The organism is Alteromonas sp. I10 (assembly GCF_003201515.1).
Taxonomy (GTDB): domain Bacteria; phylum Pseudomonadota; class Gammaproteobacteria; order Enterobacterales; family Alteromonadaceae; genus Alteromonas; species Alteromonas macleodii.
Map to the genome: position 1 here is coordinate 230,687 of NZ_QJJN01000002.1, position 57,671 is coordinate 288,357.

Genomic DNA, 57,671 nt, shown 5'->3' on the forward strand with positions numbered 1-57,671 from the left:
CGCCACCTTCCCCAGAGTTAGACTGACCGCCCAGGCGGTTCATGGCAATCGCTAGTGCTTCGTGCGCTTCAGGGCTTAGTGCACCAATTGACATTGCCGCAGTATCAAAGCGTGGGAATAAGTTTTCCGGTGCTTCTACTTCACTAATATCAATAGGGTCGCAATCAGGGTTTATAGCTAGCAAGTCGCGAATGTGCGCAGGCGCACGCTCGTTAACAAGCTTTGCATATTGCTGGTAGTCGTCGTAGTTACCAGACACCACAGCCTTTTGAAGCGTACTGACTACGTCTGGGTTATAGGCGTGATATTCGCCACCGTGCACGTATTTAAGCAAGCCGCCGTGATCGACAGATTTACGCTTAAGCCAAGCAATACGGTTTAGGTTGATAAGATCTTGCTGGAAATCATCGAAGCCCGCACCTTGAATGCGTGAAGTCACACCTTTAAAGCATAACTTCATCACTTCGTTGTTAATACCCACTGCTTCAAACAGTTTAGAGCTACGGTAGCTAGCAACAGTGCTAATACCCATTTTCGACATGATCTTGTACAAGCCTTTGTTGATACCCTTACGGTAGTTCAACGTGGCCTGCATAGGAGAAATATCTAGCTCACCTTTTTCACAAAGCTGCTCAATAGTTTCATATGCTAGGAATGGGTAAACCGCAGTGGCACCTAAGCCAATCAACACCGCGAAATGGTGTGGATCGCGGGCACTTGCTGTCTCAACAACAACGTTAGCATCGCAGCGTAATGACTTTTCAACTAAGCGACGTTGTACCGCACCAACTGCCATTGCTGCAGGGATAACCAAGCGATTTTGTTTAATGTTTCTGTCAGACAGAATAACGAACGCAGCACGCTTGTTTTTAACCAGCATCTCGACTTCGTTACACACGCGCTCGATGGCTTTCTTCAAACCTTCTTGCGGCGCATACTGAAGCTCCACGACTTCTGAGTAGTAGTTGTCTGGGTTAAATTCGCGCAGTTGCTTAAGGTCGGTATACATTAGCACTGGCGAGTCAAACAATACGCGGTCAGCGTAACCTGAGGTTTCGCTAAATACGTTTTGCTCGCGGCCAATACAGGTTGCCAACGACATAACGTGGTTTTCACGTAGCGGATCGATTGGCGGGTTAGTTACCTGTGCAAATTGCTGACGGAAATAGTCGTAAACCGTACGCTGACGAGATGACATAACCGCCATTGGCGTGTCATCACCCATTGAGCCAACGGCTTCTTGACCGTCTTTCGCAAGTACTTTTACAACTTGTTGAATTTCTTCATAGCTATAGGCGTGTAGCTTGTGGTACACCGCCATGGCATCGTCGTCAAACACACGTTTACCAATTAATGACGCGTCAAGCTTTTCAATTGGTGTAAGTCGACGAATATGCTTGTCTAGCCACTCTTTATAAGGATGGCGTGCTTTTAAGTCTTCATCAATTTCAGTAGAGCGCCAGATTTTGCCTGTGTAAGTGTCTACAGCAAGCATTTCACCTGGGCCTACACGGCCTTTTTCAATTACGTCAGCTTGCTCGTAATCCCAGATACCTACTTCTGAGGCTAGGGTAATGAAACCGTTCTTAGTAATAACGTAACGTGCAGGACGTAGACCATTTCTATCAAGGTTACAGGCAACGTGGCGACCGTTAGTTAAAACGATACCCGCTGGGCCATCCCATGGTTCCATGTGCATAGAGTTGAACTCGTAAAATGCACGAAGATCATCGTCCATGGTCTTGTTGTTTTGATAGGCGGGTGGAACAAGTAACCGCATAGCACGGAATAAATCCATACCGCCGGCTAAGAATAGCTCCAGCATGTTATCCAGCGATGATGAGTCTGAACCTTCAGTATTAACAAAAGGTGCTGCATCTTTAAGATCTGGAATAAGTGGCGTTGCGAATTTAGCAGCACGTGCCATGGCCCAGTCGCGGTTTCCTTTAATGGTGTTAATTTCACCGTTGTGCGCAAGGAAGCGGAAAGGCTGAGCAAGCGGCCAGCGTGGTAGTGTATTTGTTGAAAAGCGTTGGTGAAAAACGCAAATTGCGCTTTGCATACGCTCATCGGCAAGATCGTGATAAAAGGCGGGTAAATCTTTTGGCATTACCAAGCCTTTGTAGATCGTTACCAAGCCCGACAAACAAGCTACGTAAAAATCGGGATCTTTCTCAAGACGTTTTTCAGCGCGGCGGCGGATCATATACAAACGACGCTCAAGGTCGCGTTTTCTCCAACCTGCTGGCGCGTTCACAAATACCTGTTCAATTTGTGGAACACCCGTTAGCGCTAATTCACCCAGTACTGAGTGGTCGACAGGCACTTCGCGCCAACCCACTACTGAAAGTGTTTCTTTTTCTAGTTCTTCATTAAGTACTTCACGCGCGGCTTGCGCAAGTACCGGGTCCTGACTTAAGAAAATCATGCCCACGCCGTATTTTTTGCTGAGTTTCCAGCCATTTTCTTCGGCGATTGCATGGAAGAACGCATCCGGTTTCTGTAGTAATAAACCACAGCCGTCACCGGTTTTCCCGTCGGCGGCGATACCGCCACGATGCTGCATACGGTCAAGACCGTGTATTGCAGTAGTTACCAATTCATGACTGGCTTCCCCATGAGTGTGAGCGATTAAGCCAAACCCACAGTTGTCCCGGGAATCATTGGGATTATATAAACTCATCTCTTAACTCCTTCAACCTTTTGACTGGGCAAGGTATGCGTTGCGTGTAGATGCGCCTAGGTTTGCGTATCACAACATTATTAGACGTCTTGTATGCCTGCGAGCGGTATTGCTCGCGGCGTGCGCCTTTCTTGTCGTTATTTTATTATTAGAGGATTCCAGTCGTTTCCGCATTTTTATGCATTATTGCGATGCGGGCCGTACAAAATACCCACATTAAAAACTAAAATCAAACGCTAAAAGTATAAGCTTTATAGTGAATTAGTATAAATATAATTAAATATATATTAATCAGTCGTTTACGTGTCATCATTTATGTTTGTAACAAAAATGTTATCAGTATTGCAAAGTGAATAACTCACCCCTTATAAATGATATTACTTCTCATTTGCGTTTTATTAATGAATAAATATGCTTTGAAATTGATGTTTTATGTTGTCAATAGCGGTTTGCGGTGTATTTTTATTAATTTGTAAAGCTATGGTTCCACTAATATAAGTAGTTTGCTATATTGGTTGAAAATTAACCACAGGTAAGGCTCGTGGTGTGCTGAAGGATGTTGATAGAGAGCCCTGTGTGTGAATTGAGTATACGCTTATGTGGAAGGCGAAGAATAAAAATTCACTGTGGTGGCGTGCTGTTAAGACAATAAGGATTATTGTATGAATACACTACATGCTTCACCACTGCCTTTATTTAGTATAGATGATCATATTCTAACTGGCGACAATATCACCTTCAGGCTTTCTCCTAACACATCTGGGCGTTTTCAATCTGGATCTCCCGATACTATTGTTATTCATTTTACCGCCGGCAGTAGCCTTTCATCTTCGGTGAATGTCTTGACCAATGCCGATAGCGGTGTGTCAGCTCACTTTGCCGTTGGACGCAATGGTGACATTGTTCAAATGCTTCCGACTAATAAAATAGCGTGGCACGCAGGAGAAAGTTATTACGAGGGGCGTAGTGGCTTGAATCAGTACTCTATCGGCATTGAATTAGACAATGCCGGCCAGCTTAAGGCTAGAGGAGACGGCACCTTTGAAAGTTGGTTTGGCGAAATTTTTGGCGAGAATGAAGTATTAGCTGCCCAGCACATTAACCAACAGTCTATGGGCTATTGGCACAAGTACACCGACGTACAAATTGTTAGGACGCTATCGCTGTGTAAAGCGTTGTGTAGCCACTACAACATCTCTACTATCGTCGGGCACGAAGAAATAGCGCCGTCACGAAAGGTCGATCCTGGCCCCGCTTTTCCCCTTCAAAGACTCAAAGCCGCTGTTTTGCAAAGTGATAGTGAAACGTGGGCAACTGAGTCAAGTGATTCGAATTCACAGCGAGAGGCGCATGATCAAATTCAGCGGGATCTCGCTAGCCCTGTAAAGCGGGTGGCCAATGTAAGTGCCAATTCGCTGAATGTGAGAAAAGGGCCAGATGTTTCGTACCCAACTGTCGAGAACGGTTTGAATAAGGGCGAAGTGCTAAAAATACTGGAAAAGCGAGGGGAGTGGGCGAAAGTGTCTTACACGAAGGTGGGATGGGTGAATACCAAATACATTAATGAAATTACTGAAAAGTCGCCTTTCAAATCCTAATTCTGAGCAGGGCCACAGAGTTATGCTTTGACAAACCGCATTCCCGAAAAGAGGAAAGCCTGATAGGATAACCGCAAAATAAGCTTAAATTAGACGTACATGCATTCAGATTCACCAAACGATTCTTGGGCAATTCGCTTTGCCCAATTTGTTCAGCGTTTTGGCACTCTAAAGCTCAGCATATTGTTTGTTGTTCTTTCGCTTGTGTTTACGCTAGGGGGCTCATACGTAATTCGCGTGAGCATGGGAAGCCAGGTTCAGCCCGATGACTTCATCAGTGCTGTAGTACTGACCATGTTATCTGCGCCTTGGGTACTTTATTTCTTTAGTGAGTTAATCAAGCAATTAGAAAACTCACGTACCAACTTAAAGGAAGTGGTAAGCCAGTTGGAAAGTTTGCGTGAAGAAGATGTCTTTCTTAACCGCGAACTTCAAAGCAACATCAGACAGCTTAATCACGAGATAGAGCAGCGCAAGCAAGCACAAGAAGAGCGTGAGGCGCTGTTTAAAGACTTAGAAAAAGAGATTCAGGATAAATCTGAACAGGAAGCACAAGCACGCCGCTTATCAACTTTATTACGTTCAATCATCGATGCCTCGCCAGACTTAATATATTACCGAAATGAAGAAGGCAGGTTTGCTGGTTGTAACCGTATAGCGGAGCTTATGACGGGCAAAACCGAGCAAGAGCTGCTTGGCTTAACGCCAAAAGACGTATATGAGGAAGAGCTTGCCCGCCAAATTGTAGCGAGTGATCACGAAGTTCTAGAAACCAACGCCAGTATCACAGAAGAGCTGTGGCTTCGCTTTGCTGATGGACGTCGTCGTTACTTCGAAATGAAGCGTGTACCTTTCTTCGATAAAGACGGTAATCGCCTTGGCTTGTTGTCGTTCGGTCGAGATATGACTGAGCGTAAGCAGGCTGAAAATGCTGCTGCAAAAGCAAGTACCGACAAAACTCGCTTTATCGCAACCATAAGTCATGAGCTACGCACACCGCTAAACGGTATTGTGGGCTTAAGCCGTATGCTGCGTGATACCGAGTTGAGTGAAGAACAATTTAACTGGGTAAGTACGATATACGCCAGCGCTATAACATTAGGTAATATTTTTAACGATATTATCGACCTTGATAAGTTAGACAGAGATAAGCTTGAGCTGAGTCTAAAAACCATATCGTTGAAAGACTTTACCGAAGAACTTAGCAGCATTATTCGTCTACTTGCAGCCGACAAACAGCTAGAGCTTAAAACGACAATTAACGAGCCGCTTCCCCGTCTTGTTGAAATAGATGGTACGCGCCTTCGTCAGATATTATGGAACATCCTGTTTAACGCAGTGAAGTTCACACAAAAAGGTCACGTAAGTCTAACGGTTTCATCGACGAAACCTGATGGTGATAAGGCGTATGTAACATTTGTGATTGAAGACACGGGCGTAGGTATTCCTGAAAGCGAAATTGATAAGATTTTTGCCATGTACTATCAGGTTGATCACCCTGACCACCAATCGGCCACAGGTACCGGTATTGGATTGGCAATTTGTAAGCAAATGGTCGACTTGATGAAAGGTGAAATTCACGTTTCAAGTAAAGTGGGTAAAGGCACCCGTTTTGAAATTGTGTTGCCTGTTCAAATTTCTAATAGCCCGATGAAAGTCGCGCAGCTTCAAGTGACAGGGCTCAATATCTTGTTAGTAGAAGATATTGAATTGAACGTAATGGTCGCTAAAGCCTTGCTCGAGAAGCTTGGCCAGAAAGTCGATGTAGCAATGACCGGTCAAGAAGCCATAGACAAAGTCAGGGAAAACCAATACGACCTTATCTTGCTTGATATTCAATTGCCTGACATGACAGGATTCGATGTGGCAAGTACGATTATTGAAGAAGATCTGGTTATGCAAACGCCTATCGTGGCGCTAACGGCAAACGTCATTAAAAAGCGTGATGAATACTTAGAAAACGGTATGGATGACGTTATTGCGAAGCCGATTAAAAAATCTCGCGTTATCGAGGTGTTTAACGAGCTGTTCCATGCACCACCTGCACCGCTTGAAATTGATGGCGAAGTAGAGCGCCCCGAACCTAACAAAACATTAAGTAACATTTTAGATATGGACTTGTTACAGATGTTAGTTGATACCATAGGGGATGAAATGGTGCGCGCTAGCGTTAAAGTATTCCAAGAAAAAATGCCTGAATACATGGAAATACTGCAGCTAAGCTTAAGTGCGGACGAAAAGTCAGAAGTGTGCTCACAGGCTCACAAAATTAAAGGCGCCGCTGGCTCTGTTGGTTTGGCTCGTGTACAGCGTATTGCTAATCAAATTCAACAGGGCGACCACCCTACATGGTGGGAGAACGTGCATGATTGGGTGGAAGAGCTACAAATGGCCGTTCAGCACGACATGAAGGCACTACACGATTGGCTGAATGAACAGCAGGTTGATGACTAGTTAGCATAACGCGCTCTTTAATAGGAAACGTAAAAAAGAGGGCTTGCCCTCTTTTTTGTTATAAAAACTGCGCTAGAGAAAGCGTTCAGAGCAGCGTTGCTAAGTAGCTAAGCCTCTCCTTAAAAAAAGCGGCAGGCTGATCTTATTTATACAGTGGTAAAAGGAATTAATGCGATGACAATTAGCGCACAACAAGAAACCGTGTTTTCAAATAATCAGCTCAGTGTTGAGGAAATTCCCTCACTTCAAACGCTCGCATTACTTCCTATATCCAAAAAGTACCGGACACTAAATATCCTCTCCATTGGATTGATAGCCTTAGTGCTAATCGGTATTGCTTCTGCGTTACGATTCCAAAGCTTTTGGTCATTGCCAGAAGGACTGCTGCAAGCCTACCCGTATGTTGTTGCTGGTATCGTCGCTGTAGGCTCTCTATGGGCGCTGTACCACTTTTTTGCTGATGTACGCATATTTTATGCGATTCGAGAGCAAGACATCAGTAAGCAATCAGGGCTAATTTTTAGAAAACTTTCGTGCCAACCTATTTTGCGTGTTCAGCATGTAGAGGTTAATCGCGGTCCATTAGACAGGTGGGCGGGTCTTGCTTCACTTCAGGTGTTTTCGGCTGGTGGTGAAATGCACACGTTTGAAATACCTGGGTTAAGCATTGAAAGGGCAGAGCAGTTGCGTGAGTTCATTCTTGCTCATAAAGACATAGGTGCACGCTAATGACGGTATCAGAAACGCCCTCACACCAAGCGCCTACACTTAATCAGTCAAAAGAGCTGAAAGAAGATGCTGTGCTCAAATCCCATGGGCAAGATGCTAATATGGAAGAACCGAAACTTAAAGTAGAGACGGGTGATGAGTGGCAGCGCCTCTCTCTAATTTCTATTTTGTATTTTACTATTCGCAATTTTACCAACTCGGCTCAAGTGCTTATTTATACCATTCCCGCCTTAGCCATATCGTTCAATATTTGGGATAACCTGCTGTCGCCTGAAGTACTAATCGGTGCTGGAATCCTCTTTCTATCTACCAGTGTCAGCGGCGTAATAAGCTTTTTAATGTACAAGTTTCGCGTGCACAACCAGCACGTTGAGATTCATCATGGCGTGTTTCAACGCCGCTATACCAACTTGCCCTTGTGGCGTATTCAAAACGTTAAGATAGAACGCCCTTTTTATTACCGACCTTTTGGGTACGCGCTAGTGGTGCTTGATACAGCAGGAAGTGGGAAAGAAGAAGCTAAAATTGTAGCGGTTCCTGAAGGTTATGCTGAAGCGCTAAAAAAGCAGGTGTTGTATGAAAAAGCGCTGCACGATGAGGGTGACCTGGATTGTTTGCCAAATGAAGATTTATCCGACGAGCAGAGTTCGTCTTTTCCCTCGCCACGAACACGCGCTAAAGCGGTAGATTCTTCCCATTCAAATGAAGAAGTATTAAATCGACGGTCCGTGAAAGACATTATTATTCACGGTATCACCAACAATCGCGTGTGGATCATACTGGGTGCTGCGGCACCTTTCTATGACGATGTGTTCGGTCTGGTTTCAGAGTGGTTAGCCGATAAAGGCTTGCAGCTTAATCAGCTGGTTGGTGAACAAACGGTTGCGTGGTGGCAATTTGGATTGTATGCCTTTGTCATTCTCATGATGCTTATGGCGTTAGTGGCACTGCTGAGTGTTGGTGGCGCGCTTTTCACTTTTTACGGCTACACACTTTCACGAACAGGTGATCGCTATATCCGTCGCAGCGGCTTGCTTAATAAACTGGAAGTCAGCATGCGAGCTTCACGCATCCAAATGATTACGGCGAAGCAAGACTGGCTAGATAAAATACTAAAGCGGGTGAATTTGTATTTTGAGCAGAACTCAACGGCTGGGCAGCAAATGCAAGAACTGATGTCGCCAAATAAGCTTATTGTGCCATCGGTAACCGAAGATGAAGCCTTCGCGCTTAGTCAAGAAGTGATGCCTGGATGTGACCTGCGAGGTCAAGATTATCAAACCATTAGTAAGCGATTTATTACTTTTTGGTTGCTTGCGGGCTGGACGTTGCCTTTTATTACCTTTTTCACTATTGGCGCTGTGTCATCCCATCTAGATATTATGCTAGGTTCACTCGTTGTCTTTAGTGCGGTATCGCTGTTACTCACGCTTAGGTGGTGGCGATGGGGTATAGCCTATGACAGTAAGTACGTTTATATAAGGCGAGGTAGAATAGGCATCGACTATCAATGCTTTGAGCCCTATAAAGCGCAGCAAGTTATCGTTAAGCAAAGCGTGTTTATGAAGCGAAGAAAACAGGCCACCGTTAAGTTTGTACTGGCTTCGGGGGCGGTGACTGTGCCGTTTCTACCAGAAGACTACGTTAATAAACTAGCTGATAGTGTGCTATTCGAGGTGGAGTCAACCAGAAGGTCTTGGATGTAACGTACACTGTTTCTTTGAGCGCTGCTTTTTTATACGTTTTTTATGCAAATAGACCGAGTTTATGTAATGGTAGGTATTTAGTTGCTTAACCTTGCGTTTATATGGATATTCTTGATTACAGTGTCATCGCGATTTACCTCATCACTTTACTCGTCATCGGCTTTAGCTTGCGTGGACAGCAGTCAAAGAAAGATTATTTTCTCGCTGGAAGAAGCTTAAGTTGGAAACCGCTGTTACTTTCAGTGATGGCGACGCAACTCTCGGCGGTCAGTTTCATTTCCGCTCCTGCATTTGTCGGCTTCCGTGAGGGTGGAGGGCTGATTTGGCTCTCTTATGAACTGGCAGTTCCGTTAGCCATGCTTTTACTCATTACCACCGTGTTGCCTACATTATACCGAAGCGGTGTGGTGAGTATTTATGACTATCTTGAGCGACGTTTCTCTACCTCTACCCGTATTTGTATCAGTGTTGTATTTCAATTTAGCAGAGCCTTCGCTACCGGCATAATGGTTTACGCGCTATCCATTATATTGCAAGGAACCATGCAGGTTTCATCCACGCAGGCAATATTACTCATTGGTGTGATTACCGTTTTGTACTCCTTACAAGGAGGCATGAAAGCAGTTGTATATGGTGACGCGGTACAAATGGTTGTCATCGTTTTGGGCACAGCTATCTGCATTGCTTTTGGTCTTAACGCATTAGGCGGTTGGGAGCATTTTTTACAGTTACTTCCAAGCGAGCGGGTCTCTACCCTTAATTTTTCATCTCTGGGTGTTGATGGTGACGGCTTCGGCTTTTTTCCTATGGTGCTAGGTGGCGTGATCCTTTACGCCTCATACTACGGTTGTGATCAATCAGAAGCACAGAGGGCATTGTCAGCGAAATCGGAAAGCGATCTTAAAAAGATGATGTTAGCCAATGGCATTTTTAGGTTCCCTATAACACTTCTATATTGTTTAGCAGGCTTGGTGGTCGGCACACTAGCGTTTAACGACGCCAACTTGCTATCGCAAATTCCTAAAGATAATCCGGACTGGCTTATGCCGGTCTTTATTCTTAATTATTTACCTCATGGGCTTATCGGCTTGCTTGTGGTCGCTATTCTTGCTGCAGCCATGTCATCACTGAGCTCAGCAATAAACTCTCTTGCCGCTGTTTCGCTTGAAGATTATTTCAAACTCACTCGGAAACGCGCAAAACCTGAAGGCTACCTGAATCATGCTAAGTTTGCGGGCTTGCTTTGGGGAGGGATTATATTGCTGCTTTCGCTCAATGCTGGCGATATAGCGCCTACCGTAATAGAAGCGGTGAACAAAGTGGGCTCTGTTTTTTTTGGTCCTGTCTTGGCTGTGTTTCTACTTGGCATGCTAACGAAGAAGATAAATGCCACACAGGTCAATACCGGCCTGATGTGTGGCGTGCTGACTAATTTGTCGTTCGCATTTTTTGTCGAGGACGTGTTTTGGTTTTGGTGGAATGTAACGGGGTTCGCGAGCACAGTGATACCCGCTATTATCTTGTCTGTTTTGTCAGCTAATGATGAAAACGATACAGCGACGATCACCACCTCTGGTCAACGACGCTTACTGATTGATAAGCCGATTGCCACCCTATTGCTTGGCTATTTTTGCTTATTGGTCGTTGTTTGCTACTTAATGCCGCGTTGGCTGCAGTAGACTCAGTGATTTACGCTTCTACTGTTTTGGCGACTGAGTCTCTCAGAATGATCTGATCTTTGCCCGCGTGCTTAGCTTCGTATAAGCGCGCATCAGCCACTTCTAACTGCGACTCCAAGCACTTGTGTTCCTCGGTACATACGCCGATACTGCACGTGATATTGAACTTGTGATTGGTAAAAATAGTAGAGCGCACTGCATCCATAAACGCTGAAAGCGCAGATAGATACACTTTAGGTGGCCTTACCGATACCACTGTAAATTCTTCACCCCCATAGCGCACAATAAGATCGTCGGGGAAGTAATCTTTTAACAATGCTGCAAATTCCTGCAATAACATGTCACCCGTTTTATGGCCGTAGGTATCGTTTACACTTTTGAAGTTGTCAGCATCGATCATAGACACAATGACATCCTTTCTCGACGCTTTATTGGCAAATAACTCCTCTGCTTTTTCGTAGAGAAAACGGCGATTGTATACCTTGGTTAGCGGGTCTAAGTTTGCTGAATTTCTAATGGTTTGAATCATTTCTTGTGATTCAAGGTTTTGCATAATTCTGCAGTAGAATTCTTCGTGATAAAACGGTTTGGACAGGAAGTCATTGGCGCCGCTCTTAATGAATTTCGAGGTCAACACGCTGTCGCCGTTTGCCGATAAACCGATAAATACCAAGTCTTGCATGCGTTTTTCGTGGCGTATTGCTTTAACTAGTTCATAGCCGTCCATATTGGGCATACGGTGATCGGCAATAACCATTTTAATATCGCGGTGATTATCAAGCTCTTCTAACGCTTCTAAGCCATCGTTCGCTTCATGTACCTGAAATTGGAATTTGCGAAGTAATGAACAAATGTGATTTCGGCTCGTTCTAGAATCTTCCACCACCAACACTTTGGTAGTGAGATTCTTTCTTAAACGGTCTACAAGTTTAGACACTTGAAGGTATGAATAGCGAGACTCTTTTGTGATGTAATCCAGTACGCCCTGATCGAGTAACTGAGCACGGGTAAATTCGTCGAAATTTCCAGTAAGTACGATGGTTGGAACGTTGTAGGAAAGTGCAAGCTCAACGCTCTCGCCGTTGGGCGCGTCGGGAAGGTTTAAGTCGACGATGGCTGCCAAGTATTCGGTGTCACTCTCGAGAGCACTTTTCGCTTCCGCAAGATCTTCGCACAGATCACACGTAAAGTGAGGATTATCCTCAATAAGTTTGTTTACAATCTTTCGGACAGTGAGACTGTCTTCTACTACAAGAACTTTATACATGTGATCTACTCTCGGCACTTAGGCTTCGATAATAACCAATTATAGACAAAAAAGCCCTCAAAGAGAGGGCGTTTTATACTTATGTCTAAATAATTTTATTCTTATATAACATTGCGTTGTACTAACTTTGTTCAGCGGGAACACGCACGGAGCCTTCCATCAAAATACGTGCGCTTCTGCTCATTACAGCTTGCTTAATTTGCCATTTGTTATCTTCAAACGTAGCTTTTGCTCCTACTCTAAGCGTTCCAGATGGATGCCCAAAAGTAACCGAGTCTCTTTCGTCGCCGCCAGCTGCGATATTTACAAGAGTGCCGGGTATCGCCGCAGCCGCTGCGATCGCGACTGCTGCCGTGCCCATCATAGCATGATGAAGTTTCCCCATAGACAGTGCGCGAACCAATACATCAATGTCTGAACCCAAAATATCTTTGCCACTGGAAGCTTGGTAACCTCTTGGAGGTGCAACGAACGCGACTTTTGGTGTGTGCTGCCTGTTTGCAGCTTCACCCACATCATTGATGAGCCCCATCTGAACCGAGCCGTGTGCACGAATTGCTTCGAACTTGGACAGCGCCTCGGAGTCGCTGTTTATATCATCCTGCAGTTCAGTGCCTGTGTAGCCAATATCTTCTGCGTTGATGAAAATAGTAGGAATACCCGCGTTTATCATGGTCGCCTGAAGTGAGCCTACGCCTGGAACTTCAAGTGTGTCGACTAATCGTCCTGTCGGGAAGATTGCCCCTTCACCGTCAGCTGGGTCTACAAAGGCCACTTCTACTTCTGCGGCAGGGAAGGTGACACCGTCTAGTTCAAAGTCGCCGGTTTCCTGTACTTCCCCGTTAGTCATTGGCACCCTAGCGATAATGGCTTTGTTAATATTGGCTTGCCAAATATTGACGGTGGCGATGCCGTTTTCTGGTAATTTACTTCTATCCACTAGCCCATTGGTTATCGCAAATGCGCCTACGGCTGCCGTTAGGTTTCCGCAGTTTCCACTCCAGTCTACGAATGGCTTGTCTATGGCTACTTGACCAAATAGATAGTCGACATCGTAACCTTCACGTTCACTTTTGCTTAAGATAACGGTTTTGCTGGTACTTGATGTAGCACCGCCCATACCGTCGGTTTGTTTACCGTACGGATCGGGGCTGCCAATTACGCGCAGAAGCAGGGCATCGCGCGCCGGACCTGGCTTTTGCGCGGCTTCTGGCAAATCGGTTAAATTGAAAAACACACCCTTACTGGTACCGCCACGCATGTAGGTAGCCGGTACTCGAAGTTGTGGCGCATACTTTGTCATGTTTTTTCCCCTCAGCTAGCTTCAGCTTCTAAGAAGTCCTTGGCGAAGCGCTGTAATACACCGCCTGCGCTGTAAATAGAGACTTCTTCTGCGGTATCTAGGCGACAGGTTACTGGTACTTCTAGCTGCTCACCGTTTTGGCGGTTTACTACTAGCGTAAGCGTTGCACCTGGTGACGGTTCGCCGCTTACGTCGTACGTTTCTGTGCCATCTAGCTCAAGGGTTTTACGTGTAGTGCCTGGTTTAAACTCAAGGGGTAATACGCCCATACCAATTAGATTAGTGCGGTGAATACGTTCGAAACCTTCAGCTACAATCACTTCAACACCCGCAAGACGTACGCCTTTAGCTGCCCAGTCTCGTGACGAGCCCTGACCGTAGTCAGCGCCGGCTACAATAATCAGCGGCTGTCTGCGGTTCATGTAGGTTTCAATAGCTTCCCACATGCGCATAACTTGTCCTTCTGGCTCAACGCGCGCCAGTGAACCTTGCTTCACTTCACCGTTTTCAAGCACCATCTCGTTGAACACTTTCGGGTTCGCAAGGGTAGCGCGCTGTGCGGTTAAGTGGTCACCACGGTGTGTGGCATACGAGTTAAAGTCTTCTTCCGGTAAGCCCATTTTGTGGAGGTATTCACCTGCCGCGCTGCTGGCTAAAATAGCGTTTGAAGGCGACAAGTGATCGGTGGTGATGTTATCTCCCAAAATAGCCAGTGGACGCATACCTTTCATGGTGCGCTCAGCATCCATTGCGCCTTCCCAATAGGGCGGGCGACGAATGTAGGTGCTCATTTCACGCCAGTCATAAAGCGGGTTAATGTCTTTGCCGTAGTCCACGCTTAAATCGAACATTGGCTCGTACACTTTTCTGAAGTGCTCTGGTTTAACCGATTTCGCTACAATAGCGTCAATCTCTTCATCGCTTGGCCAAATATCTTTAAGCGTTACTGGGTTGCCTTCTTTGTCGGTGCCCAATATGTCTTTTTCAATATCAAAGCGCACGGTACCGGCGATGGCGTAAGCTACAACCAGTGGTGGCGATGCTAAGAATGCTTGCTTTGCGTAAGGGTGAATACGGCCGTCGAAGTTACGGTTACCCGACAATACTGCGGTTGAGTAAAGATCGCGGTCGATGATCTCTTGCTGAATTTTGGGGTCTAGCGCGCCGCTCATACCGTTACAGGTAGTACACGCAAAGGCAACCACGCCAAAGCCTAAATCTTCCAGCTCGCTCATCAGGTTAGCTTCTTCAAGATACAGCTTAACGGCCTTAGAGCCTGGTGCTAGTGAGCTCTTAACCCACGGCTTACGGGTTAAACCGCGCGCGTTGGCATTTCGAGCAAGTAAACCTGCAGCAATTACATTGCGTGGGTTAGATGTATTGGTACAACTTGTGATAGCCGCGATAATAACCGCGCCATCAGGCATTTTGCCTTCCTCCTCGGTCCACTTCGCTGCTATACCGCGACTTTCTAAATCGCTGGTAGGTAAACGTGCGTGTGGGTTAGAAGGGCCAGCCATGTTGCGGCCAACAGCAGAAAGGTCGAACGTAAGCACCCGCTCATACTCGGCAGTTTCTAAATCATCAGCCCATAAACCTGTGTGCTTGGCATATTGCTCAACTAGCGCAATTTGCTTTTCCTCACGTCCTGTTAGGCGTAAGTAATCAATAGTTTGCTGGTCAATGTAGAACATGGCTGCAGTGGCACCGTATTCCGGTGTCATGTTCGAAATGGTAGCGCGGTCGCCCAGCGTTAGGTGCGATGCACCTTCACCATAGAATTCAAGATATGCGGAGACTACGCGCTCTTTACGCAAAAATTCAGTTAACGCTAATACAATGTCGGTTGCGGTAATGCCTGGCTGTGGTTTGCCCGTTAGCTCAACACCTACAATATCAGGCAAGCGCATATATGACGCACGGCCCAGCATAACGCTTTCCGCTTCAAGACCACCCACACCCACAGCAATAACGCCAAGTGCATCAACATGCGGCGTATGGCTGTCTGTACCTACTAGCGTGTCAGGGAAGGCTACGCCATCGCGAGCTTGAATAACCGGCGACATACGCTCCAAGTTGATTTGGTGCATAATGCCGTTACCCGGGGGGATAACATCCACGTTCTTAAATGCCGTTTTTGTCCAGTTGATAAAGTGGAAACGGTCGTCGTTACGTCTGTCTTCAATTGCACGGTTTTTTTCAAACGCGTCTTTCTCAAAACCAGCATGCTCTACAGCTAATGAGTGATCCACAATCAACTGTGTTGGAACTACTGGGTTAACCTTCGCCGGATCGCCGCCTTTTGCGGCAATAGCATCGCGAAGCCCGGCTAAGTCTACCAGTGCCGTTTGACCCAAGATATCGTGACACACTACGCGAGCAGGAAACCACGGAAAGTCCAAGTCGCGCTTGCGATAAATCAGCTGTTTAAGTGAGTCGGTAAGCATTTCAGGGGCGCATTTACGCACCAAGTTCTCAGCCAGTACACGTGAGGTGTAAGGCAGCTTGGCGTAGGCGCCAGGCTCAATAGCATCTACCGCTTCACGGGTATCGAAAAAATCGATACCCGCGTTAGGAAGCGGTTTACGGTAATCAATATTCATAAAACCCCAACCTTAATCTTAAGCGCGTTCGCTAATAGCTGGCACTGGGCGTAGTTCTTCGCCTGTATATTCTGCCGACGGGCGAATAATACGGTTGTCAGCGCGCTGTTCCATAACGTGTGCCGCCCAACCGGTTAGGCGTGACATTACGAAGATTGGCGTAAATAGCGGTGTAGGAATACCCATGAAGTTATACGCAGAGGCGTGGAAGAAATCGGCGTTACAGAAAAGCTTCTTCTCGCGCCACATCACTTCTTCACAGCGAACAGACACAGGGTAAAGTACTTCGTCACCCACATCATCAGCCAGTTTTTCAGACCATTGCTTGATAATTTCATTACGCGGATCAGAGTCTGAGTAAATAGCGTGGCCAAAGCCCATGATCTTCTCTTTGCGCTCAAGCATGCCCATCATCTTCTCTTCAGCGTCATCAGCAGAGGTAAAGCCTTCAATCATTTCCATCGCTGCTTCGTTAGCACCTCCGTGAAGTGGACCACGCAGTGAGCCGATAGCACCCGTTACACAAGAATGCATATCAGATAAGGTTGAAGCGCAAACACGTGCAGTGAAGGTAGACGCGTTAAATTCATGCTCTGCATAAAGAATTAACGATACATGCATGACCTGTTCATGAAGTTCACGTGGCTTTTCGCCATGAAGCATATGAAGGAAGTGACCTCCAATTGAGTCGTCATCGGTTTCAACGTCTACGCGCACGCCGTCGTGCGAGAAGCGGTACCAGTAACAAATAATGCTTGGGAAGCATGCTAACATACGATCCGTAACATCTTGTTGCTGGTCGAAGCTGGTTTCCATTTCAAGATTACCTAGCATTGAACAGCCCGTGCGAAGTACGTCCATTGGGTGGGCATTTTTTGGAATGCGCTCTAGCACTTCTTTAAGCGCGGTAGGAAGGCCGCGCATGCTGCGAAGTTTTGTTTTATAAGCGTCTAGCTCAGACTGGTTAGGTAGCTTGCCCTTTAGAATAAGGTACGCTACTTCTTCAAATTGACAGTTTTGCGCTAAGTCTTTTACGTCGTAGCCACGATACGTTAAACCAGAACCTGATTTACCTACGGTTGATAATGCTGTTTTGCCTGCAACTTGGCCGCGTAAACCCGCGCCACTTAACTGTTTAGCCATCTTGTTGTCTCCGGTCTTGTAAAATTTGTAAGGTACTTTTTTTAAAATTTAGAAATAAAAACTATATTGAACTCATCAGGCGAGTGGGGTGCGAGGCACCGAGAGAGTGGGGGCGGTGCACGGGGCGTTACCCCTTTGAGGCATGGATGCCGAAACGGAGCCCCCATGGATGGGTTCACGGCGTGGTAACGCCCTGTGTACCGTTTCAACTTCAATGGTGCCTCGCACCTCACTCGCTTCCTGCTGTTTCGTATTCGTGTTAGTTCTTACCTTCTGCGAATAGAGCATCTAGTTTTTGCTCGTACTCGTGGTAGCCAAGATAATCGTACAGTTCCATGCGTGTCTGCATGCTGTCGACAACGGCTTTTTGGTCGCCGTTTTCAAGTATAGATTTGTAAACCATTTCTGCTGCTTTATTCATCGCACGGAATGCACTTAGTGGGTAAAGCACCATGTCGGCACCCCATTCACCAAGCTCTTCTTTATTCCATAGTTCGGTTTTGCCGAACTCAGTGATATTGGCAAGGATCGGAACGTCTAGCGCTTCAGCAAATGCACGGTAATGTTCTTCGGTTTGCACTGCTTCGGCAAATATGCCGTCAGCACCCGCTGCAACATAGGCCTTTGCACGTTCAATGGCTTTGTCTAAACCTTCTTGTGCGAACGCGTCGGTGCGCGCCATAATGAAAAAGTCTGGGTCAGTTCTGGCGTCAACTGCAGCTTTTATGCGGTCTACCATTTCTTCTGTGCTAACAATTTCTTTGTTAGGACGGTGACCACAGCGCTTTTGCGCAACCTGGTCTTCCATATGAACTGCCGCCGCGCCTGCTTTTTCCATGTCGCGAATAGTTTTGGCAATGTTAAATGCGCCGCCCCAACCGGTGTCGATGTCTACCATTAGCGGAAGATCGCACGCGCTGGTAATGCGCTGAACGTCTGCAATCACATCATTAAGTGACGTCATGCCTAAGTCCGGTAGGCCGTAAGACGCATTCGCTACGCCGCCACCTGAAAGATAAATTGCTTGGTGCCCAATAGCTTTTGCCATCATGGCAGTATAGGCGTTAATGGTGCCGACAATTTGTAGCGGTTTGTTGTTCTCTAATGCGGTTCTGAATTTCTTTCCTGCACTCATGATAATCACTCGCTTATTTGAAAGTAGGGTAGAGGTGAATTAGGTATGAAGAAGACTGAGTGGTGTTAACCATGATTAAGCTTCTTCTCAATATTATTTTTTGAATAAAGAATATGGCGACGCATTAGCATTTCAGCCAGTTCCTCGTCGCGATTGGCAATAGCGTTAACGATGTGTCTGTGTTCATCAAACGCGGTACTTACGCGAGGGCCAGCCATACCGAGCTGTACGCGATACATACGAACAAGATGGTAAAGCCCGTCTACAAGTACGCTGATGAGATGATCGTTTTTACTGCCGGTTACAATTCTGTAGTGAAAGTCTACATCGCCGGCTTCTTGATAATAGCTTTGACCGTCTTTTACTTTATCGAAGTGGCTATCAAGCAACGCCTGCATGTCGGCAATTTCTTCATCGCTCATGTAGCGTGCAGCCAAGCGGGCGGCCATACCCTCTAATGCTTCGCGCACTTGGTATAGCTGAATAAGGCCTTCGGGGGACAGTGCAACCACACGGGCACCCACGTTAGCTTTACGTTCCACCAAGTGACAGGTAGCGAGACGATTGATGGCTTCACGAATAACGGCGCGACTGACTTCATACTTTGTCGACAATTCCATTTCACTCAGCTTACTGCCTGCTGGAATGATGCCCTCAACAATATCCTTCCTTAATTGAAAGAAAGTGCGGTCGGCATTGGTGATGGCTTGTTCGCTTTTTACTAACACTTTATAGAATCTTAAAATGACTAATGTCGACAATATATGCCCGTTTTGGCGTTTTTTCAACCTTAAAAGGTGTGGATTGTCGACAACGAGAGTAAGATATTAGTCTGATAGTCATGTATAACGGCCTGTGTTGACAGCTGTGCAATGGTGTAACGCCATATGCAAACAGAGCCATGCGTCAATTTACGCTCATTAGGCGAACCTTGCGCAATCATATTGATAGCTACTGCCCAAACGGAGGAGGGAAATTGGTAACGATAGTTACATGCAGAGGTTCTGAGCTAAAGAATGATTCAAGTAAGTGATGGTTTGTTCAAAGTTTGTCCATTTGGTCTAGGTGTTCTTTACTTTATTAGCTTAGGTGCTGTGAAGAGATAGAGTAAATTATCTTTATTATATCTAATTGATTTTATGAAACTTATAAACACTTTTTGTTTGATGCTTAACCTAACCAATTAGTCTAATTTTGAAGTCTTATTTAAGTAAAAGTGTAATATTTTACTTTGCAAGATCGTAATCTAACGGTAACATATCGTTCCAGTCTTCAAGCCTAAATTCTTCTATTGAATTTTAGAGGGCTGGGAAAGTAAGTTCTACTTTTAAAGCAGAGTTTCATTGAAAGTAAGTTTGTAATGTTTTATTACGACTTACTTTTTTATTGCCTGTAATCCAGTATAAGCACAAGGTTATGTGCGCCTCTTAAATTAGTGAGTTTAGTCTTTCAAAGTTCCAAAGAAGAACTTGAAGCAGCCTAAAAATATTATTACACCTAACACTCACGCAAAGGGGTTATACCATGAAAACCAATACTGACGTGTCTAAGGCACTCGCCAGTAAGCTTTCACCTGTCGCACTAGCAGTAGCGATGACCGTCCCAGCAATTTCAAATATTGCCGTTGCCCAAGAAGCAGAAGCAATTGAAGAGCAACAATTTGAAGCTATTACCGTTACCGCAACAAAACGCCCTCAAGTTATCTATGAAGTTCCAATTGCTATTAGCGCCTTCGATGGCGACAAGTTAGCTGACCAAGGTATTACTGACCTGACTGACGTTGGTAAATTCGTTCCAAACCTAAATGTTACTGGTTTCTCTGCCGGCCACACATCGTCTGTAAACCCATTTATTCGTGGTATTGGTCTTCAAGATCACCTAATCACAACCGATCCGGGTGTGAGTGTTTATGTAGACGGTGTTTATCTGGGCCGTCAGGTTGGTCAAAACTGGAGCCTAAATAATATTGAGCGTATTGAGGTACTTCGTGGCCCTCAAGGTACGCTATATGGTCGTAACTCGATTGGTGGTGCAATTAACATCATCACAAAAGAGCCAGACCAAGGTGATGTAACCAAAATCAACACTGAATTTGGTACACGTGGTCGCGTTAAAGCTGATCTTTTTGTTAACCACGGTCTTTCAGAAACCGTAGCGTTTAACATGAACCTGTCATTTAACAAGCGCGATGGTCTTGGTGAGTTCATCAACGTGCCTAACGCCGAGTACGATGTTGGTGAGACTGAAGATGTTTCTGGCCGCGTTTCTCTTAAGTGGGAGCCATCTAATGACTTCCGCATGGTATTAACTGCAGATGCTAACAATGGTGACGGCGGTCTGCGCCCTTACACTGTGCTAATTGATGAAGTGGGTTCAGATCGCTACTTCGGTGGTCAGAATGGTGTTGGCGTACCGTTACGTAACACAGATGTGACACCTGAAGGCGCTGATATCTACGACAATGCAACAGGTACTGAAGCAGTAACTGGCGTGTCGAACGAAGCGCGTGGTCTTTCACTCACTACTGAGTGGGACATTAACGAAGACTACACTGCAAAGGTTGTTGCAAGCCAGCGTACATCTAAGTACAAAGCAGGTCTTGATGATGACGGTACAATTTACTCGTTAGATCAGTTCCCTGAGCGTGGTGAAGCCGATCAAACATCAATCGAACTTCAGCTTAACGGCTATATCAACGAATACACTGACTTTGTTGCTGGTGTTTACTACTTCAACGAAGAAGGTAGCAACCGTCAAGGTGACGACTCTAGTTTTGACGGTGGGGCTAACCTGCTAGAACTCGATCAAGAAACCACTTCAAAAGCGGTTTACGTTAACGTTCGCCGTGATTTAACTGATGAGCTTAGCCTTTCTGGTGGCCTTCGTTACACGAAAGATGAAAAAGAAGCATCAGCGAACGTATTTTCAGCACTTGGTACTATCTATGATTCAAATGATTGGGACGAAGTGACGTGGGAACTCGCCACTAACTACACATTTGAAAATGGCATGACAGGCTATGCGACAATTCAGTCTGGCTACCAGTCGGGTCAATTCCCAGCACGTCCTTACTGCCTAATTGGTGAGTTCTTCGGTGCAGGTGGCTTTGATGATATCGAAGGCGCTCAAGCGGCGGTTCGCGCAAATAACTGTTTTACGGCGTCTGACAATATTACTGCTACTAACTATGAAGTAGGTATTAAAGGTCGTGTGAATGATTACTTCGACATTAGCGTTGCAGTATTTAACACTGAGTTTGAAGATCTTCCTTACCAAGTAAGTCGCGTGAGCGAAGGTGGCTTCGACACCGCAAACCTTGTGGTAGAGCAAACATCTCGTGGTGTTGAAGCTGATGCTACGTTTACCTATGGCAACTTCAGCATGATGACCAGCGTTGGTTATATGGATGTTGATGTTGAAGAGCAAGATGGATTCAATCCTGTAGCGCCACTTACTCCAGACCTAACCCTTGCAATTGGTCCGCAGTATACCTTTGAACTTGATGGTGGTGATTCAATTCGCGTACGTGCAGATTACTCATATCGTGCAGAAATGTATGGTGAGCCTACTTCAGCACCTGAGCGTATGACTAAACTTGATAGCCGTGAGCTTGTTAACTTCGACATCGCTTATACGCCAGCGAATGATGCGTATACTGTTGCACTTTACGGTCGCAATATTTTTGATGAGCGTTACGACAATGCACGCTTGAATACAGGTGACTACATCCTGCAAATTCTAAGCAACGACGCAAGCGAGTTTGGTGTTAGATTCTCAACTGAATTCTAATAGCTACAACGAGTTACAATTAAAAAGCCAGTCTAAAGACTGGCTTTTTTTTGCTTATTTTTTCTTGTTTTATCTTCATTATTAGCATAGTTTTAAAACTGTTCTAAAAATGCCCAGCAACTATTTATGAAAGTGAAAGCACTTTACGGTATTGGTTTTCTTGTTGTTAATATGCTTTTGTCAGGGTGTACCTACACGGTGTATTTACCCGACGATGAAGATATAAACGCGAAGAAAAACGGCAAGGTTGCAGTTGCTAAACCTGAATTTGGTAACCAATGTCGTTATAGCGGAAACGGTGAGTATGGCGCGTGCCCAACGTCAAATAGTGAAATGGTTGGAACATCGTGTTCTTGTCCAACACCTTCAGGGCAGATTATGGGAACGGTGTCGAAATAGAAGACGTGCTTTTGTAGTAAGTAGGGCCTTTCAATCATACGGAGATGGAGCGTGGGATTGTTTACCAGTTTTAAAAAATCGCGGTTAGAAAAAAAGTTTAAGAAAAACGAATGGGTAATCATTCAACCTATTCCGTTCGCTCAATTTGAACAACTTATCGTAGACCATGTAGACGGAGGTTGGGAAATAGAAGATGACTATGAACGGCTCGCTGAAACGACCGCTAAGTGGCAGTGTGAATTACGCAAAGGTACGAGTATTTTAACCTGCGTATGGACCGCTAAACAGCAAGGTATCGTATACGGTCCCGAACGCGTGCTTACCGGTTTGTCTGAAAAGCTAAATATACCGACGTCTACAGCAATTGCTACGACGTGGTTTTAAGCCTTTATTAGAGCCAACCTTTTTGTTTAGCTATGCGAGCAGCATCTACGCGGTTGGTCGCATCGAGCTTTGAAATAGCCTCTGAGAGGTAGTTTCTTACCGTACCTTCAGATAAAAACAGCGATTGAGCAATGCCTTGGGTTTTAAGCCCTTCTGAAGCAAGTTTTAGTGCGGACATTTCTTTTTGCGACAGTGGATTGTTGTCGTCAAGAGCCATGATGGCGAGCTCAGTCGAAATTACCTTTTCTCCCGCAGAGACTTTGTGAATGGCATCTATCAGGTAGTCGCTGTCAGACTCTTTCAATATAAAACCCTTAACCCCTAAACTTAATGCACGCTTTATGTAGCCTGGTTTAGAAAAGGTAGTCATTAATACCACCTTGGTATTGAGATTTTGCTTTGCAATGTGGGCGGCTAGATCTAGCCCTGAAACCAGCGGCATTTCGATATCGCTCAAAATAATGTGTGGTGCAGGGTTATCATTTAAATAATCAATGGCTTCCTTTCCATTACTGCACTTTTCAACAATGGTTAAGTCGTCTTCTAATGACAGAAGCATGGCAATGGCATCGCGAACCAGCGACTGATCTTCAACAATCAAAATAGTAGTTGGCGCTTTTGAGTTCATAGGGAAGCCTTATGTGACAAAGCTTGCTCGGCAGTAAGCTGAACCCTGACAATAGGGTGGGGAAGGAAAGAAATGTCCACATCCGCATGAATAGACGCCGCGCGTTCTCTAATTCCCATTAATCCGTTTCCTTCTTTAATTGATGCGGTGTTCTCAACTACGCCATGATCTTTATAGGTCATTTTCACGGTTTGCTCATTAACTTCAAGACCAAGGGATACCGCGTTACCCTTTGAATAGCGTAAGGTATTGGTTGTCAGCTCTTTGATAATAAGCGCAAGCTGGCTTTCTTGTTTAGCGCTTAAATGTGCTTCAGCGCCGCCTTCAATATTGGTTGTAACATTAAAGCCGTTTTCTTCTAACAGTGATTTGTCTTTTGCTATTTCATCGCTAAGAGAAAGCTGCTTGATATCTGACACTGCTTGACGAATATCACTCAGTAGCGCCTGAGAAAGCTGTGCCAGCGCTTTTACCTCGCGATGCGCGTCTTCAATCTTATCTTTGCTTATAAGTTTATCGGCCAGTTGTGCCTTTAACGAAATAGAGCTGAGTGCGTGACCCGCAACATCATGTAAGTCTCTGCCTATTCGCTCACGTTCAGCGATCGCAGACAATACTCGTAGTGCTTCGGCCTGCTGGCTCTCTTTCAGACTATGGAGCGTTTCTTTGCGCTCCATAACACCAAACCCGAATAGCACTAAGCTGTTGAGCAACGAAGCACTCAAAAGAAAATGTGCGTTATTAAATACGGTAATGTGCAGTGACACGAGTACCAGCATCATCACGCCTATGCTCATTATGCCTGTCTTGAGCGAGTTGTAATAACCTACGATAAAAGCAATAAAGCCGATAATTGTGGCTCCACCTGGGTTTTGAAAGCTGCATGCTACCGAAAGTAGAAACATGAGTAGCATATAAGTGGGCAGTGTTTTAACAGGCTGATTTATGGCTTTAATGTAAAGAATGACAAAGCTAAGGTATCCCAGGGTTTGAAGCACCCATGTTTCGATGGGAAGAGGACGGGAAATAATAAGCGGAACAAAAAAGAACAGTGAAAAAAACAAGCTTCCGTGAGACCAGCGCTTTTTCCGTCCACTTGCCAAAAGGGGCATGTCAGGCGCGGCGCTCTCGTTTTTGACGGCAGGCACCGCGCTGTTACTATCTTGTATGCTTTTATTGCTGAGCATTGTGAGTACTTCGTCCCTACTGAAATACAACGGCAGACTTGCTAGTAATTAGCAGCGTACCAGAGATAATCAACATAATACCCAGCACGGCATAAATGTCGAAAGTTTGTTTCCAAAATATCACCGAAGCAGCAGTGATAAGTGCGATTCCCATACCCGACCAAATGGCGTAGGCGACCCCAATTCCCATATTCTTTAAGACCATGGCAAACAGCATTCCAGATATCGCGTAGAAAAAGATAGCGCCGTACCCAAAAGCCCATTTCTCCCATCCGTTCGACATTTTAAGCAGCATGGTAGCGGTAACTTCGGTGATAACTGCAACTGCTAAAAGTAAATAAGTCATAGTGCATTCCTTCTTAATTAAAGTGAAATTAGTTAGATTTGATTGATTGAAAACGACGTTCAAGGGTGATTAATGACACAATGTAGACAGCGACAATCACAGCCGATATTGCCTCTATCCTTGCATCGGGAAACAAGTACCAGGCGGCGACAATGCCGAAGGTTCTGGTTAGCGTGTGAAAGTAGCCTATCCAGTGTTCGATAGCCCATGATAAAGGCATCCACATCAGGCCTGCGAGAATGCCAATACTCAAAGGGACGGTGGTGTGGTCGATGGCTGCAACGGGAAGCGCAATGGCAAATACCATTAGGCTCATGATCATGCCAACGAAGAAAAGACGATCAAAACTGTTCTTTGCCGCCTTCTTGGCAAAAAATCGCTCGCCGGTGAGGTAGGAAAGACCTGCACCGAGGTAGAAGATGGCACCTGTGCCGATATACAGCAACCAGGTTATGGTTAATTCAGATACAAAAGGAGCGCTGATACCAAGCAGAGCCCAAACAACAGTGCCTGCCAGCGGCATGGCAATGAATCGGTTCTTTTTAAAATCTTCGCGCTGCTGTTCCAATGGGATGGAAGCATTCTGAACGGGAGTTATTGATGAAGCGTGAGATACTTGTTCCATGAGCTTTACCTGATGTTGTAATGTCTATAGGTAAAGTATGCCGAGGTACCTCAGATTGCGTTAGTCACAAACGTCACCAATCGCCTATGACAATTGTCATCAGTTCACTTAATGAAGCCTATGAACTAAGTCTGTCGTGCTTTTTTCGCTTTTCGTTTGTTTAACACTGAATCGCCATCTTCCTTAGACAGCATTAAGCTATCGTAAATGCTGACAAGTGCTACTGCGGCCATAAACATCATAGATAGCGTAAACGTTTGTAGGTTTGGCATATTGGCGCTTTGTCCAAGAATGAATGCTGCAGCAGCGATAGCAAGCGCAGAAAGGGTAATGCCAAGACCGCGGTTCATTTGCATTAAAATGGCGCCTAGCGTGTTTGCGTCTCGCATTTTATTGGTGGGGACGTCGGCAAAAGCAATGGTGTTTATTAACGTTAAGTGCATTGAGCGAGTAATGCCGTTAACAAATAAAATAGCGGCAATAGTAAATGACGATGTGGAGTGATTTATCATCGCCAGCGCCACAAAACCAAGGGCGATGAGCACGCCGTTTACTACAAGCACGCGTTTGAAGCCGAAGGTATTCATGATCCACGTTGTCGCTGGCTTTATCGCTAAGTTTCCAGCAAACAGCCACAGCAACAGTGAGCCGGCTTCTACAGGTGAGTAACCTAATCCAAGTTGGAGCATGAGTGGCACAAGAAACGGTGCACTGCCAAGTGCGACACGCATAACAGAGCCGCCAAACACAGTAAGCCGGAAGGTTTTGTGTTGCATCGCATCGAAAGAAAATAGTGGATTCTTGGCCGTTTTTACGTGTTTGACTGCCAATACCATGAGTACTAAGCCAATAGCGATGATGCCAAGTGGTCGAATAAGCTTGTCGCTGGTACTCGCTAAAAACTCGATCCCCGCCATAAACAGCGCAAAGCCGATACCGGTGAGCAAAAAGCCTTTAATATCGAATTTACCTACATTGCCTTTAATGTTTTTAAGGAGATACAGTGACGCGATGATAGCGATTATGCCCAGTGGAATATTCATATAAAAAATCCACTGCCAACTGAAATGAGTGGCGATGTAACCGCCTAGCACAGGGCCTAGTAGCGGTGCGCTTAACGCAGGCCAAGTTATAATGGCCACGGTTTTTACCAGCTTTTCCTTTGGCAAGTCCCGCAGAACCACTAATCTTCCCACGGGAACCATCATTGCCCCGCCTAAACCTTGAAGAATGCGAGACAAGGTAAATTCGAATAAGCTGGTACTCAGACCACAAAGCACCGAGGCAAAAGTGAATACGGCAATCGCTGCTACGAATATAGTGCGAGCGCCAAATTTATCGGCGGCGTAACCACTTAATGGAATAAAGAGTGTTACGGCTACCAAGTATGCCGATACACCAATAGATAGGTGGGCTGCCGGCACATTGAAGTCGGCAGCAATGACAGGTAACGCCGTGGTGATAACCGTGGCGTCTAAAATTTCCATAAAGAGTGCCCCTGCAACCAAAAGGGCAGTGGCGAACTCTCTATTGAACAATTTCAAAGGCTCTAACTACGCGCGCGACACCCGTAATATTGCGAGCAATATCTACAGCGGCTGTGGCTTCTAAATTGGTTAACCGACCCATCAGGAATACTTCTGAATCTTGAACCACTACCTTAACTTGTAGAGCAGGCACTCGTTCGTCTGCCACAATTTTAGTACGCACTTTTGACGCTAACCACAGGTCGTTGGCTTGTGTGCCTGCACCTATCGCCTCGCCAATTCTAATTTGGTTGTGAATTTTTTTGATATAGCTTACTTCTTGGGCGCGGCGCACAGCTTCGTCAACTAAGCCTTGGTTTGGCGCTTGCCCGGTTAGCAACGCTACACCGTTATAAACATCCACTTGAAGGTTAGCTTGCTCTTTAAGCGCATCGCTTTTCGACCATTGATACGACACCGCAGCATCGGCATTTTGGTCATCAAGCTGCGTGCCCACAGTACGTCTGTCATTAGCCACTTTCGCAGCCATAGCGCCTGCAGCTCCAACGGCCACTACACACCCTTGTAATGTAAGAATTAGGGCTAATAAAGAACCCAGTAGTCCCAAATTTTTCACTTGTGTCCTCGTTATCTACTACTCGTCGCCGTGATCGGCAGGGAATAAGCTGTCGTCAATGCATTCACATAAATTGTGAATTACCAGTAAATGAACTTCTTGAATACGCGAAGTGCGGTTTGACGGTACGCGAATTTCTACATCATGTTCACTTAAAAAGCCCGCCATTTCACCGCCGTCTTTGCCAGTAAGCGCGACAATGGTCATATCGCGAGATAATGCCGCTTCCATCGCTGCTATGACGTTACGAGAGTTACCGCTGGTTGAAATAGCCAACAGTATATCTCCGGGTTGGCCGAGCGCCCGTACTTGCTTCGCAAATATTTCTTCGAAGTTATAGTCATTCGCAATAGACGTCAGGGTTGAGGTGTCTGTGCTTAATGCGATTGCCGGTAAGCTGGGACGGTCGCGCTCGTAGCGATTGAGCATGTTGGAAGCAAAATGTTGCGCATCACCTGCAGACCCGCCATTACCACAGCTCAGTACTTTATTACCTCTAATTAAGGCTTCAACGATCATGTACGCCGCTTTCTCAATATGCTCTGGCAATATTTCCGATGCCGCTATTTTGGTTTGTATGCTCTCGGTAAAATTCGCTTTTATCTGTTCAATCATGTGTCATCTCTTTGTTTTCACCAAATGGCAGACCATTTAGTGAAATTTTTTGCGCTGCATTACAGCGCCTTGATTTTTGTAATGGCCAGTATCTGAAAGTCAGAGGTTTAAACTGTGGCCTCAGCGCGAGAGAAAAAGGCCTAACGTTTATCGCTCGCGATAATCAACCCGCATTTTCTATTGAAGCGTGCGAAAAAACTCAACCAAGTTTCTTGCTTCATCTTCAACTTTAAAATTTTTCACAACGTGTTCGCGCCCGGCTTTGCCCATTTCTGCAAGTTTGTCCATATCCGAAAGCAGCAAATCCATCTTTTCTGTGACAGCTTGCTGATCTTTGGTAGGTACAATATACCCATCAACGCCTGGCCTAATGATGTCTTCCCATGCGCCCGCCTGAGTAGCTAATACCGCAGCTCCCGCACTCATGGCTTCAGGTACAGTTAGTCCAAACCCTTCGTTATAGCTAAGTGCACTTACTAATGACAGTGCACTGAAGATTCTAGGAATTTGCTCAAACGGCAATTCACCGGTGAAAACAATTCGGTCAGTTAACCCGGCTTTAGAAATTTTTTCTTTAAGCTCGTTTACAAATTCTTGGTTACTCGAGGATATGGCACCTACAACTACTGCGTTCACGTCAGGGTATTTGGGCAATACTTTGATACACGCTTCAACAAATAGATGAACGCCTTTTTGCTCTCTAACTCTGCCCAGAATACCAATGCCGTACTTGCCGCCGTAGCCTAATGCTTGCCATGCTTCTTGCTTGTTTTCTGCTGGCGTGTAGTTGTCTATTTGCACACCGTGTAGATTTATCTTGGCGGGGGGCTTATTTAGATATTTTGCAGAGCGATTACTCATTGCAATAACCGCATCCATTTTATTGCTTAACCACACCGTAGAAGCCGAACGCTTTCGCTGAGCGGCAGAGCTAAATACAAGCTTTATCTTGGCGCGAAACACGTATTTGAGGATCACACCCTGAATCATCTCGTCAACGCGACGCGCATGAAAAATTCGCCACTTACCATTACTAAGCGGGCGTCGACACATTTTGGCGACCTCCCAAAAAGTAATAGTCATTGATGGGTCTGGAACAAAATGCTTGCCCATTATCCGCAAATTAATCATATGCTTCTGTAGCGATGTTACTTGCAGCATCGTAGACGTTACGCCAGAAAAATTAGAGCTGGAGTTGCCGACTATTAGCTCTATTTCTTGGTTATCAACGCTGCTGGACGAAACCTTGTTGTTGGGATGACTCATTATTTGTGGGAACCTAAGAAACTATCATCAAACCGATGAAGGGTTGCAAATCATAAGATAAAACAAACGGAATACTTCTGACATAAAGACATTTTTATCAATATCGGCCGCGCTCATCGTTGGCGTACGCTTCTAGTCCTCTTTAGGGAACATCAGTTTAAAAGCTGGATATTGTCAGTCTTTAGCCCACGTTCTTCAACCACTGAAGGTTGTCTCCGTCTATGGCAACAACGTCTATTCGCAGAGAAGTAGACGCTGGATTTAAGCCATTATCTAACAAATAGAAATCAAACGCAGCCTGAATTCGCTGGAGCTTTTTGGCAGTCACAAACTCTAGAGCACTGCCAAACTGATTTCGTCTTCGGTATTTAACTTCAACGCACACTATGGTGCTGCCGTCTTGCATTACAATGTCGAGCTCGCCACGCCGAGTGTGGTAATTTCGACATCGAAGAGTAAGGCCTTGTTCCATCAGATATTTACAGGCCTTGTCTTCTGCTGCACTCCCTTGCAGTGTTGACATAATTTTACTCCGAAAGCATTTGAACTTTTTCGTTACGAATAATTGCCTGAGGCTGTTTGCGTATTACTTCACCTTGTTGATTAAGGGAAAGTGTACCCGTTAACCCTTCGTGTGAAAGATATTTCAGCGTGTTAAGCATGCCTAGCTGAGGCAACAACTGATAGGCATCAAAACCGAACGCAAATAAACGTCTTTGCATAGTATTTTGATTTTGCCAAGCCTGTTCAACCTCCTGCTGAAGAGGTTGCCAACTATGTGAAGGCATTAACCAAGGCATGTCGATAAAGTGTACATTCTGCAGGTCACGCCATTGGTTTTTCCCGCTGTCGTAATCCATTGAACGAGAGGTGGCATACACGGGGACTTGTTTGCCATTGTATGGGTTTAAGCTCGCTTCGATAATGGGGTTAAGCAGTTCTGTGTCTTGAGGTGAGGCAAATGCAACAATGGCATCAATATCACGCCTACTGCGAGGCATGTTGTACACTTCATCATTTGTCATGTACTCAATTTGATTGATACGTTCGTTGCTTTGCGCCACATCTAGCGCCTGTGTAATTCCCTCTCGAAGTGAATTACTGTCGTTAAACGATACCGACGTTATGTTGGCGCGCTGCTTGTTTTCCTGATTGTTGAGTATTCGCCAGTGCTTTTTAAAGGTGTCGTCCATTCGCTGGTACAGACTGCTTTGTGCGGCAATAACGATAGGCGCACGATATCCTTTATTAAAGATAAATTCAGCAAGCTGCTTTGCTTCATCTTCTGGTGCTAGCCCGTAATAATTCAGCGAGGTAGGCAAGCCTAATGAGTGGAGTTCATTTTGTGTGTCATCACCTGCGAGACCTGTACCAGAGGCAAGAGCATCATCGGCTATCGCCGGATTAGATGATCCTGTTGCCAACCCTTTAGCAGACGCATTGTCTGGCAATTCGTCAGGCCTGTTTAATGCAAGTACGTTCACACCAAGCGGCAAACTGGGAATTAAACGCTCAACAGTGTCTTTTAAAAGAGGGCCAATGATGAACTTGGTATCGCCAATTTCGCTGAGTAAATGCTGTGTATCTACTTCGTTGGTGTCGATAAAACGAAGACGAGGTAGAAGGTGTTCATCTTGGCGCTTTTCAACATCGGTGTAATAAGCCGCCATGATGCCATTTTTAACGACTTGTCCTGTGCGAGCTAACCTGCCAGAAAGTGGTAGTAAAACCGCAATATCGTTGGCGCCAGCATCGGTAAGCTGGGTTGCTTCAATTACGTTTTCAGGCAAAGCGTTTTCTAATACATGACCGCGATAAACCTGCTTAAATTGCTGCAGGCTTTTGGCTAATTTTTCTGGTGACGACGCGTTTTCTTCGGTTAGTTCGCGAAGAGTAATGAAAGGAGACAGATCGGGATAAGCACTGCCCACTGAATCAAGTGAGGAAGTGGGTATGGAGGTAATCCACTCCCAAACCTGCTGAACTTTTTCATCGTCAGTTAAATTGGTTTTCAATACGCTATTTGCTGCGGCGGCAAAGTTGCCTTGTTGCGTGTATAACTGAGTTTGCAGTTCTGCTTTTTGAAATGCCGCTTCACCCGTTGCGTTCACACTATCTAACATTGCTAGCAGCTCTTCTGCCGGCGCATCAGGCATTCCCGCATAAGCTTTAGTAACTAAAAGGGAATAATAGGATTGATTTGCTCCCGTTACCCCATCTTCTTTTACTTCATACAGAACCTGCTGAGCTAATACAGGCTGGTTGTTTTGAAGGTAGAGACCAGCTGCTTGCAGTAATAGCTTGTCGCGCTGCTCTTTATTGCGGGTGCGCTCCCACACTTTTCTAGCTTCTACGAGTTTGTGCTCTGGAGTGACGTTCTCTTCAACCTGTGTGGTTTCAATTGGGTTCGGTTTCACTACCACAGGCTTTGACTGAGTTTTAGGGGTACTTCCACAACCCGATAACACCAATACCGAAGCAATGGCTGATAGCGTAAAGATTTTTCCAGCTTGTCCAATATGACGCACAGTTTCATTCCTTTTACATCGTTATAGGCCAAGTTTATCTTAACCAGTGTGAAAATCTACGCTTGCCAGCATAATCTGGACTAATGGCGTGATACACTTATCGCATATTCTTCAATATTAACGTAAGACTTAATCACTGTTATGACAGACACCGCCACCTTATATATTGTTCCCACACCTATTGGTAATTTAGACGACATAAGTGCCAGAGCAATACGCGTGTTAAGTGAAGTAAGCTGGATCGCTGCCGAGGACACCCGTCACAGCGCTCGACTCTTACAGCACTTTAGCATTGGAACGAAAACTCTTTCTCTGCACGAGCATAACGAAGATAAGCGCACAGCAATGCTTTGTGAGCGTTTAAAGGGCGGCGAGTCGGTAGCATTAATAAGTGATGCTGGAACGCCGTTAATCAGCGACCCGGGCTTTGTTTTGGTACGCAAGTGCCGTGAGCAAGGTATTCCGGTTAGCGCTCTGCCGGGCCCATGTGCTGCAATTACAGCATTAAGCGCGTCGGGACTGCCAACAGACAAGTTTATATTTGAAGGATTCTTACCGGTTAAAGTGCAGGCACGTGAAAGCGTGTTGTCAGCGCTAATAGATAGAACGTTCACCACAGTTTACTATGAAGCGCCACGTCGAATTTTAGACACCGTTACTGATATACAGCGCGTTCTAGGCGAACGTCAGATTGTGGTAGCAAAAGAGCTATCCAAAACCTTCGAAACCTACGTGAGTGGCAGTGCGCAAGATGTAATTGATTATCTCAATGCGGATGTTGCGCACCAGAAAGGCGAATTCGTCGTCATGATTGGCCCCGCGAAGGTAAGTGACCAGGCGATACCCAGTGAGGCAATGTCGTTGCTAAGTGTATTGTGTGAGCACATGCCGCTTAAAAAGGCCGCGGCGGTGGTCGCCACTCACTATGACTTGAAAAAGAATGCGCTTTATCAAGCTGGTCTAGACGCAAAAGCGTAAACACGTTGTTGATCTTAAGGGCCTTGGAATAAATACAAAGGAGTGTAATTCACGTCAACTGCCCAGTTCAAAAAGGACTGAGGTTTATGGAGGCTCATATGACAAAAACACTCAAAATCACCATGTCAGAAGGAAAATGGTTAGTTGATATATTTTCTCAAGCTAACGACTCAGGTGTTTACGACTTAATCCACCCTAATACCTTTGCGGAAGTTTCTCTTAATGAAGGCGAAATGTACGGCTTTCGTTATAGCCTGCATGGAAAAGCAGGAACGTCATTTAAAATTGAGTTAGATGACGAAGTGCTGGCTGAAGGTGAGATCGACAAATCTGAGGCGGCGTCGGGAAGTGGGGTTGTATAGTCTCTAGAACAGTGTTTAGCGATTATTCTGCACGCTTTTATTGTATACTCGCCTGTTTTAGAAGCTCTCTTTAGGATTGAAGTATGCGCCAAACCCTTTCTGTTATTGTTATTACCAAAAACGAAGAAGACCGCATAGCCCGTTGTTTGAAGTCTATCGAAAAAATAGCAGATGAGATTGTTGTTCTTGATAGTGGTAGCACAGATAAAACGGTAGAAATTGTTCACCAATTTACAGACAAAGTGTTTGTTACTGATTGGCAGGGTTTCGGTGTTCAAAAGCAACGTGCTCTGGATAAAGCAACGTGCGATTGGGTGTTATCTCTCGACGCAGATGAAGAAGTGGACGAGCAGCTAACGTCCACTATCTCAAAACTACTCATATCCGAGCCCACTCATAACGCTTACAAATTGCGTTGGCGCAATATTTTCCTTGGAAAAGTTACCAGATTTGGAAGGACTGGCAGGGCACCTACAAGGCTTTTTAAAAGAGATGCGTCACATTTCACCAAAGATATTGTCCATGAAAAAGTAGTACATCAAGGTGAGGCAATTTGTTTGAAAGGTGGCTATCTAAAACATTACTCAGTGCGCGATTTTGAACACTTGCTACGTAAAAATCGCGATTACACGTGCCTAATGGCGACTAAAAAGTTTAAAGCAGGTAAAAAGAGCCACGGAATTCCATTAGCGCTTTTACGTTCAATGCTCACCTTTATCCAAATTTATATATTCCGATTAGGCATATTGGATGGCAGCAGAGGGTTACTGTTCGCGGTTTTGTTCGCGCAATATCAGTTTAATAAATATGCAGGCCTGTGGGCGCTAGAGCAATCGAACTCTAGTAAATAATTAGCATTTACTAACCTAAAGAAAAAGCCCGTGACGTCAATGTCACGGGCTTTTTTCATAGTGAATCGCTAATAAATTTCGCGTCTCAGATTTAAGACAAACGACCTTTGAAGTCTTCGTAGCTGAATTCGCGAACCAGTTCAAAGTCGCCGTTAGAGCGCAAAATACCGATAGCAGGATGTTCTACACCGTTGAAGAACGTGGTTTTTACCATGGTGTAATGCATCATGTCTTCAAACTGTAAACGATCGCCTGCTTTAAGTGGCGCATCAAACGAATAGGTATCAATAACGTCACCGGCAAGACACGAGTTACCGCCTAGCTTCACATTATATGCTTTTTCATTAGGCATACCCGCGCCCAAAATTGTAGGGCGATAAGGCATTTCCAGTACATCTGGCATATGTGCAGTAGCTGAAATGTCTAGAATAGCGATATCTCCGTCGTTTTCTACCATATCAACCACTTCGCAAATTAATGGCCCTGTCTGCCATGCTACCGCAGACCCTGGCTCAAGAATTACGTCTAGATGTGGGTAACGGGCTTTAAAGTCTTTTAGTGTGTTGATGAGGTGCTCAACATCATACCCTTCACGGGTCATCAGGTGTCCGCCACCTAGGTTTAACCACTTTAATTGACCAAGCCATTTGCCAAAACGCTTTTCAATGGCTTCAAGGGTGCGTGCAGTAGCAAAAGAATCACACTCACAAAGGTTGTGGCAGTGAAATCCTTCAATACCCGATAAGTCTGCGCCTTCTAGCTCACTAGCACGTATGCCTAAGCGAGAACCTGGTGCAGCTGGGTCGTACAGTGGCGTATCTGCTTCTTGATGCTCAGGGTTTATGCGAAGGCCTAACGACACGCCTGCTAGCACGTCTTTATGCGCGTTCCACTGGGTCAAACTATTAAAAGACAGGTGATTAACAAGACCCGCCAATTCCTTTGCGTCATTAACCTTGTACGCAGGAGAATATGCGTGAACTTCTTTACCCATCTCTGCAGCAAGTTTCGCTTCCCAAACCGAACTGGCCGTTGCTCCGTGTAAGTACTGTTTGATGATGTCGAAGCAAGACCACATAGAAAAGCCTTTAAGCGCCAAGATAATACGCGCGCCAGATTCGTCTTGAACCCGTTTCATCAGCTCAAGGTTTTTAATTAATTTTGCTTCTTCCAGCACGTAGCAAGGAGAGGGAATATCAGTACGTTGAGTTAAATCGGTCAATGGGATAAAGCTCCAAAAAATAAAACGGCTTTCAACATTTATCAAACGCCTAATGTATTACATTACAAGTCGTAGCTCAAAACTACTCTGTATCCTACATTCCAGTAATCTGATCTAGATTTAAATAGTGGCGTTAATAAAAAAGGGCGCTTGAATTAAGCGCCCTGATGTTTCAATTATTTAGTGAAAGGGCTACCTTCACATTCGAGTACGTGCCATGGCAGACCATGCTCGTTAAGCATATCCATGAATGGGTCTGGATCGAATTGTTCCATGTTCCATACACCTGCTTCTTTCCATGTGCCGTTAAGCATAAGCGCTGCGCCAATCATCGCAGGAACACCTGTGGTGTAAGATACTGCTTGCGCGCCTACCTCTTCGTTACATTTCGCGTGGTCACAGTTGTTATAGATAAAGATAGTTTTTTCTTTGCCATCTTTAATACCTGTGATGTAAGTGCCAATGCACGTCATACCGCTATAACCTTCAGCAAGTGAGCCTGGGTTAGGAAGTACTGCTTTCAAGAACTCTAGTGGTACAATCTTCTGGCCTTGGAATTCAACTGGCTCAATGCTAGTCATACCAATACCTTCAAGTACACGCAGGTGGTTAAGGTAAGCATCGCCAAAGGTCATCCAGAAGCGTGCACGCTTAAGGGTAGGGAAGTGCTTAACAATAGACTCTAGCTCTTCGTGAAACATCAGGTAAGATGCGCGAACACCAATGTTTTGATAGTCCAGATCTTCACGTACGCTTAACGGATCGGTTTCTTTCCACTCGCCGTTTTCCCAATAGCGACCGCGTTGGGTAATCTCACGAATGTTGATTTCAGGGTTGAAGTTAGTCGCAAAAGCCTGACCGTGATCGCCGCCATTACAGTCTACGATATCAAGATAGTGGATTTCGTCGAAGTAATGCTTAGCTGCATATGCTGTGTAAACGTTAGTTACACCTGGATCAAAGCCACTGCCAAGAAGGGCCATAATGCCCGCGTCTTTAAACTTGTCTTGGTAAGCCCACTGCCACGAGTATTCAAACTTCGCTTCGTCTTTAGGCTCGTAATTGGCGGTGTCTAGGTAATCAGTATTAGTTGCAAGACATGCATCCATGATTGGAAGGTCTTGATATGGCAACGCAAGGTTGATTACTAGGTCTGGCTTTACTTCGTTGATAAGTGCTTCCACTTCTTTTGCGTTGTCGGCATCAACAGCGAAAACACCCTTAACGCGATCTGCACCTACTTCTTGCTGTAGCGCTTCACACTTAGATACCGTGCGGCTTGCTAAGTAAATTTCGTCGAAATGTTGCGGTAAACGTGCACATTTTTTCACAGTTACCGACGCAACACCGCCAGCACCAATAATTAAAACGCGAGACATAATAACTAATCCCTAATTTTGCTAATGAATTTTGGGCTGAATGCTAGCAGACCAATGGGATTTGGCAAGCAAAGACAGCCCATGACAGTACAAAAAATTTTAATCGTAACAACGAATGTAAAAGGTATTGCACACCTACTAGCGGCCTACCTTTCCAAGGCCTCATTATCGACCGTTTATGGTCTACGCCGAGTTACGTCGTTCAACAGAAGTTTGAGCTGATACGAAAGCAGACACGTTTTTAAAATTAATAACGTGTCTGCAATTCTGCTCGGTTTAAAATATAAAGTCGCTCGAATTTCAGCGGGTAACCGTATCAATTGGTGGCGATATGACTACCTTATCATCAACTTTGTAATAAGGGTAAAGAATCAAACGCTCTTCATGATTTGGTGTAGCAGTGGCTATGGCAATGGCGTCGAGGGTTTTACTGTCTTGGGTATTAACTGCCGCAGCATAAACCAATACGCTGTAGCTGTTTGTGTCGGTGGTGGTATCGATAATTCGCCACTGAAGCTGCTCGATAAGCTGTGACTCTCGCTTCTTACCTTGTGTTTCGTCGTTGAAAATACAACCTACTCGGCCGTTTTCATAGATGGCCGCAAAGGGGTAAAACACATCGCATACGGGTAACATAAGCTCACATAAGCTTAGTGACTTCGACACGAGTACGTTTAATGGCGTTGGCAATGTAACTGGACGGTCGATCATAGCGCATCTCCTGTGAGTTAGCGTTGCTGGACACTTGCTAATACCTCCGCTTACTACGTCACATTAGTTTAATATTCACCATTGCGATAGCTAAACATTACCATTTCATACTAAAAGACTAAACCTAGAGCGGTTGCTTTTTATCGGTTGTTTTTCAACGCGACTTAATAGTTCGTCGATGAGGAAGTGGACACTAGCTTTAATGCGCTAAAAGTTGTTTTTGGTATCTCAGTGGTGTTGTTGAGTACCATTTCTTAAATGCGTGGGTAAATGATGATTGTTCCTGAAACCCCAATAAATCTGCGGTATCAGCGATGGAGTGATGTTTCAGTAATTCGTTTAAGCGAGCTTTGCGCTCATTATTGAGAATTTGTTGAAAGCTGGTGCCACTTTGCTTCAATTTTCGCTGTAGAGTACGGGGGCTGATAAATAGTGCATTGGCTACACGTTGCTGATCGCAGCCTTTGAGTGTTGGATTGGCTTTTAAAAGCGCAACGACTCTATGACTTATGTCTTCATGCTGATTGGCGTAGAACTGGCTATTGGCAAATTGAACACGGTCGCCGCCTTTGCTCGCCATTAGTTCTTCTTCGGATACTTTTACGAGCGCACTAAACATCGCCGTATTCTCGCTGGTAAATGGAATATGTAAAAGGTGCTGAGGAAAAATAATGGCGTTGGTGTTGGCGTTATCAACCACCTCACAATTGAACCACATCGCTAGCATGGCTTTTTCCGAATCGCTCAAAGGAAACGTAAAGGTGACGGCATTCAGTTTACAGGCAGAACCTAATATCTTGTAGACGGTTGCTACCCAGGCTGTGGTGTTGCGCAATACCATCTGCTTGCAATCGGCGCTTTTGGGTACCCACTCAACGCGGGTATTGTCAGGTTCGAAAAACACGCTAGTGGTGCCAATATCAGCGACTAAAGCGTCAAAGCGGGTTAGCGCATTAATGGCTTGAGCCAAGTTTTCGCAACTTTCAACAAGGTAACCCAGTACTCCGTAATCTTTCGCCTGAATATGTTTACCCAACTCAAAACCAAATAGCGAATTGTTGGTTAATGCGACCCCTTGGTTTAACAGCTCAACGTATACATCCATATCAACACGTGAAGAGCCAGACAGTGAGTCATGCTTTTGGGTAGTTAACGAAACATTGTCGGCATTAACGCCTAAGCTAACTAAATAGCTCACCGTACTTTGGATATAGGCTGAGGAAACTGATGGCATATGCTTGTCGCAAAATAACAAAAACACTGTCGCATTAACGCAAGATAAAATAGAAATGTCAAATTATGCTAGGGCCTGTTGACCTTTGGTGTACGAATTTTGGTCTAAATGGAAGCCTTTTAATCGCGAAACAGTCCTGCAAGCCTAGCGGGCTAAGTTAAAGGACTGTGACAAAGAGTAAAAGGCTTCCATAACGACCCCCTTCGGGCAGCGCCTTTGTGCCATCTATACTGCGTTGAATGTTCTCGATTTAGAACCACTAAACCGTCAAACATTCGCCTTGTCTAGATGGCACACAGACCGCTGCAAAAATGTACAACAAAGGTCAACAGGCCCTAGGAGCCGTCAGAAAAGGAAATAACGTAGATGGTTGACGTTTACTACCAAAAAAATATTGCTGCAACGCCCAAAGAACTGCGCGATACGCTGCTTGATCACCAGAATTTAAGCGATTTTTTCAACGCATCGTTTAAGGTATTGAAAGCAGAAAATGATAATGAGATTAGCGGCGGAAAGGGCTGCGTAAGAGAAGTCACTATTCTTAGTGTACGTTTTAAAGAAGAGATTATTCACGCAGATACCAACGGCATTGAATATAGAGTGGTTGATGACTTTCCAGTCAAAGCTCACAGGGGCGTTATTGCGTTCACGCAGCAGGAAAATTCAACAAACGTTTCTTATCGCATTACCTGTCGGGCGCCCTGGTATATACCAAACTGGTTACTGACGCGCCTGTTGCAAAACGATATTGAGCAATGTCTAGATAAGTTAGGAGCACGCTTTGATCCCCGTTGAACTTATTTTGCTAGGGTTAAGCCCCGTATTTCTACTGTGTGTTTTTGTTGAATTTAAGAAAGCGCGACAGTTTTACAATGTAAAAGACAGTGTGAACAATGCCTTACTTGCACTATTGCATCAGGGCTCTGATGCATTGGTCTTGCTTCTACTAATGCCTTTTTTTATTTGGTTACACCAGTTTTCACTATTTAAAATAGAGCTTAGTGCACTATCACTTTTTGCAGGTTTTATCCTTCAAGACTTTTTGTACTACTGGTTTCATCGTGCTTCACACAACATACACTGGTTTTGGCTAGCGCATGTGGTACATCACAGCTCGACAAAAATGAATTTCACAACGGCCTTCAGACAAAGCGTTTTGTACCCTTTTGTCGGCATGTGGCTGTTCTGGGTACCAATGATTCTTATTGGTTTTTCGCCAAGTCTGGTTTTTGCCATTGTCGCTATCAATCTGGCTTATCAGTTTTTTGTACACACACAGACAATTGGAAACCTAGGCTGGGTAGAGCGCATCTTCAACACGCCTACGCATCACCGTATTCATCATGCAACGAATAAACCATACATCGATAAGAATTACGGTGGCGTACTTATTATATGGGATAAATTATTCGGCACTTTCGCTAAAGAAGACAAAACGATAACGATAAAGTACGGCATTGTAGGAAAAATGCCTGAGGACAATCCTCTTAGCGCTAACTTCAGTCAAATAGGTGTGCTTCGTGAACAGCTTCAGCACGCAAAAGGGATAAAAGCAAAGTTAAAGAGGTTGTTTGGCTATCCTGTCGCAGATTGATAGTAATGGTGCTCGCGCGCCTGAACTATGTTTTTACAACTCATTCAATTTGCACACATTCATTGGCAGAAACGCACCAAAGTAAAGCATATTGTTGACCCAGATGAAGCAAAGTGGGAATGCCATTTAAATAGACTTTCCACACTCAAGGATCCGCAACCTCTAGAGTTGTATTACAACCAACAGCGTCTGACTGAATTCGCTTTCCTTAGGCGCACTTTTTGCAGATTAACACCTTATCAGTTGGTAACAACATACTAGCCAAGCTTTTACAGTAGCTAAAAGCGCCAAGGAAATAGGGAAGTTAAATGAAAGAGTTTATTGAAAATATGCCAAAAGCCGAACTTCACGTTCATATTGAAGGCACATTAGAGCCTGAGCTAAGTTTTGCCTTAGCGCAGAAAAATAACGTTTCACTGAAAGCCAAAACACCTGAAGAAATGATAAAGGCGTATGATTTTTATGATTTACCTTCTTTCCTCGATATTTACTACGCGGGTATGAGCGTGCTCATAGAAGAGGATGACTTCTACCAGCTTACTATGGCATACCTTAAGAGAGCTGCAGCACAGAACATCGTTTATGTTGAGCTTTTCTTTGACCCCCAAGCTCATACAATTCGAGGTGTGAGTTTCGATAGCGTTATTAACGGAATACATGCAGCGCAAAAAGATGCGCGCACTGAATTGGGTGTAGAAAGTCAGCTTATCCTGTGCTTCTTGCGAGATATGTCGGCTGAATCAGCAATGGAACATCTGAAGCTAGCTAAGCCCCACCTCAACAAGTTAGTCGGCGTCGGGCTCGATTCCGACGAGAAAAATAACCCGCCATCAAAGTTTGCAGAAGTATTCTCAAAAGCGCGTTCATGGGGACTTAAACTTACAATGCACTGTGATGTTAACCAAGACAATACGCAAGAGCACATACGTCAAGTAATTAAGGATATTAAGGTCGACAGGATTGATCATGGTGTAAATATTCTCGAATCTGATGCTTTATGCGAGCTTGCAAAATCAAAAAATTTGGGATTAACGGTCTGTCCTGTTTCAAACAAATTTGTTGTTCAATCACTCACTTCTTGTGAATTGAAACAAATGTTGGAAAAAGGGTTGCTGCCGAGTATCAATTCAGACGATCCGTCTTATTTCAGAGCCTACTTGAATGAGAATTTAATTGCCCTACAAGAAGAAGGGCAATTCAGCAAAGAGGATTTAATCACGCTTGTTGAAAATAGCTTTAAAACCAGTTGGCTTTCTGAAAAGCGTAAAATGGATTATTTAGATACGTTGAAACGTTACACGGACACTGTTGCAGTAGCGTAATTTTGCTTTAAGTATTTCGTTTTAATTAAAGGTGCTGCGCAGAGCGGCACCTTTAACAAGGAGTAACGTTACTCTTTACTAGCAATTTTCTGAAGGTTGCTGTGAATTTTGAAAAGTACGATAAGCAGTTCGCACCAGATTCTTGCGCCAATACAGCCAGACACGATAATAAATAGGCCGTATACAAAACTCGCGTCGTACCCTACAAACATCGTCGTTACGCCACTTACCACAGATCCTAAAAGCAATAGCCAGTACACGAAAGTGATAATCTTAGGGGTTAACATTGAGTCGAAGAAGAAAATATCTTTCATAATCATTCCTTGATGAAGTTTGCAGGTAGCAAGCGCTAATGTTTATGCCGCATCCTGCGACAAACTTCTTGTTGTTATCGTTGTTTAGTGTTTAAAAGAATTGTGAGCAAGCTCACAGGGATAGTTGTAACACCGAAAGGTAGTGAGCGCAACACTCTGTTATAAAAGGGTTTTATCTTGCGCCTTGCAAGCCGCCTGTGTGCAGTACAACAATGCGTGACCCGTCTTCAAACATACCTTTGGCCAGCATATCTTTAACTGCCCAAAAGGCTTTGCCGGAATAAACAGGCTCGATATCAAAATCGAAAGTATTATTAAAATCGTTGCAGAAGGTTTGAAGCTCATTTGGCGCTTTGGCGTAACCACCGAAGTGGTAGTTGTGTTCAATATGCCAATTTGATCGCCCAAGCGAGGCTGGAAGAAATTGTTCGACTAATCCTTCTAAGTAGTCTTCACCCTTCAGCACGCCAACACCGACAGCGTTGCAACCAGTGTGATGGAGAGTGTCTTTCGCATTATTTTCATTACGTTTATTTAATGCACTGACTATTCCCGCCAAAGTGGCTCCACTAGCGACAGGAGCGACAATAAAATCAAAGTCTATGTCGATTTCATCAACCATGTCCTTTATCCCTTGAAGCGCTTGTGCTTGGCTTCCGCCCTCAGGAATGATCATCGCGTCAGGTTGCTGCTGCTTAAGATGAAGTAGATATGCGCTATCGTTTCGCTTTTTGTAAGTGACTCGGTCTACATAGTCGATACGGGTGCCCCAACTTTTCAAATCCTCAATCATGGGTGTAGGTGCAGCGCTGTAGTCACCGCGAATAACGGCGTTAAAAGGAATGCCCAATTTATAACAAACAAAGCCTAGTGCATGCAGGTGGTTAGAAAAACCGCCGCCGAAACTCACTATCGTTTTTGGCAACGGGCTGGTGAGCGCATGACTTAGCTTTCGCCATTTATTACCTGACATTACAGGGTGAATAGCATCATCACGCTTAACAAATAGCGATACCTTGCTGGCACCTTCCCAATTTGGCTTAAATGGGATTAGCGGTGAGGGCAGGGTTAATGACGATTTAAATGCATCAAGGGGAAGCACAACGAGAGCCTAGTGTCAGTTGATCAAATGTGTGAAGGCAAGAGTATAACCAGATAGAAATTCAATAAAAGACCTGTAATGTTTATTACGCTAATAAGAGCATAGTTATGGTTATCAAAATGTATGGCCTATTTCGCCAGTTGAGAGCTAAATCCTTACCAATGCGCCCAGAAAGTGCCAGTGGTGTGTGGGGATATTCGATGTATAGCGCTAGCATGGGTGCGAAGATGTTTTCCATCATGCTTTTTGTTTCGTTATCAACAAGCGGGCTAACCATGTCAAAGAATGCGGTTGCGCAAGAGCCAGATGCTAAGCACATCAGCAATTATGTTCCCAATGCAAAGCTCGTTGGAAAAGGAATGTTCTCTTACTACTTCTGGGATGTGTATACCGGTGAGCTTTATGCGCCTGAAGGTGAATACGCCAACCAGCCCCCCTTTGCACTAAAGTTAACGTACCAGCGAGACTTGGAAGGCAAGAAAATTGCCCAGCGTTCTATTGATGAAATGAAAAAGCAAGGAGACCTATCGGCTGATGATTCAGACAAGTGGCTTTCCCTGATGAATAGTATCTTTCCTGACGTCAGCGAGGGCGACGTCATTACCGGAATCGCTACGAAAGATGGCACGAGTGTGTTTTACGTGAACGGTGAAAAGGCTGATGAAATTGAAGACAAAGTATTTACACAGCGTTTTTTTGATATCTGGCTAAGCGATAAAACGTCTGAGCCAAAATTTAGAAAGAAGTTATTGGGAAACGGATAAGGGCAACGCTTTATTAGCATTACGCCAAGTCTATCTCGTCAATTGATTAAGGTTGCGAAAGTGATAAAGAATACGGTGAAGTTTGTTTTAGGAATCGGAATTGCCACTTTAACGGTGGCAGGGCTATCCGGATGCTCTGTTTCAGTCGATGGTGAAGACTACAGAGCTGTATCGCCTGTTTTCGATATTGAGCAATTTTTTGATGGGAACGTTAAAGCCTGGGGCATTGTTCAGAACCGCTCGGGCGAGGTGGTGCAAAGGTTCGTAGTAGACATCGATGGTTCAGTAGATGGCGATACGTTAACCCTTGATGAATCCTTTAATTACGGTGTGGGCGACGGTCCAACGTCCCGTACTTGGACCATCGTAAAGCAGAGTGATAATAGCTATGTGGGTCGCGCGAGTGACATTGATGGTCCAGCCAAAGGCACAAGCTTTGGCAACGCATTTAACTTTCATTACGAGATGGATTTGCCGGTGGATGACACTACCTATTCAGTGACGTTTGACGATTGGTTTTGGGCATTTGACGACAGTACTATGATGAACCGTTCGTATATTCGTAAGTTTGGCATTGTGATGGCAGAAGTCACCATATTTATGCAAAAACAAACAGACTAATACGCCATTAACCTCGTTTTTTGAAAAATGCTGGCCAGTAGATTTACTGGTCAGTGAGTTGTTACTCGTCGGCCCTCCATCTTCTTATATTTCCGTTTTCGTTTCACATTTGAAACTAATCGACATTTACTTTGGCATTACCCGTGAGGTGGCATTTCGTTCCATGCTAATGTAAGCGTTTAATTCGTTATTTTTCTTTGCTTAGGAGCGTTCATGAAAGTTGCATTGATGATGGAAAACAGTCAGGCGGCTAAGAATCCGGTAATATTAAATGAGCTCACAAGCGTGGCGGACTCACTGGGACACGCTGTATTCAATGTGGGTATGAACAGCGAAACTGATCACCATCTTACCTATGTGCACTTAGGCATAATGGGAGCTATTCTACTCAACTCAAAAGCTGTCGATTTTGTGATTTCAGGCTGTGGTACGGGTCAAGGGGCTTTGATGTCATTGAATGCTCATCCAGGCGTATTTTGCGGTTATTGTATCGACCCTTCAGATGCATTTTTGTTTAACCAAGTTAACAATGGAAATGCGTTAGCGTTACCTTTTGCAAAAGGCTTTGGATGGGGCGCTGAACTTAATGCGCGTTATATCTTTGAGAAAGCGTTAACAGGCGAGCGTGGCGCGGGCTATCCCGTTGAACGTAAAGAACCTCAAGTACGAAACGCTGGTATTCTCGCAGATTTGAAACGTGCGTTGGCTCCAGAGAGCTACGTCGATTCACTGAAAAAAATGGACGTTGAACTGGTTAAAACAGCCGTATCTGGCGAGCGTTTCCAGCAGTGTCTATTTGACCACGGTCAAGATGAAGAGATTAAAGCGTACGTGAAGTCGCTGTCAGCGTAAGCGACTGGCACAAATCACAACGTTGAAAATGTAGGATAAAAACGCTGATGCTAAGAAAAAAGCGTCAGCGTTTTTTTATTTTTTGTCGACAAAAGCAATAGTCCAAAGTTTAACGCTTAAACGTAAATACCACACCTAACCCGTGCCCTTTAACTAGCGGGTCGTGAATAAACCAAATGTGGCCGTCGTGTAACTTCACAATGGCAGACACGAGCGATAAGCCCAACCCATTCCCTTTACTGGTTCTACTGCCGTCTGCCCGATAAAAGCGGCGTTCTAGATTAACAATTTCATGTTCACCCACGCCAATTCCCGCATCGTTCACAGCAATCACGATATGACTTGCTGTGGTAGAGAGCTGTACGGTGACCACACTGTTTTCGTTAGAGTACTTTATGGCGTTGTCTAACACGTTAGCTACAGCTTGAAATAGCAGGTTAGGATCGGCAAGCATTGTAACTGCATCGAGCTCGCTCGATAGGGTAATGTCGCGCTCTTCTGCAAGGGGGTGATACAGGTCAACCACGTCCTCTACGATGGCGCGTACGTCAGTGGAACAAAAGCCTTCTTTCTTATTGGTGGTTTCAAGCCCACTTATGCGTAACAAGCTGTTAAACATGTTTAGCAGGTTGTCGGCTTCTTGAGTTGTATCTTCCCTTAGTTGAGTGTCTTCGATTTTTTCTAGCGTGTTGCGAAGTCGAGATAATGGAGTGCGAAGGTCATGGGCGATGCTATCGGTCACTGACTTTATATTGTTGACTGAACTCTCGATAGTATCGAGCATTTGATTAAACACAAATGACAAACTGCTCAGGTCGTCCCAATTACTGTCAATTTCTAAACGCTCTTGCAGGTTTCCCGTTTTGATAATCTTATCTGCCGTTTGCGACATGCGGTTAATTCGATTAACCACGTAAACGGCTATAGCGAAGCTCAGCACACTCAAGGTACAAAGCAACACCACAATGATCCAGCTGAACGTTTTACCAAACCACTGTGCGCTGTATAAATCGTCAATGCCACGACCAACGTAAAGCACGTGATCTCCAAGGGTTACTTCTCTCATAAGTGCTTGGCGCAGCGTTTTTCTCGTTGTGCTATTGGGGCGGGTGATAACTATTTCTGCGGTAGCAAAACTGGCGCTTTTGTGGCGCTCAAGAACAAGGGGAATTGACGACAAATTGCCAGCCACTACTTGTTCATCTTTACTCAGTGCAACAAATGAACGTAGGTGGTCGGAGGCTGAGGTGATTGTTGAGCCATTTGGCGAATGTTGGCCATTGTCTTTGGCTATCGCTAACTTAACCGCCTCAATACCGAGGTTTTCATAGAGAGTAATAAGCGCGTTTGTTTTGGCATTAACGGCAGCATTCGATTCCGAAATAAACAAGTCGCTGCTCGTTAATCGCCAAAAATAAACAATTAAAACAATGGCAATACAAGCTAGAGTAGTGAGCAATACGCCTACGCGAAAACTTGAACTACGCGTAAAGTCGCGTATTGCTATCATGCAAGCCCATCCGCTATTCGATATCCTGTGCCTCGCACAGTCTCTATAAGCGGGACATTAAACGCCTTATCCACTTTTTGACGCAAGCGGCTAATGTGAACATCTATCACATTCGTTTGCGGGTCAAAATGATAGTTCCAAACCTGCTCAAGCAGCATGCTTCGCGTCACGACTTTACCCTTGTGACGGAGCAGGCATTCAAGCAATTGAAATTCTTTAGACTGCAGGTCGATCTCTTGATCGCCGCGCAATACTTTGCGGTTAACCAGGTCTAGAGTGAGGTCGCCTACTTTTATCAGCGTCTTGTCTTCACCTTCTTTGTTACGACCTGCAAGGCCCTCAACGCGAGCAAGTAACTCTTCAAAGGCAAAAGGCTTAGTTAAATAATCATTAGCGCCTGTGCGAAGGCCTTTGACCTTGTCTTCAACCTGACTTTTTGCACTCAGTAATAAAACGGGCGTTGTGTTGCCTTCTTCGCGAAGTTTTTCTAAAACAGAAAAACCGTCGAGTTCGGGCAGCATCACATCCAGAATTACGGCGTCTAATTCGTTACTTGACGCCTGTTGGTAGCCTGATGTTCCATCACCTACAGTAATACATTCATGCCCTTCACCCAATAGTCCATTTGCAATGTGCGAGGCAACCTTTGGATCATCTTCTACAAGTAGCACTTTCATTATTACGCTTCTTTTGTTTATCAACATTCACACACTTGTTTGGCGTTGCTGTCGCCATTATGTGGCGATTAATCGTCAGCAAGCAAAATCAAGCAGTCGCAAAGCAGTATCGCTTTCACATGCTTTTACGAGTGTTAAGTAACGAAACGATCACTTTTAAGCTTTTTCGCATGTAGCGACAATTTGTTCAGGTGTCTAGTGCCCTAGAGGGCGCATGCACAGTGCTTTGGCTTGCTCTACACTATTGAACTACACTGGGGCCCCGGTCAACGTGCATCTTGATCAAACACTTAACTTAGTTAGCCTCTGTCAAAACGCATGCTGGCGTTGTAAGGCGTGAAGTGTTGAACATCGCCTCGTGCACATTTTTCCTGAACTTCGTGCCAATATTCAGGGGTCATCAAATCACCGTGCAACGATTTAAGTATATCTTTGAACTTGCGTTTACCTACAATGAAGTGCTCAAACTGCTCGGGGAATACGTCGTTAGGCGCTACCGAGAGCGTATCAATAGCATAAGGATCGTCAGATTTCGGCAGGGATCTAAAATTGCGCTCATTCATTAAACAAATTTCATCATAGTCGTAGAAAATAACACGGCCATGACGGGTTATACCGAAGTTTTTATGTAGCATGTCGCCAGGAAATATGTTGGCCATGGCAATTTGCTTAATGCACAGTCCAAGCTCATCTAATGCACGGGTAATTTTCTCTTCATCTGTTTCTTCTTGTAGATACAGATTAAGCGGCGTCATTTTCCGTTCAATGTACATGTGTTTAATGATGAGTTCAGATTCAGTGAATTCTAGGCTCGATGCACACGTTTCTTTCAATTCTTCAATAAGTTCAGGCTCAATTCTGTCTAGCGGAAACCTGAAGTTTACGTACTCGTGGGTATCTGCCATTCGACCCACACGGTCTGACATTTTCACTAACTTATAGCATTCTTTAACGTGTTCACGCGTGATTTTTTTACTCTCTGCAAACTCGTCTTTAATAATCTTAAACACCACGCCATAAGAGGGCAGATGAAAAACCATCATGACCAGGCCTCGAATGCCAGGGGCCGCCTCAAATTTGTCGTCTGACTCGTCCATGTGCTGCAAGAAGTTGCGATAAAACACTGTTTTACCGTGCTTGTAGTGTCCCATTGCCATGTACAGCTCGAAGTGCTTTTTATTGGGGAGAAGCTCTTGAAGAAAGGCGGCAACTTCCGCAGGGTTTTGAGTGTCAGCCATAAAGTAGCTGCGAGCAAAACCGAAAATAACGCTTAAGTCTTTGCGATCAGTTAGCAGCGCATCCACAAACATATGGGGTTCGTTATAGCGTCTCATGGCGATAACAAACGGCAGCGTTTCGTCGGGCATGCAAATTCGCCCAATCAGGTAAGCGGCTTTTCCTCTAAAAAACGTAGGCTTAAGGATTTCCACAGCTTGAACGCTGGCTAGCTGTTCCTTGTTCAACCGAGCGCGAAGCGCGCTTTCAAGGTTCTGTAGGTCTCGCTCGAAGTTTTCAAACGGAATGTTGTATCGATATATCTTAAAAATTGACTCGTACATTTCACGCACCGTGGTGGTGGTGTCGAAGCTGTTAATCACTTTGTCTCTGTCTTGCCCGGGTAAGAAACAGCGGCTGGGCAAGACAAACATCATATCGTTATCGATTTTTCTATGTTTAAACAAGCGGCCAATTACAGAGTTGTAAAAGGTTTCGGCTAGCTCAAATTGCGGGTGGCCTTCTAGCTGTAATGCAAATACTTTCTTAAGCTCTTGCCAGAAAGCGTCGTCTTTTTGATGTACTTGAGTTAGCTGATAAATTTCGGCGACAGCGTCTGACAGGCTTTGCTCGTAAATGGTTATTCGCTCTTTAGAGGCAAGCTGAGTTTCTTTCCAATTTCCCTTTTCGAACCTTTCTTGAGCGCCACGAGTGATGCGGGTGAACCATCGATAACTCTTATCGAAATGAGACAAAATTTGATAGGCAACTTTTCTTACCAAACTCTTATCTTGGCTAGTAGCTAACTCTTGCATGGTCGTGTGTTCCTTATTTTGTTACTCGCTATATCTACCACAAAATAGATAGCTTGAAGAGTGAAGTTTGGCGCAGATAGCGATTAAGTTACCAATTATCAGACACTTTTTTGTTTTATTATACTTTCGTTTAATGTATTCTGTTGGCGGATTAATAACCAATTATAAGTTTGTATTTGATGGGTTTTAATATTCTTATTTGTGATGACTCGGCGCTGGCGCGAAAAATGGCGAGAAGCAATTTGCCAGATGGCTTTGCTGAAACTATTTACGAAGTGTCAAATGGTATGGACGCGTTGGAAGTATTGGCTCATCACACAATAGATTTGGTTTTACTGGACCTGACCATGCCTGTTCTTGGTGGTATCAGTGTGTTGAGTGAAATAAAACGCCGTCAGCTAGAAACGTTTGTTATCGTCGTGTCTGGCGATATTCAGCCAATGATGCAAGAAAAAGTGATGTCTTTAGGTGCACTGGGCTTTATAGAAAAGCCGATAAAACGGGACGTGCTAACGTCAGTTTTGCAGCGCTTTGGCTTTATTCTTCCCGATACTTACAAACCAGCGATTGCGGTTTAAGATTTTAACGACTTATAAAGAGCGTTGTAAAAAGCGTTGATAAAGGTTGATGAGAAAAATTGATGAAAAAGGGGCGAACTGTGGTTCGCCCTTTTTCATATGCGCTTAGTCAAACCAGTGGCGCGTTTTGTTTGCAAACCACACTAGCGAAAGCATAACTGGTACCTCAACCAGTACGCCCACCACTGTGGCAAGTGCCGCGCCGCTGTGTAAGCCAAATAGTGAAATGGCTACGGCGACCGCCAATTCAAAAAAGTTTGACGTACCAATCATACATGCCGGCGCTGCAACATTGTGCGGTAGTTTCATGCGTTTTGCGGCAAAGTAGGCAATAGCAAAAATACCGTAAGTTTGTATAAGCAGTGGTATGGCAATGAGTACGATATCTTGGGGCTGCGACAATATAGTTTCTGCTTGAAGGCCAAACAAAATAACAATAGTAAGCAGTAACCCAATTACTGAGAACGGCTTAAATTTACTTACTAGCGCGTTAACAGCGTCATTTCCTGAGCCTGTTTTCTGCGCGCTGTTTTTTTTGTTTTCCAAGTGACGGCGCGTGATATAACCCGCGACCAATGGCAATACAACATACAGTGCAACAGAAAGCAGCAGGGTATCCCATGGTACGGTTATATCTGTTACGCCCAGCAGCATGGCGGTAAGCGGTGCAAAGGCAACGACCATAATCAAGTCATTAATTGATACCTGGACTAACGTGTAGTTAGCATCCCCTTTGGTAAGGTGACTCCACACAAATACCATCGCTGTACATGGAGCGACGCCCAGTAGGATCATGCCTGCAATGTACTCAGTGGCAGTTTGCGGATCTACCCAGTCGGCAAAAATGCCCTTAAAAAATAGCCAACCCAATAGTGCCATAGTGAAGGGCTTTATCAGCCAGTTAATCACCAAGGTCAGTACAAGGCCTTTCGGCTTTTTACCCACGTCTTTAATTGAGCCAAAGTCTATTTGTACCATCATTGGGTAAATCATTAGCCAAATAAGTACTGCCACTATCAGGTTTACGTGCGCATATTCAAGCGCCGCAATAGACGCAAAGACACCCGGCATGGCATAACCTAGGCCCACCCCTGCAACAATGCAAAGGCCAACCCACACTGATAAATAACGTTCAAAGAAACCCATTCTGATTCACCTTTGTCTTACTTTACAACGATTTTTGATTAACACGCTTACTCACTTCTTCTGCGCTTTCAACGCGCTCAGAATAGCGGTCAACGAGAAAGTCTTTGTTGTCGCGGGTGAGCAAAGTAAATTTCACCAACTCTTCAACTACGTCCACAATGCGGTTGTAGTAAGGTGACGGCTTCATGCGACCATCGTCTTCAAATTCTAGAAAGGCTTTTGCCACAGAAGACTGATTAGGGATGGTTAGCATGCGCATCCAGCGACCTAAAATGCGCATTTGGTTTACCGCATTGAACGATTGTGAACCGCCGGAAACCTGCATAATCGCCAACGTTTTACCTTGGGTCGGTCGAACGCCGCCAAGGCTAAGCGGTACCCAGTCAATCATGCTTTTCATAATGCCAGTCATGCTGCCGTGGCGCTCTGGTGAACACCAAATTTGCCCTTCAGACCACATCATAAGCTCACGCAGTTCTTTCACTTTTGGATGTGAGTCATCTTCAGTATCTGGCTGCGGCAATCCACGAGGGTCAAAGATTTTGGCTTCAGCGCCAAAGTATTCGAGCAACCGCGCCGACTCTTCAATTACTAGGCGGCTGTATGAGCGTTCTCTGAGCGAGCCGTAAAGTAGCAAAATACGCGGCTTGTGGTCTGAGAACCTTGATGCAAAGTTAGCCATAATTGGCTTGTGCATTTGCGCCATTACCGCGTTATCAGATGGGCTTTGTGCCTTTGAGCTTTCTTGGTTGCTTGATATATCTTGGCTCATTGATTTACTGTTACCCATTACTGGGCTCCTAATTTTGATAGTGCCTCTTTAAGCGCTGCTTTATCTAAGTTTTTCTCAGCAAGTTCTGCTAATGCCGCTACACGCTTTTCAATAATATCGATGGTGTTGTTGAAGGCCTCTGCTTTCTCTTGTTCGCTACCTTCTAACTTAGACGGGTCTTCTAAGCCCCAGTGCACCTTAAGAGATTTACCGAAATAAACAGGGCATGACTCGCCCGCCGCTGAATCACAAACCGTGACAACAAGATCTGCATCGTAATCTTCAAATTCATCCCACGACTGGCTTTGAAGGCCGTCTGTACTAAACCCGCGCTCTGCAAGGTACTTAAGAGAAAGAGGGTGTACTTCCCCTACAGGCTGGCTGCCAGCACTACGTGCTTCAACATTGCCGTTCGAGGCGTTAGTGATGGCCTCGCAAAGAATGCTGCGGCAACGGTTGTGCGTACAAATATATAAAATCTTCATATAAAACCTTGTTTAATGGTCGAGGCTACTGTGGGTAGCTGTAATAGATAGAATAAGACTTCGAAAAAACAGATACTTGGCGACGTATTAAGCTGCAATTAACACCAAGACCTGTTGACCTTTGCTGTGCATTTTTGCAGCGGTCTTTGTGCCATTCAGAAAGTTTGGAATCTAGCAATTCTCGCAGGACAAATTCGCTAACGCCTCGCTAATATATTCATTGTTGTGAATAGCGGTGTTCTTAATGACCTCCAGCGCCCAAGCGGGTAGGTCAGGATGGAGCTGGTAATACACCCATTTGCCCTTACGAGTATCGAGAACTAAACCGCACTTTCGTAAGTCAGCGAGATGGCGTGAAATTTTGGGCTGGCTTAATTGAAGCGCATCAGTAAGGTCGCACACGCATAGCTCACCTTTTATGCTGAGCATTAAAAGCGTTTTTAAGCGGGTGTCTTCCGACAAGCATTTGAAAAATGTTAAAGGCTGTAGCTGCGCAGAATCAGAACAAGTCGACATAAATCACATCACATATGAAATTTCGTATGTGATGTATCGTATATGAAATTCCGTATGTGTCAATAATAAATCTGAAATTTCATATATGCTTGGTAGGGACGAGAGGGTCGTAGACCGCCATTATTCTCGGTAAGCCAGAAATTTAGTGGTTTTCAGGATCGGCAGCCTCAAACGACATCGCTACTTCTTTACCGTTTACCTCATTGTAGTGGGCAATTACCTCGTTCATGAAGGCGAACCATGTTGGATTCGGATGCCAAATAGCCATAAGGTCTTTTTGGGCGGCTTGTTCATTTTCACCAAGTACGTTAATTCTGTATAGATACGTAAAAGCAGCGCCTCGCCAATTCAGTTTGCAGTGCGTGAGTACCTTGTCTTCTTTGATATCGACGGTTTGCATAAACGCTGCGTAATTTAAAAAGTTGGCTAATGTGGGGCCTTCCCAATCCACGGGCACATTAAAGTAATCAAGTCCTAATTCTGAGGTAGTTAAGATTTCACTGGTTCTATCCCCTGGGATCAAATCTACAACGTGTGTCACTCCTTTTTCTTTCAGTAAAGAAAGGTGAGAGGCATCGGGTAAGCCCGAAGAGAACATAAATGGCGCGTTTTCTTGGTAGTTGGTGAGCGTTGTAAGTGTCGGTTTGGTATTCATTTGCGCTTGGTCACTGGTTTGCGGTGTTGAATTGTCTTCATGATAAGCGTTCGCATGTGCACTTAAACCTAGCCCTAAACCAATACAGGCCGCACTAACAGCGAGACTACGCTTAGACGTTTGAAATGACAGTGTATCTTTCAATATTTTAAGTGCTGCTGATTGGTGCTTTCTCATAATTTAGCGCTCGATGTTGACACTGGTTTATGGTGGCGTTATTGCCATTTCTTACGTTACACATTTGATGGCTTGTTGTCCAAGTGGCAATGCCACCGTTATGTAAACAGGCCCTAACCGTGGCATTGATAACAACTGCTGAATTGAATTTTTATATATCACTTTTAAGTTTAACTTTTCATTACCTTAGGTTTTAAAGAAGACGTATTACGACCAGATGATTTTGGTTTGTATTTACAGCTAAGCCAGATTGAAAAAGGAACGCCTATAAGGGCAGGAAGAACCCAACTGACAAGTTGTAGTGACGGCGAGCCTTCGAATAATGCGCGTCCTCCAAAGGCAAAAAATGCGGTATATGCACCAATACCAGAGCCAATGATATGCCCAATGTGCTCAGTTACCCACGAACCTGCAACGATGTCTTTTTGATGAACATAGCGCACAATACCAATGGCATTTAACAGTGCAATAGGGGCAAAGATACAAGTTAGCGTGATGCCGTAAGTAATACCCTGATACAACGCAATGGAAGCGACGACAAAAAGCAGTACGGGTAGCCATAAATATTCAATTGTGCGCAGCTGCTCAAGATTTTGCTTCACTTTAAGCACCGCTACAGAATGCCTCACGTTGTTCCACACCAACAGGCTTAACATCAGCAAAAAGATATATTGACCTCTAAGGTATGCAGTGAAATAAGCAACAGACTCAAAGTGCTCGGGCATTGTTGGGTAGATGACTAGCGGAATAAACAACACCATAGTAGAGCTGATAACGCCACTAATAGACGTAAATAGCATTGCTTTTATATAGTAACCACCAAATTGCTTGTGGGCTTTTCCGCCCTTTTTCGTAAGACTAGGCACCCAAAACAGTAAAAGTGACAGAGCACCCGTTAAAATATGAAGCGTTACTATAAAGCCATGAATTGTTTGCATCTTGCTTTCCTTTGGCAATGAACAAAATTGTAGGCTTATAGTGATAACTTCACGAGATTGACAACAGTGCCAGAAGTCATGAAATAAAAAGTGACTTCTGGCCTATGCATTGAACTGTGTTTTTTGTCAAAGTAACGCTATAAGAACGAAAAGATATAGGTAGTCAGAAACGAATGAAAATCTCAATCCCTGCTCATTGGCGGGTGAGCATCGATGTTGAGCGCGCATCTGCATGCATTACGTGGATGTTTGTAAGCGGCTCTGCACTTTACTTCTTGTATCATCAATACTCGTTCATGCATTGGCGAACCCTCTCCGCCATTGCTATTTTTTGTATGCTAGCTGCGACTTTTGTGATTGTCAGTAGGCATGACCACAGTATGCCTTCGTTAAGGCTGCCAACGTTATGGGCGATGTTTCTATTAGCGGTACTTTGCCAGTTTTTGCTTCCCTATGCCTACCTTGCCATCTTCATTGTTATTTGGTCCGCCATTCTTCCTTACTATGTTAATTGGAAAAAGTGCGTCGTACTTTCAATACCATTGGCTTTGCCCACCATCCTCATCCAAGGGTGGGTGTGGCAAGAGCAGCAAGCTGTCTTAACTGGCGCGCTGTTTTGGACATTCAATTTATTTGCCATGATCATGTCAAACACGGCCATTAAAGAATCGAAAGCACGTGAAGAAGCCGATGCGCTCAATAGACAATTATTAAGTACTCAGCAACTAATGAAGCAGGCGCTTACTCAAGATGAACGCTTGCGTATAGCGCGAAACATTCACGATGTTTTAGGGCATCATTTGACGGCGCTTACCATCAACCTTCAAGTCGCGTCGAGAAAGGCGGATTTATTAGAGAGCACTGAATCGCAAGCTATAAAGCGACACGTTGAGCAGTCCCACAGTATCGCAAAGCTTTTACTCTCTGATGTTAGAGAAGCGATTTCTGATATTCGGGAAAATGCGGCTATCGATTTTTCATTAGCGGTAAACGCACTGATTAAAGACTTGCCTAGGCCGATGGTAAATCTGCACATTGACGATGATTTAATGTTAACCAACGTGCGAATTGCCGACTGCCTGTTGCGAAGTATGCAGGAGGCGCTAACTAACGTGATTCGCCATACACAGGCACATTATTTTTCCCTATCACTGACGCAACACAACGGCGCTTATAACCTACTAATGCAAGACAGTATGGTGCCGCATGCTGCTGATAAGATACTAAGTGGCGAACAGCCAAGTAGCATACCGCTTTTCGACAAAGCACCATGTAGCTATTCAGAAGGCGCTTATACAGAAGGCGTTCAAAAGAAAGCAGGGCCAAGGGAATCTGACACTTCAAGTCGTGTGGTGGCTGGCAATGGCCTTAAAGGAATGCAGGAACGGGTTCATGAGCTAAATGGAACTATCAGCTGGCAGCAAACCGATCAGGGTTTTTGCATCGCAATTCACATTCCGGAGGGCGAATGAAAACACGCCTTATTTTAGTTGAAGATCAAATGCTGGTGAGGGAAGGCATCAAATCGCTTTTAGGGCTTGATGATAGCGTTGTGGTTGTTGGCGAATACGAAAATGGTCAGCAGCTCATTGATAGTGAAAACGCTTTAAACTGTGATGTGATCTTAATGGATATTCGCATGCCCAAATTATCGGGTATCGATACTTTACTTGCGCTGAGAGATAAGGGGATTAAAACCCCGGTGCTAATGCTTACTACGTTTGACGATCACGAGCTGGTAAACGGTGCTATGCGCGCCGGTGCAAAAGGCTATCTACTTAAAGATGTGTCGCTAGAAACCCTGGTAGACACTATTACACAAATAAAAAATGGTAAAACGCTGATTCAGCCCGCGGTAACCGAAAAAGTGTTGCAAGGCTTGAAAGGACTGAACGTAGAATTTGAGTCGTTTGAAAATCCAGAGCCACTTACTGAGAAAGAAGTCGAAATTCTCCGTTTGATCGCTGCGGGTTACAGTAATAAAGAAATTGCAGATGCGATGTTCAAATCAACAGGCACCATTAAGAACCAAGTTTCTTCGGTCATGGCTAAGCTTGGTGTACGAGATAGAACGAGGGCAGTGCTCAAGGCGTTAGAGCAGGGGATATTGTAATCGATAAAAGGAGAAGCAGAGCTTCTCCTAACGTGTTCCGAGCTAAGGCTTAAATTATTTATCCATATGCACAACAGAGCGGATACTTTCACCTTTATGCATTAAATCAAAGGCATTGTTAATGTCACCAAGACCCATAGTGTGAGTGATAAACTCTTGAAGACCAAAGTCACCATTTAAGTATTGCTCTACAATCCCTGGCAGCTCTGAACGACCTTTAACACCGCCAAATGCAGAGCCGCGCCATACACGACCTGTCACTAACTGGAATGGGCGCGTTGAAATTTCTTGTCCTGCACCAGCTACACCAATGATCACAGATTCGCCCCAACCCTTGTGACAGCACTCAAGTGCAGAACGCATCACGTTGACGTTGCCGATACATTCAAACGAGTAGTCAACACCGCCGTCAGTCATTTCAACAATCACTTCCTGAATAGGCTTATCGAAATTCTGTGGGTTTACCACGTCAGTTGCGCCAAGCTGTTTTGCTAGGTCAAACTTACTTTCATTAATATCAATACCAATAATGCGGCCGGCGCCTGCCATGCGTGCACCAATAATGGCAGATAGACCGATACCACCTAACCCAAAGATA

53 protein-coding genes (2 of these 53 running past the window's edge) are annotated in these 57,671 nt (G+C 44.8%); 20 read left to right on the forward strand and 33 right to left on the reverse strand.

Features of this window, described 5'->3' with window-relative positions:
- Positions 1-2,683, reverse strand: partial view of a glutamate synthase large subunit gene (gene gltB, locus BZA03_RS05395; RefSeq protein WP_014950543.1) — the 5' portion only. The gene continues 1,784 nt to the left of window position 1, outside the view; the window shows 2,683 of its 4,467 coding nt (coding positions 1-2,683); the start codon lies at positions 2,681-2,683; the stop codon falls past the left edge of the window.
- A gap of 662 nt (positions 2,684-3,345) precedes the next feature.
- On the opposite strand from gltB, the gene BZA03_RS05400 reads away from it, so the two are divergent.
- From BZA03_RS05400 to BZA03_RS05420, 5 genes are all read left to right on the forward strand, one after another.
- Entirely contained in the window at positions 3,346-4,281 is a 936-nt protein-coding gene (locus BZA03_RS05400; protein WP_014950542.1) for an N-acetylmuramoyl-L-alanine amidase, read from the forward strand.
- Between the two features lie 99 nt (positions 4,282-4,380).
- Positions 4,381-6,735 carry an aerobic respiration two-component sensor histidine kinase ArcB gene (arcB, locus tag BZA03_RS05405; protein ID WP_014950541.1) on the forward strand — a complete coding sequence of 785 codons (2,355 nt, stop codon included), beginning with the start codon at positions 4,381-4,383 and terminating at the stop codon, positions 6,733-6,735.
- Positions 6,736-6,909: 174 nt separating this feature from the next.
- Positions 6,910-7,464, forward strand: coding sequence for a PH domain-containing protein (locus tag BZA03_RS05410; RefSeq protein ID WP_061486464.1), 555 nt, complete (start codon positions 6,910-6,912; stop codon positions 7,462-7,464).
- Positions 7,464-9,170, forward strand: a complete 1,707-nt coding sequence (locus tag BZA03_RS05415) for a PH domain-containing protein (protein WP_110288185.1) — start codon at positions 7,464-7,466, stop codon at positions 9,168-9,170. Before BZA03_RS05410 ends, BZA03_RS05415 begins: the two co-directional genes overlap by 1 nt.
- A gap of 101 nt (positions 9,171-9,271) precedes the next feature.
- Positions 9,272-10,849, forward strand: coding sequence for a sodium/solute symporter (locus tag BZA03_RS05420; protein ID WP_110288186.1), 1,578 nt, complete (start codon positions 9,272-9,274; stop codon positions 10,847-10,849).
- A gap of 10 nt (positions 10,850-10,859) precedes the next feature.
- On the opposite strand, the gene BZA03_RS05425 is transcribed toward BZA03_RS05420, so the two are convergent.
- The 6 genes from BZA03_RS05425 to BZA03_RS05450 form a co-directional block, all read right to left on the reverse strand.
- Positions 10,860-12,116: a response regulator gene (locus BZA03_RS05425; protein ID WP_014950537.1), complete on the reverse strand. Its 1,257-nt coding sequence runs from the start codon at positions 12,114-12,116 to the stop codon at positions 10,860-10,862.
- 121 nt (positions 12,117-12,237) lie between these two features.
- Positions 12,238-13,419 carry a 2-methylaconitate cis-trans isomerase PrpF gene (gene prpF, locus BZA03_RS05430; protein WP_110288187.1) on the reverse strand — a complete coding sequence of 394 codons (1,182 nt, stop codon included), beginning with the start codon at positions 13,417-13,419 and terminating at the stop codon, positions 12,238-12,240.
- 11 nt (positions 13,420-13,430) lie between these two features.
- The gene (gene acnD / locus BZA03_RS05435) at positions 13,431-16,022 is read right to left on the reverse strand and encodes a Fe/S-dependent 2-methylisocitrate dehydratase AcnD (RefSeq protein WP_110288188.1); all 2,592 of its coding nucleotides are present in this window, start codon (positions 16,020-16,022) and stop codon (positions 13,431-13,433) included.
- 18 nt (positions 16,023-16,040) lie between these two features.
- Positions 16,041-17,165 (reverse strand): 2-methylcitrate synthase, encoded by a 1,125-nt coding sequence (gene prpC / locus BZA03_RS05440; RefSeq protein WP_110288189.1) that lies wholly within the window; start codon positions 17,163-17,165, stop codon positions 16,041-16,043.
- A gap of 259 nt (positions 17,166-17,424) precedes the next feature.
- A complete protein-coding gene (gene prpB / locus BZA03_RS05445) occupies positions 17,425-18,300 on the reverse strand; it encodes a methylisocitrate lyase (RefSeq protein ID WP_014950533.1) in 876 nt (291 codons plus the stop codon).
- 65 nt (positions 18,301-18,365) lie between these two features.
- Positions 18,366-19,028 (reverse strand): GntR family transcriptional regulator, encoded by a 663-nt coding sequence (locus BZA03_RS05450; RefSeq protein ID WP_014977261.1) that lies wholly within the window; start codon positions 19,026-19,028, stop codon positions 18,366-18,368.
- Between the two features lie 796 nt (positions 19,029-19,824).
- Here BZA03_RS05450 and BZA03_RS05455 point away from each other — a divergent pair.
- The 3 genes from BZA03_RS05455 to BZA03_RS05465 all read left to right on the forward strand — a co-directional run bounded on the left by BZA03_RS05455 (position 19,825) and on the right by BZA03_RS05465 (position 22,872).
- Positions 19,825-22,089: a TonB-dependent receptor gene (locus BZA03_RS05455; protein ID WP_110288190.1), complete on the forward strand. Its 2,265-nt coding sequence runs from the start codon at positions 19,825-19,827 to the stop codon at positions 22,087-22,089.
- A gap of 126 nt (positions 22,090-22,215) precedes the next feature.
- Entirely contained in the window at positions 22,216-22,488 is a 273-nt protein-coding gene (locus tag BZA03_RS05460; protein ID WP_039226219.1) for a hypothetical protein, read from the forward strand.
- A 51-nt stretch (positions 22,489-22,539) separates the two neighbouring features.
- Positions 22,540-22,872 carry a hypothetical protein gene (locus BZA03_RS05465; RefSeq protein ID WP_014950529.1) on the forward strand — a complete coding sequence of 111 codons (333 nt, stop codon included), beginning with the start codon at positions 22,540-22,542 and terminating at the stop codon, positions 22,870-22,872.
- Positions 22,873-22,879: 7 nt separating this feature from the next.
- Here BZA03_RS05465 and BZA03_RS05470 read toward each other — a convergent pair whose 3' ends face one another.
- From BZA03_RS05470 to BZA03_RS05515, 10 genes are all read right to left on the reverse strand, one after another.
- On the reverse strand, positions 22,880-23,500 hold the full coding sequence (locus BZA03_RS05470) for a DNA-binding response regulator (RefSeq protein WP_014950528.1): 621 nt from the start codon (positions 23,498-23,500) through the stop codon (positions 22,880-22,882).
- Positions 23,497-24,687 carry a sensor histidine kinase gene (locus BZA03_RS05475; RefSeq protein WP_110288191.1) on the reverse strand — a complete coding sequence of 397 codons (1,191 nt, stop codon included), beginning with the start codon at positions 24,685-24,687 and terminating at the stop codon, positions 23,497-23,499. Before BZA03_RS05475 ends, BZA03_RS05470 begins: the two co-directional genes overlap by 4 nt.
- 16 nt (positions 24,688-24,703) lie before the next feature.
- Positions 24,704-25,033, reverse strand: coding sequence for a multidrug efflux SMR transporter (locus tag BZA03_RS05480; protein WP_110288192.1), 330 nt, complete (start codon positions 25,031-25,033; stop codon positions 24,704-24,706).
- A 28-nt stretch (positions 25,034-25,061) separates the two neighbouring features.
- Positions 25,062-25,658, reverse strand: a complete 597-nt coding sequence (locus BZA03_RS05485; RefSeq protein ID WP_110288193.1) for a DUF7010 family protein — start codon at positions 25,656-25,658, stop codon at positions 25,062-25,064.
- Positions 25,659-25,783: 125 nt separating this feature from the next.
- The gene (locus BZA03_RS05490) at positions 25,784-27,166 is read right to left on the reverse strand and encodes an MFS transporter (RefSeq protein WP_341462756.1); all 1,383 of its coding nucleotides are present in this window, start codon (positions 27,164-27,166) and stop codon (positions 25,784-25,786) included.
- Between the two features lie 19 nt (positions 27,167-27,185).
- A complete protein-coding gene (locus tag BZA03_RS05495) occupies positions 27,186-27,761 on the reverse strand; it encodes a BON domain-containing protein (protein ID WP_014950523.1) in 576 nt (191 codons plus the stop codon).
- Positions 27,762-27,779: 18 nt separating this feature from the next.
- Entirely contained in the window at positions 27,780-28,376 is a 597-nt protein-coding gene (locus BZA03_RS05500) for a phosphoheptose isomerase (protein ID WP_014950522.1), read from the reverse strand.
- Positions 28,377-28,553: 177 nt separating this feature from the next.
- Positions 28,554-29,642, reverse strand: a complete 1,089-nt coding sequence (locus tag BZA03_RS05505; RefSeq protein ID WP_014977256.1) for a glycosyltransferase family 4 protein — start codon at positions 29,640-29,642, stop codon at positions 28,554-28,556.
- A gap of 181 nt (positions 29,643-29,823) precedes the next feature.
- Positions 29,824-30,165, reverse strand: a complete 342-nt coding sequence (locus BZA03_RS05510; RefSeq protein ID WP_014977255.1) for a YraN family protein — start codon at positions 30,163-30,165, stop codon at positions 29,824-29,826.
- Between the two features lie 4 nt (positions 30,166-30,169).
- The gene (locus tag BZA03_RS05515; protein ID WP_110288195.1) at positions 30,170-32,170 is read right to left on the reverse strand and encodes a penicillin-binding protein activator; all 2,001 of its coding nucleotides are present in this window, start codon (positions 32,168-32,170) and stop codon (positions 30,170-30,172) included.
- Between the two features lie 141 nt (positions 32,171-32,311).
- Here BZA03_RS05515 and rsmI point away from each other — a divergent pair, with 141 nt between their 5' ends.
- The 3 genes from rsmI to BZA03_RS05530 all read left to right on the forward strand — a co-directional run bounded on the left by rsmI (position 32,312) and on the right by BZA03_RS05530 (position 34,361).
- Positions 32,312-33,148, forward strand: coding sequence for a 16S rRNA (cytidine(1402)-2'-O)-methyltransferase (gene rsmI / locus BZA03_RS05520; RefSeq protein ID WP_014950518.1), 837 nt, complete (start codon positions 32,312-32,314; stop codon positions 33,146-33,148).
- A 98-nt stretch (positions 33,149-33,246) separates the two neighbouring features.
- On the forward strand, positions 33,247-33,510 hold the full coding sequence (locus BZA03_RS05525; RefSeq protein ID WP_014950517.1) for a hypothetical protein: 264 nt from the start codon (positions 33,247-33,249) through the stop codon (positions 33,508-33,510).
- A gap of 83 nt (positions 33,511-33,593) precedes the next feature.
- Positions 33,594-34,361 carry a glycosyltransferase family 2 protein gene (locus BZA03_RS05530; protein WP_110288196.1) on the forward strand — a complete coding sequence of 256 codons (768 nt, stop codon included), beginning with the start codon at positions 33,594-33,596 and terminating at the stop codon, positions 34,359-34,361.
- 91 nt (positions 34,362-34,452) lie between these two features.
- On the opposite strand, the gene nspC is transcribed toward BZA03_RS05530, so the two are convergent.
- The 4 genes from nspC to BZA03_RS05550 all read right to left on the reverse strand — a co-directional run bounded on the left by nspC (position 34,453) and on the right by BZA03_RS05550 (position 38,907).
- Positions 34,453-35,583 (reverse strand): carboxynorspermidine decarboxylase, encoded by a 1,131-nt coding sequence (gene nspC / locus BZA03_RS05535; RefSeq protein ID WP_014977252.1) that lies wholly within the window; start codon positions 35,581-35,583, stop codon positions 34,453-34,455.
- A 176-nt stretch (positions 35,584-35,759) separates the two neighbouring features.
- Positions 35,760-36,962 carry a saccharopine dehydrogenase family protein gene (locus BZA03_RS05540; protein ID WP_014950514.1) on the reverse strand — a complete coding sequence of 401 codons (1,203 nt, stop codon included), beginning with the start codon at positions 36,960-36,962 and terminating at the stop codon, positions 35,760-35,762.
- A 300-nt stretch (positions 36,963-37,262) separates the two neighbouring features.
- Positions 37,263-37,673 (reverse strand): hypothetical protein, encoded by a 411-nt coding sequence (locus tag BZA03_RS05545; RefSeq protein ID WP_014999348.1) that lies wholly within the window; start codon positions 37,671-37,673, stop codon positions 37,263-37,265.
- 199 nt (positions 37,674-37,872) lie between these two features.
- The gene (locus BZA03_RS05550) at positions 37,873-38,907 is read right to left on the reverse strand and encodes an AraC family transcriptional regulator (RefSeq protein WP_258364589.1); all 1,035 of its coding nucleotides are present in this window, start codon (positions 38,905-38,907) and stop codon (positions 37,873-37,875) included.
- 366 nt (positions 38,908-39,273) lie between these two features.
- Here BZA03_RS05550 and BZA03_RS05555 point away from each other — a divergent pair, with 366 nt between their 5' ends.
- The 3 genes from BZA03_RS05555 to add all read left to right on the forward strand — a co-directional run bounded on the left by BZA03_RS05555 (position 39,274) and on the right by add (position 41,823).
- Positions 39,274-39,702, forward strand: a complete 429-nt coding sequence (locus BZA03_RS05555; RefSeq protein ID WP_110288198.1) for an SRPBCC family protein — start codon at positions 39,274-39,276, stop codon at positions 39,700-39,702.
- Entirely contained in the window at positions 39,689-40,501 is an 813-nt protein-coding gene (locus BZA03_RS05560) for a sterol desaturase family protein (RefSeq protein ID WP_039226248.1), read from the forward strand. Before BZA03_RS05555 ends, BZA03_RS05560 begins: the two co-directional genes overlap by 14 nt.
- Positions 40,502-40,809: 308 nt before the next feature.
- Positions 40,810-41,823 carry an adenosine deaminase gene (add, locus tag BZA03_RS05565; protein WP_110288199.1) on the forward strand — a complete coding sequence of 338 codons (1,014 nt, stop codon included), beginning with the start codon at positions 40,810-40,812 and terminating at the stop codon, positions 41,821-41,823.
- Between the two features lie 68 nt (positions 41,824-41,891).
- Here add and BZA03_RS05570 read toward each other — a convergent pair whose 3' ends face one another.
- Together BZA03_RS05570 and BZA03_RS05575 are read right to left on the reverse strand one after the other, a co-directional pair.
- Positions 41,892-42,137, reverse strand: coding sequence for a DUF4282 domain-containing protein (locus BZA03_RS05570; RefSeq protein ID WP_014950508.1), 246 nt, complete (start codon positions 42,135-42,137; stop codon positions 41,892-41,894).
- A gap of 172 nt (positions 42,138-42,309) precedes the next feature.
- The gene (locus BZA03_RS05575; RefSeq protein ID WP_069944816.1) at positions 42,310-43,239 is read right to left on the reverse strand and encodes a 1-aminocyclopropane-1-carboxylate deaminase/D-cysteine desulfhydrase; all 930 of its coding nucleotides are present in this window, start codon (positions 43,237-43,239) and stop codon (positions 42,310-42,312) included.
- A gap of 107 nt (positions 43,240-43,346) precedes the next feature.
- On the opposite strand from BZA03_RS05575, the gene BZA03_RS05580 reads away from it, so the two are divergent.
- From BZA03_RS05580 to BZA03_RS05590, 3 genes are all read left to right on the forward strand, one after another.
- Positions 43,347-44,003, forward strand: a complete 657-nt coding sequence (locus tag BZA03_RS05580; protein ID WP_110288200.1) for a chalcone isomerase family protein — start codon at positions 43,347-43,349, stop codon at positions 44,001-44,003.
- Positions 44,004-44,063: 60 nt separating this feature from the next.
- Positions 44,064-44,624 (forward strand): DUF3833 domain-containing protein, encoded by a 561-nt coding sequence (locus tag BZA03_RS05585; protein WP_110288201.1) that lies wholly within the window; start codon positions 44,064-44,066, stop codon positions 44,622-44,624.
- A 213-nt stretch (positions 44,625-44,837) separates the two neighbouring features.
- Complete coding sequence (locus BZA03_RS05590) at positions 44,838-45,476, forward strand: RpiB/LacA/LacB family sugar-phosphate isomerase (protein WP_110288202.1); 639 nt, start codon at positions 44,838-44,840, stop codon at positions 45,474-45,476.
- Between the two features lie 109 nt (positions 45,477-45,585).
- On the opposite strand, the gene BZA03_RS05595 is transcribed toward BZA03_RS05590, so the two are convergent.
- From BZA03_RS05595 to aceK, 3 genes are all read right to left on the reverse strand, one after another.
- Positions 45,586-46,986, reverse strand: coding sequence for a HAMP domain-containing sensor histidine kinase (locus BZA03_RS05595; protein ID WP_110288203.1), 1,401 nt, complete (start codon positions 46,984-46,986; stop codon positions 45,586-45,588).
- Complete coding sequence (locus tag BZA03_RS05600; RefSeq protein ID WP_014950502.1) at positions 46,983-47,663, reverse strand: response regulator transcription factor; 681 nt, start codon at positions 47,661-47,663, stop codon at positions 46,983-46,985. The genes BZA03_RS05595 and BZA03_RS05600 overlap by 4 nt, the downstream gene beginning before the upstream one ends.
- Before the next feature lie 299 nt (positions 47,664-47,962).
- The gene (gene aceK / locus BZA03_RS05605; protein WP_049586015.1) at positions 47,963-49,693 is read right to left on the reverse strand and encodes a bifunctional isocitrate dehydrogenase kinase/phosphatase; all 1,731 of its coding nucleotides are present in this window, start codon (positions 49,691-49,693) and stop codon (positions 47,963-47,965) included.
- 179 nt (positions 49,694-49,872) lie between these two features.
- Here aceK and BZA03_RS05610 point away from each other — a divergent pair, with 179 nt between their 5' ends.
- Positions 49,873-50,271, forward strand: coding sequence for a response regulator (locus BZA03_RS05610; protein WP_014950500.1), 399 nt, complete (start codon positions 49,873-49,875; stop codon positions 50,269-50,271).
- 105 nt (positions 50,272-50,376) lie between these two features.
- On the opposite strand, the gene arsB is transcribed toward BZA03_RS05610, so the two are convergent.
- The 6 genes from arsB to BZA03_RS05640 form a co-directional block, all read right to left on the reverse strand.
- The gene (gene arsB / locus BZA03_RS05615; protein WP_110288204.1) at positions 50,377-51,417 is read right to left on the reverse strand and encodes an ACR3 family arsenite efflux transporter; all 1,041 of its coding nucleotides are present in this window, start codon (positions 51,415-51,417) and stop codon (positions 50,377-50,379) included.
- A gap of 22 nt (positions 51,418-51,439) precedes the next feature.
- A complete protein-coding gene (gene arsH, locus BZA03_RS05620) occupies positions 51,440-52,207 on the reverse strand; it encodes an arsenical resistance protein ArsH (protein ID WP_039226266.1) in 768 nt (255 codons plus the stop codon).
- Positions 52,207-52,674 carry an arsenate reductase ArsC gene (locus tag BZA03_RS05625; protein WP_014980113.1) on the reverse strand — a complete coding sequence of 156 codons (468 nt, stop codon included), beginning with the start codon at positions 52,672-52,674 and terminating at the stop codon, positions 52,207-52,209. The genes arsH and BZA03_RS05625 overlap by 1 nt, the downstream gene beginning before the upstream one ends.
- A gap of 171 nt (positions 52,675-52,845) precedes the next feature.
- Positions 52,846-53,190: a metalloregulator ArsR/SmtB family transcription factor gene (locus BZA03_RS05630; protein WP_039226273.1), complete on the reverse strand. Its 345-nt coding sequence runs from the start codon at positions 53,188-53,190 to the stop codon at positions 52,846-52,848.
- A gap of 142 nt (positions 53,191-53,332) precedes the next feature.
- Positions 53,333-54,022: a hypothetical protein gene (locus BZA03_RS05635; RefSeq protein WP_110288205.1), complete on the reverse strand. Its 690-nt coding sequence runs from the start codon at positions 54,020-54,022 to the stop codon at positions 53,333-53,335.
- A 170-nt stretch (positions 54,023-54,192) separates the two neighbouring features.
- Positions 54,193-54,960, reverse strand: a complete 768-nt coding sequence (locus BZA03_RS05640; RefSeq protein WP_014950494.1) for a hypothetical protein — start codon at positions 54,958-54,960, stop codon at positions 54,193-54,195.
- A gap of 173 nt (positions 54,961-55,133) precedes the next feature.
- On the opposite strand from BZA03_RS05640, the gene BZA03_RS05645 reads away from it, so the two are divergent.
- Together BZA03_RS05645 and BZA03_RS05650 are read left to right on the forward strand one after the other, a co-directional pair.
- Positions 55,134-56,432, forward strand: a complete 1,299-nt coding sequence (locus BZA03_RS05645) for a sensor histidine kinase (RefSeq protein WP_110288206.1) — start codon at positions 55,134-55,136, stop codon at positions 56,430-56,432.
- Positions 56,429-57,073: a response regulator transcription factor gene (locus BZA03_RS05650; RefSeq protein ID WP_110288207.1), complete on the forward strand. Its 645-nt coding sequence runs from the start codon at positions 56,429-56,431 to the stop codon at positions 57,071-57,073. The genes BZA03_RS05645 and BZA03_RS05650 overlap by 4 nt, the downstream gene beginning before the upstream one ends.
- A gap of 54 nt (positions 57,074-57,127) precedes the next feature.
- Here the strand turns inward: BZA03_RS05650 and BZA03_RS05655 are convergent, their stop codons facing one another.
- Positions 57,128-57,671: the 3' portion of an S-(hydroxymethyl)glutathione dehydrogenase/class III alcohol dehydrogenase gene (locus BZA03_RS05655; protein WP_014950490.1), read on the reverse strand. 614 nt of this gene lie beyond the right edge of the window; the window shows 544 of its 1,158 coding nt (coding positions 615-1,158); its start codon lies off the right edge, out of view; it ends in the stop codon at positions 57,128-57,130.

Coding starts and splice junctions, on each gene's coding strand:
- BZA03_RS05505 (WP_014977256.1), bottom strand. CDS start 29,642: ATGAGTCATCCCAACAACAAGGTTTCGTCCAGCAGCGTTGATAACCAA.
- BZA03_RS05595 (WP_110288203.1), bottom strand. CDS start 46,986: ATGATAGCAATACGCGACTTTACGCGTAGTTCAAGTTTTCGCGTAGGC.
- BZA03_RS05415 (WP_110288185.1), top strand. CDS start 7,464: ATGACGGTATCAGAAACGCCCTCACACCAAGCGCCTACACTTAATCAG.
- BZA03_RS05635 (WP_110288205.1), bottom strand. CDS start 54,022: ATGAGAAAGCACCAATCAGCAGCACTTAAAATATTGAAAGATACACTG.
- rsmI (WP_014950518.1), top strand. CDS start 32,312: ATGACAGACACCGCCACCTTATATATTGTTCCCACACCTATTGGTAAT.
- add (WP_110288199.1), top strand. CDS start 40,810: ATGAAAGAGTTTATTGAAAATATGCCAAAAGCCGAACTTCACGTTCAT.
- BZA03_RS05540 (WP_014950514.1), bottom strand. CDS start 36,962: ATGTCTCGCGTTTTAATTATTGGTGCTGGCGGTGTTGCGTCGGTAACT.
- BZA03_RS05500 (WP_014950522.1), bottom strand. CDS start 28,376: ATGATTGAACAGATAAAAGCGAATTTTACCGAGAGCATACAAACCAAA.
- BZA03_RS05485 (WP_110288193.1), bottom strand. CDS start 25,658: ATGGAACAAGTATCTCACGCTTCATCAATAACTCCCGTTCAGAATGCT.
- prpC (WP_110288189.1), bottom strand. CDS start 17,165: ATGGCTAAACAGTTAAGTGGCGCGGGTTTACGCGGCCAAGTTGCAGGC.
- BZA03_RS05610 (WP_014950500.1), top strand. CDS start 49,873: ATGGGTTTTAATATTCTTATTTGTGATGACTCGGCGCTGGCGCGAAAA.
- BZA03_RS05480 (WP_110288192.1), bottom strand. CDS start 25,033: ATGACTTATTTACTTTTAGCAGTTGCAGTTATCACCGAAGTTACCGCT.
- BZA03_RS05545 (WP_014999348.1), bottom strand. CDS start 37,673: ATGATCGACCGTCCAGTTACATTGCCAACGCCATTAAACGTACTCGTG.
- prpF (WP_110288187.1), bottom strand. CDS start 13,419: ATGACAAAGTATGCGCCACAACTTCGAGTACCGGCTACCTACATGCGT.
- BZA03_RS05640 (WP_014950494.1), bottom strand. CDS start 54,960: ATGCAAACAATTCATGGCTTTATAGTAACGCTTCATATTTTAACGGGT.
- BZA03_RS05555 (WP_110288198.1), top strand. CDS start 39,274: ATGGTTGACGTTTACTACCAAAAAAATATTGCTGCAACGCCCAAAGAA.
- arsH (WP_039226266.1), bottom strand. CDS start 52,207: ATGGGTAACAGTAAATCAATGAGCCAAGATATATCAAGCAACCAAGAA.
- BZA03_RS05400 (WP_014950542.1), top strand. CDS start 3,346: ATGAATACACTACATGCTTCACCACTGCCTTTATTTAGTATAGATGAT.
- BZA03_RS05570 (WP_014950508.1), bottom strand. CDS start 42,137: ATGAAAGATATTTTCTTCTTCGACTCAATGTTAACCCCTAAGATTATC.
- aceK (WP_049586015.1), bottom strand. CDS start 49,693: ATGCAAGAGTTAGCTACTAGCCAAGATAAGAGTTTGGTAAGAAAAGTT.
- BZA03_RS05525 (WP_014950517.1), top strand. CDS start 33,247: ATGACAAAAACACTCAAAATCACCATGTCAGAAGGAAAATGGTTAGTT.
- BZA03_RS05600 (WP_014950502.1), bottom strand. CDS start 47,663: ATGAAAGTGCTACTTGTAGAAGATGATCCAAAGGTTGCCTCGCACATT.
- BZA03_RS05550 (WP_258364589.1), bottom strand. CDS start 38,907: ATGCCATCAGTTTCCTCAGCCTATATCCAAAGTACGGTGAGCTATTTA.
- BZA03_RS05650 (WP_110288207.1), top strand. CDS start 56,429: ATGAAAACACGCCTTATTTTAGTTGAAGATCAAATGCTGGTGAGGGAA.
- BZA03_RS05625 (WP_014980113.1), bottom strand. CDS start 52,674: ATGAAGATTTTATATATTTGTACGCACAACCGTTGCCGCAGCATTCTT.
- acnD (WP_110288188.1), bottom strand. CDS start 16,022: ATGAATATTGATTACCGTAAACCGCTTCCTAACGCGGGTATCGATTTT.
- BZA03_RS05460 (WP_039226219.1), top strand. CDS start 22,216: ATGAAAGTGAAAGCACTTTACGGTATTGGTTTTCTTGTTGTTAATATG.
- BZA03_RS05455 (WP_110288190.1), top strand. CDS start 19,825: ATGAAAACCAATACTGACGTGTCTAAGGCACTCGCCAGTAAGCTTTCA.
- BZA03_RS05410 (WP_061486464.1), top strand. CDS start 6,910: ATGACAATTAGCGCACAACAAGAAACCGTGTTTTCAAATAATCAGCTC.
- arcB (WP_014950541.1), top strand. CDS start 4,381: ATGCATTCAGATTCACCAAACGATTCTTGGGCAATTCGCTTTGCCCAA.
- BZA03_RS05630 (WP_039226273.1), bottom strand. CDS start 53,190: ATGTCGACTTGTTCTGATTCTGCGCAGCTACAGCCTTTAACATTTTTC.
- BZA03_RS05510 (WP_014977255.1), bottom strand. CDS start 30,165: ATGTCAACACTGCAAGGGAGTGCAGCAGAAGACAAGGCCTGTAAATAT.
- BZA03_RS05530 (WP_110288196.1), top strand. CDS start 33,594: ATGCGCCAAACCCTTTCTGTTATTGTTATTACCAAAAACGAAGAAGAC.
- arsB (WP_110288204.1), bottom strand. CDS start 51,417: ATGGGTTTCTTTGAACGTTATTTATCAGTGTGGGTTGGCCTTTGCATT.
- prpB (WP_014950533.1), bottom strand. CDS start 18,300: ATGAGTGCAGGAAAGAAATTCAGAACCGCATTAGAGAACAACAAACCG.
- BZA03_RS05645 (WP_110288206.1), top strand. CDS start 55,134: ATGAAAATCTCAATCCCTGCTCATTGGCGGGTGAGCATCGATGTTGAG.
- BZA03_RS05580 (WP_110288200.1), top strand. CDS start 43,347: ATGGTTATCAAAATGTATGGCCTATTTCGCCAGTTGAGAGCTAAATCC.
- BZA03_RS05590 (WP_110288202.1), top strand. CDS start 44,838: ATGAAAGTTGCATTGATGATGGAAAACAGTCAGGCGGCTAAGAATCCG.
- BZA03_RS05475 (WP_110288191.1), bottom strand. CDS start 24,687: ATGCTCAGCAATAAAAGCATACAAGATAGTAACAGCGCGGTGCCTGCC.
- BZA03_RS05470 (WP_014950528.1), bottom strand. CDS start 23,500: ATGAACTCAAAAGCGCCAACTACTATTTTGATTGTTGAAGATCAGTCG.
- BZA03_RS05425 (WP_014950537.1), bottom strand. CDS start 12,116: ATGTATAAAGTTCTTGTAGTAGAAGACAGTCTCACTGTCCGAAAGATT.
- BZA03_RS05420 (WP_110288186.1), top strand. CDS start 9,272: ATGGATATTCTTGATTACAGTGTCATCGCGATTTACCTCATCACTTTA.